This window comes from Bacillus sp. BPN334 (genome assembly GCF_008368885.1).
GTDB classification, from domain to species: Bacteria; Bacillota; Bacilli; order Bacillales; family Bacillaceae_G; genus Bacillus_A; species Bacillus_A wiedmannii.
On record NZ_QOZW01000003.1, the window covers coordinates 57,373 to 115,043 of the forward strand.

Here is a 57,671-nt window from a genome sequence, read left to right on the forward strand (position 1 = left end):
TTTATAATATTTCCGGCATGATTGTGCTCATTTTCTAGTTCATCTACTACTTTACGTAATTTTGCATAGTTTTCATCAGTTGGATTTTGTTCAAATTCTAAAATTAATGGAAAATCTTCTGTTTCTTCTTTAATTAAATGCTGTTCTAATTCCATTTTAAGTTCATGAAACAGCTTATGAATTTGAGCTAAATGAGGCTGATTTGCTCCATGAACGCGTAATACTTTCGTCACATATGGACTTAACTGCGGTAACTCTTCATTTAAATAACGATGATGCTTATTAATTACATAATCAATCAATTCGCGATAAGAAGCATTTTTCCAATCAATTTCAGATTCATTTAATAGTTTCGTATTATGATAAAGCGTATTTAACTCTGTAATTACTTCAGAAGCTGATAAATTTCTTTCATGAATTGCATCAATAAGTGGCTTATTACCACCGCAACAAAAATCTATTCTATACGATTTAAAAAGATCACTAGCTTTCGGAAATTGTGTAACAATCTCACCAACAATTGAAGTTTCAGTAAATGTATGTTCCATATGAATGCCTCCATAAAGTTTAAATGTAATATCTAAATTAAGAATAGCGATAAATGAAAAACAATGTGGTGATTGAAATCACTTATAATGTGTCAGTTTTGAGAATAATAGGAGTGTTATAAACGGAAGAGAGAGGAGGTAATTAGTCGCAATACTATTTGATAAAAAAAGAAGCTTACTAGAAGCTTCTTTTTTATTACTATTTTTCACATGCAACTCCATCACCATCACGATCAAGTTTAGAGCTATAACCTGGTTGGTCTTTATATAATGGAGCTTTTCCAGCATTTTTAACTTCAGTACAATTTTTGTAAGTTACATTACTATTGTTACTTGCAGCTGGTTGTGTTTGAGCTTGCTGTGCTTTTTTTTGTTCCTCTTGTTGTTTGCGAGCTTGCTCATCAGCTTGGCGTTTTTGTTCCTCTTGTTGTTTACGAGCTTGCTCATCAGCCTGACGTTTTTGTTCTTCTTGTTGTTTACGAGCTTGTTCATCAGCTTGGCGTTTTTGCTCTTCTTGTTGTTTACGAGCTTGTTCATCAGCTAGACGTTTTTGTTCTTCTTGTTGTTTACGAGCTTGTTCATCAGCTAGACGTTTTTGTTCTTCTTGTTGTTTGCGAGCTTGCTCTTCGGCTTGGCGTTTTTCATCCTCTTGCTTACGAGCTTGTTCATCGGCTAGACGCTTCTCATCTTCTTGCTTTTGAGTTTTCTCGTCCGCTTCTTTCTTTTTATCATCTTTTTTCTCTGCATTATTAGAAGCGACTTGTTTATTTGTTGCTGTCGTCTTTTCAGAAGAAGGAGCTGAAATACTTGATAATGCAACAAAAATGACAAATAAAATAGCAGTGATAATAAATTGTTTTTTTGCTACACCTGTCTTTTTAATTACGGATAAGATTGCTAACACAAGGAAGAAAACAAATAAAACAAAACTTAAAATAGAAAAGAATTCAACAATGGGGTTATTAGAAGTCTCAGCACTAGTTATTATGAATACAATCGAAATCATAAAAAGAATAACGGCAGGACGACCATATTGTTTTGCTTTTCCATTTTTCTTAAAGATTGAAATGATACATAAAATTAAAAGAATAAAAGCAATAAAAAATAAAGCTGCACCAATATTACTCAAAATCGCCATTTTTATACCTCTATTTGTAAGATTTTCACTATTGATTATATAGGAACTTATTGGATATTACACGATTTATATAAATTTAGAAAATTAGTATTTTTAATAGACTTATAAACATTTATTTTATATATAAAGAAAAATAGATATATTTCCTATTACGTTTTTAAAGAGAATTCATAAAGTATAATATATCGATTGAAAGGAGGGGGTTTAAATGGAATTTCAATTATTGGTAACTTGCATATTACAAGAAGGTAATGCTTTCTTTTTAGTAACGAAAGTAGACGATGTTATTACGTTAAAAGTACCGATTACTGCGGGAGTAGCAGGTTTATTCTTAGCTTTAGGTGTACCAAGATGTTCTTAATTTAAATTTCTAGAGTAGAAGGGAAGGGATATACCTTTCTCTTCTACTATTACATAATATGATTATGTAAACTAAAATATTATTTTGTAATAGCACGTTTAAAATGGACATGCATATACTATAATGTTTCATTGGATGTTAGTGATGAAAGGTAGTTTTCACACGTGCATGTAATGATGTTCATTAAGTTATGAAATTAAAGAGGTGCTATTATATATGAAAAGAAGAACATTTGATATTCCAGTTACATTGCGAAGAGAGTGGTTTTTAATAGAATTAGCTCATTTAACGAAAAAATATGGAATTGAAATTGCAACTAGCAAAATGGAAGCTGCACCGTTTTTAAGAGATCAAGTAACGGAATCAAAAATAGGATCAGGGCTCCAATACGATAAATATGATGATGAGTATATGATTGAAAATTAAAGGATAAGAGCAAAACAAATTTCTTTATAACAAAATATAAAATAAAGCAGATTCTAAATATGGAATCTGCTTTATTATGAAATACTTCTAGTCAACTAGCCTCTTTCTAGTGTTTTTCCTACATATTTCACTTGCGTTATTCCAAAAGATTCATGAAGAATGCGAGCATAATCTTTTGATTCTATTGGACGTTTATTTTTGATGCCTTTAAAGGTTTCTGTATAATTTTTATTTGTTAATGATACGTGACCATAATCAGTTAATTTACAAGTGATAGCTCCTTTATTAAAAGGAGATTCTTTATGTTCTACAATCACTTTTTGAATGTTATTCACCTTTTTCTCATCTATTGGATCTAAAGTAAAGGCATAGCCTATTTTCCATTCATGTGAAGGTTCAGATTGCAAGAAATTTGTAGATTCCCCGTTAGCTCCTTTTCTCATTTCTAAAATGTGTGTACCTTTTCGGGTAGTTCGTTTGCGAATTCGATATTCACCCGTTTGAGAAGAGATGACTTCTCCGTTAAAAGGGACTGGATGTAAAGGTAGATGAGAGGCAAAACCGGCATCTATAACATAATCTTTATTATTATGATTTAATATGATAATGACATGACCATCATCGGGTTTCCATTTATTATCATAAAGGTCATAAACAGTACCAGCTACTTTATATACTTGAAATCCACAATCAATTAAAAAGTAATACAATAAGGAGTTTAATTCATAACAAAGACCGCCTCGTTTTTGAATAAGTAACTTTTCTACTAAGTTCTTTTTTGAGATGTCTTTAAAAGTACCAGCCATAATATCAAGATTTTCATAGGGCAGAATCAATCCCATTTTTAAGAGGATTTCATCTAAATCATCAAATGTTACTTCTTCTGCAGGAATTTTTAATCGTTTAAAAAACTCCTTTTGTAACTTGGTCATCATAAAGCATTCTCCTTTCTTGTTACAGAATTTTCTTCTGCTCATCGCTAGGTTAGTACTTCTAAAAGTTTAATTCAAGTCTGCAGAAATTATCATAATATATGTTTCTGGAAATGTTATTTTCTATTCTGAAATTTCAGTTTAATTTTTAATGTTAGGAAAGTCTTATAGTATAAGCCTCTATTTTGTTTAGTTTGTATTTAATTAAATAAAAGTACATATCTTCATTAACTTTTTTATAATTAGCTGGTAATAAAGTGTTTTTTTACTAAAGTTTTTTCAAGATTTGTATGCTTTATATAAACAATAATAATTGGAGGATATTTGGATTCAGTAAAGTTAACAATTGTTGAGAAACTTTTTTGTAGCGCTCTCTCAAAAGGAAGAGATTGAATCAAAGAGAATAACGTGTGTTAAGGAAGAAGGGGTACTAGTAATCTCTTGAGAATAGGGACAAGATCTTGTTTAAGTAAAAAGATTATCTAGTATTAAGAGAGAAGATAAAAAAAATTACAAAGAGCACCTTCTTTCAAAAAAAGTGGGGGGAGTAACATGCGATTGATGAGAAGATGTGTTGCCTTACTAATTGTATTTTTTATCATGGTTCCAATGATTAGCACAAATGTGCGAGCAGAAGTTGTAAAAGAGCTTGGAAAGGGATTTCCTGATACAGAAGTATTTACACCTGGAGAATGGTTTTTAGGTCAAAAACCTGCTAATTACGATGAGAATAAGCCTCCAATTCTTTTTGTACAAGGAAGGAATGGGAATGCTGATAGTTGGTATGGAAAGACAGTGTATCACGATATAAATGATATGTATGACTATGCTTTAAAAGCAGGTTATCAAACAGTATTTATCCAATTATATGATGCTGCTGGGAAAGGGTCAGCTAGTCAGTGGGATAACGGAAAATTGTTAGCACAAAAATTAGAAGAAATATATAATCACTTCGGTAAAAAAGTTAATATTGTAGCACATAGTAAAGGCGGTATCGATACACAGGCTGCATTAGTAGGATATGGTGCAAATCGATTTGTTGGAAATGTTATAACGCTTGCGACGCCACATCATGGATCAAACTTGGCGGATTTATCATATAGTTGGTGGGCAGGATGGCTTGCTTCTATATTAGGTCAAAAAGATGATGGTACGTACTCATTACAAATGGGGGAAATGGCAAAATTTCGTTCAACGATTGATAATAATCCAGCAGCTAAATTAAACCGTTACTATACGGTTACCGGTACTAGCTGGGGACCAGTATTTTCTGCGTTATCTATGGGCGGGTTCTATTTGTCATCATACGGTTCAAATGATGGACTAGTAAATGAGTGGAGTGCTAAGTTACCGTATGGAACGCATTTATTTACAGATTCCAGATTTGATCATGATAATATAAGAAAAGGATCTGCTGTTTTCTCTCGAATTGAACCATATTTACGTACATCAAATGTAGCTGTACCAGCTTTAGTAGCATCCAGCACTAGTTCAAATGAAAATATAGAACAACTAAATACAACTTCAAATCAAAACATTTTAGGAGGAGAATTGCCACAAAATCAGTGGATAGAGCAAACCGTTACGGTTGATAAAAAAGCTGAAGGAATAGTTTCTATCTTAACAGCGTCTTCTGATGTAGAAGTACAAATGATATCTCCAAAAGGAAAAATGTATACAAATAAGGATAGCGTTATTACTACTGGTGAAGGTGAATCTTTCTTTGGTGGTGCGACAATTAGAACATTTAAATTTGATAAAATGGATGTAGGAGAATGGAAAGTTAAAATGATGGCGAAGCAGTCGAAAGATGCATTTTTAATTGTAAGCGATTACAATAGTGGCGCACCATTTGTTCTCCAAATGCCTACAAAAGTTAAAGTGAATAAATCTGAGTATAAATTGAAAAAATCACCTGTAGCACCTGAAATGAAAGGGGATCTTTCCATAACAGTAAGAGTAGTTAATAAAGAAGGGAAACTAGTCTCTGAATATAATGAATTACAAAATGTTAATAATACTACATTTACTGGTGCTTTGAAGGACATAAAGCAACCAGGAGTATACAACATTACGATGGATATAAAAGGGATGAATAAAGAAGGACAACCGTATAATCGTACAATTGTTAAGTCGGTTTATGTGGAGAAGTAAGAAAGAATGAGAAGTTTTTAATATAAAAAGTACCGAACTTTTGTAGTAGAAGAGTTCGGTACTTTTTTCATGTTTATTAGATTAACAGAAACGTACTATGGAATTTATGTTTGATTATAGGAATCAAAAGAACATTATTCAATAAAAAAGATGCTGAAATAGCATCTGAATGTGAAGAGGATTATTAACTTAGTTTTATAACTGTTAATTCAACGGAATTAATACCATTATCACAAGTTGTAATACTTTGACGATTAAAACCACTATTATTTTTCAGTTGAAGAGTGGAATTAGCTGTCACTGTAACAATTGTTTCGCCTGCTAGTTGAAGACATTCGTTATTTGATGAAGTATTCATTTGGAAAGCGAAATCACCTTGACTATTAGCAAGTGGATTATTATTTAAAAATATAGTCATGACTGGAATATGTGGAAAGACAGGATTTGAATTAGTGTTAATAGTTGAAATGAAAGAAACTCTATAATCACCAGTTTGACTAATTTGTATAGTAGTAGGATTTAGTAAGGAAACTCCTCCTGCTATAGGGCCAACGTGATTAAATGGAAAAGGATCTCCAAAAGGAACAGTTATAAACTCAGTTTGCCAAAAAGTGCCGTATGCTGGACAGCTTTTTTTATGTGAATGGTCGCATGAACATTTTTTATAGGAACTGGAAGAAGAGTTACATGAACATTTTTTATATGAGCTGGAAGAAGAGTTGCATGAACATTTTTTATTGGAGTTTGAAGAATGATAGTATGAACCCAATATATTACCCCCTATTATGAATGAAGTGTATACTCATAGTATTTTATGCTTGTCTTATATAAAAGGTGATAGATTTGGAGTATAAAGTGCTAATACGATGAAATATAGTAATAGAATAGTAGTTGTAACAATTTTTGAAGAAGAAAAGGTTAATGATTTGGTAAAAATATCAGTGGAATATCTTGAAATGTTAAAGTATAGTGGGAATGCTTATTTTAATTTCACATGTAAAAATAAAACCAGTAGCCTCAGTTGCAATGATGTGATCGTTTAAGTGAATGTCTATTTTTGAAATGTTTGCATATTAGAGTTTATGGTTGTTTTCTTTTATTTACGTAGTGGGGCAGGAAGAAGACGAAAAGTATCGAATGAATGTACATATGTAGCATTGTTTGCTTTTGGTGTGAATAGTAGTAAAAGATACGTTGAAATATTTTAAACCGTAACAAAAGAGCGATTAAATAATAGAGGGAGCAACTTACATGGAAAATATATTAAAAGTATCTTCAAAATCAAAACCAAATTCAGTAGCAGGTGCAATAGCTGGTGTACTAAGAACAAGTGGCAATGTGGAAATTCAGGCGATTGGGGCGGGTTCTATAAATCAAGCGATTAAAGCAATTGCAATCGCAAGAGGATTTGTTGCTCCAAGTGGTATTGATTTGGCCTTTGTTCCAGCATTTCAAGAGGTTACTATTAATGATCAAGAAAGAACGGCAATTAAATTAATTGTAGGTCCTAGAAGGAAAAGGTAACTGCAGTAATTCAGTATTGAAATGATATTTAACATAACAAACAAAAAGTGTCACAAATGCTTATGAAATAGGCATTTGTGACACTTTTATAGTTTTGTGAGAATAAAAACCCCTAAAACTGCTCATTCTTCTCCCAAGATTCCACAATATAATGTGCAATCGTCGGGTTGAATCCTTTCCCAACTAAAAACATAATCGCAGCAACTTCTGTTAAAGCGTGTTTGTGTGATGTATGTTTTGCTTCATTTAAACCGTAATCTACCCAAGGTTTTACGAAATCTAGTACAGGTTTCTTTAAAGGTAAAAACTGTGTACCGACCACTTGCTGGATTTGTTGTTGTGTTGGTTCTGTAATTGGTCCAGGGGGTAAGATTTGAGGTTGTGTAATATCGAGTGTTGGTCCTGGTGGCAAAATTTGTGGTTGTGTTGGATCGATCGTTTGAGGTGCCGGTGGTGAAACACGCGCGTCATAGTTTGGTTGATACATTTGCGGCTGAGTTGTGTATGGATTTTGTTGAAATTGTTGTTCTTGATTTTGAGGTGCTACATATGGATTTTGCGGGTATTCATAATTAGGACGTGTGTCGTATAAGTTTTGTTGATATTCAGTTTCATGATTTTGCGTTGTTGCGTATGGATTTTGTTGAAATTGTTGTTCTTGATCTTGTGGTGCTGCATATGGGTTTTGAGGATATTCATAATTAGGACGTGTGTCGTATGCGTTTTGTTGATAATTAGCTTCTTGATTTTGTGGTGTTGCGTATGGATTTTGTTCATATTGTTGTTCTTGTTCTTCATATTGTTGTTCTTGTTTTTCATATTGTTGTGTGTATCTTTGGTCCTGTTGCTGAGGGTAAAATGGTTGTTGTGGATAAGGCGGTTGGTTATTATAGAACATATTTATTCCTCCTTCATGATGATGCCTACCACCCAGTGTATGGGCGGACAAGAAAATATGTGATGAAAAAATGCGGGCGTGTTACAATAAGTAACTGGGTGAAGATAAAATGACAAAACAAGAAAAGATTCAAAAAACAATTACTTTTGTAAAACATATTTTAGAAAAAGATGCGAGTGGGCATGATTGGTATCATATTGAACGCGTACATAAACTGGCGATTTCTTTATCCGAGCAAGAAGGGGGAAATCGTTTTATAATTGAAATGGCAGCATTACTTCACGATGTGGCAGATGAGAAGTTAAATGAAAGTGAAGAAGCAGGAATGAAAAAAGTTTCTGATTGGTTAGAAGAGTTACATGTTGAAGCAGAGGAAAGTAAACATGTTCTTCATATCATTGCCAATATGTCTTATAAAGGTGGTCATGGCGGTAAAGTGGATTCACTTGAAGGGAAGCTTGTTCAAGATGCGGATCGCTTAGACGCTCTTGGAGCAATTGGAATAGCTCGCACATTTGCGTATGGTGGAGCGAAAGGGAGATTAATGTATGATCCAACTATTCCTCCACGTGAAGTGATGACGAAAGATGAATATAGAAAAAATAACGATCCATCTTTAAATCATTTTTATGAAAAACTTTTGAAACTAAAAGACTTAATGAACACGAACGCAGCAAAGCAAGAGGCTGAAGTTCGTCATCGTTATATGGAACAGTTTATTGAACAATTTATGAAAGAGTGGAATGCACAAATATGAAAATGTTAACTGTGGAAAACTTATCGAAATCATACGGAGAAAAACCGTTATTTGATGGATTATCATGTAGTATTACAGAAGGACAACGTGTCGGAATTATTGGTGTAAACGGTACTGGTAAATCGACATTATTAAAAATTATTGCAGGGTTAGAAACTCCTGATACAGGTGATATGACGCATTCCCGTGGGTATACAATTAGTTATTTATCACAGCAACCAGAGTTTGATGAAAAACTAACAGTGCTAGAGCAAGTGTTCCATGGTGATACACCTTTAATTCGTCTTCTTCGTGATTATGAACAATCGTTATTAAATATCGAAAAAGATCCAAGTAATGAAAAAGTACAGGAACAATTATTTGCAGTGCAGCAACGTATGGATGCGATGAGTGCATGGGAAGCAAATGCGAATGCAAAATCGTTATTAACGAAATTAGGAATTACTGATTTTACAGCAACTGTTGGAAACCTATCTGGTGGACAAAAAAAGCGTATTGCAATGGCGCAATGTTTTATTGAAACACCTGATTTATTAATTTTGGATGAGCCTACGAACCATCTTGACCATGAGACAGTTGAATGGTTGGAAGAATATTTAGCAAGATATAATGGTGCGGTATTACTTGTAACCCATGATCGTTATTTCTTAGATCGTGTGACAAACCGTATTTTTGAATTAGACAATGGTAAACTATATAGTTACGAAGGAAACTATAGTACATTTTTAGAAGCGAAAGCACTTCGTGAAGAACAAGAAATTGCGCAAGAATCAAAACGTCAAAACTTATATCGCCGCGAACTAGCATGGATCCGCCGCGGTGCAAAAGCTCGTTCGACAAAGCAAAAAGCACGTATTCAACGATTTGATGAGTTAAAAGGTCAAGAAGGACCAGCTGCAAAACAGTCAGTTGATATTGCGCTTAGCGGCAGTCGCCTCGGTAAAAAAGTACTTGAGTTAAAAGATGTAACGAAAAAATTCGGTGATAAAACGGTATTACACAACTTTAATCATATTGTGAAACCAGGAGATCGTATCGGAATCATTGGAGCGAATGGAAGCGGAAAATCTTCTCTATTAAATATGCTTGCAGGCAAGTTAGCTCCTGATAGTGGTGAAGTTGAAGTAGGACAAACTGTAAAAGTTGCTTATTATACGCAAGAAAATGAAGAGATGAATTTAAATCAGCGTATGATTGAATACATTAAAGAGATTGCAGAAGTTATTCATACGACAGATGGAAAAGTAATTGGTGCATCTCAAATGCTAGAACGTTTCTTATTCCCGACGCACTCACATGGTACACCGCTTGGTAAACTATCTGGTGGGGAAAGAAGACGTTTATATTTATTACGTATTTTAATGGGAGAACCAAACGTACTATTACTGGATGAACCTACGAATGATCTAGATACACAAACATTAACAGTACTGGAAGATTATTTAGAAGATTTCCCAGGTGTCGTTTTAACTGTATCGCATGACCGTTACTTCTTAGATAAAGTAGTAGATGAATTGTTCATCTTTAGTGGTGGAGGCGAAGTGCGTGAATTCCTAGGTAGTTATACGGACTTTTTAGAAATGGAAAAGACGAAAGAACTTATTGAGAAGGCGGAAGTTCAAAAAGAGAAAAAAGTGGTAGAAGAAGCTCCGAAACAACAACGTAAACGTAAACTTTCATACAAGGAGCAGCGTGAATGGGAAACAATTGAAGATACAATTGCCGAACTAGAAGAGAAAATTGAGTCAATTGGAGAAGAACTTGCGAAAGTTGGATCTGACTTCACAAAGGCACAAGAATTATCTGAAGCACAGCAAAAAACAGAAGAAGAGCTAGAAAAAACGATGGAAAGATGGAGTGAACTATCAGACATCGTTGAAGGATTAAAATAAAAACAAGCTGCATATATTGAAAAGTAAAGAGAAAAACTTTACACTATTGGTAGAACCTATTTTAGGAGGGAAAAAATGAGAACATCTAATCCAATGTTGAAAAAAGAGGCATTCCGTAAAGAGGGAGCAAGTGCTTCTGCGATGACGATTGGCGGAACAGTAGGCAAAACGTTTATTATGCTTATCTTGCTACTTGCAACGTCTGTCTATTCATACATACAGATGATGCAGGGGACGATGAAGATGCCAGTACTAATTGGTGCTTTAATCGTTGCGGCAATCATCGCATTTGCGTCTATGTTCTTCCCACGTATTTCACCTTTTGGTGCACCAATCTATGCGGCAGTAGAAGGGGTTGTATTAGGTAGTATTTCAGCGGTTTATACAATGAAGTTTGGCGATTCTATCGTTTTAAATGCTGTATTACTAACAATCTCAATTCTATTTGCAATGTTAGTGTTATATGCAACGCGTGTAGTAAAGGTAACGGATAAATTCCGTACAGGCGTGATGGCAGCAACACTTGGAATTATGGTTATGTATTTAGTCGTATTTCTACTAAACATGTTTGGTGTAACTGTTCCGTACATTCACCAAGGCGGTACAATTGGTATTATTATTAGTGCAGTTGTTATCGTAGTTGCTGCATTAAACTTATTACTAGATTTCGATTTAATCGAAAATGGTGTACGTAGTCAAGCTCCGAAATATATGGAGTGGTACACTGCGATGGGACTAATGCTTACATTAGTTTGGTTATACTTAGAAATTCTTCGTTTCGTTTCTTACTTTACGAAAAATGACTAATAAAAAAATCCTGCATGAAAAATGCAGGATTTTTTTATTTTCAAAGATAGAGTGAAATTTTAATCAGTGAGGCTTATACTGCCTGTTAATGCAAGTTAATTTCGGTAATGGTATAATATGGTTGTTGGTAACTCAAATTGAAGGGGGATGGAATATGATGAAAGAGAAGAAAAGGATTATGAAAAAACTATTTTCTAAAAGTTTTTTCATAGAACTAGAAGATGCTTTAACGTATCCATCATCAGAAGTTATTATTTCCGCTATCGAAAGGTATGCGGTTGAATGTCAGGAACAATTGAATTTTGAGAGTAAAGTTAAACCGATTACTTTTTACTTAGAAAATGTAATGTATCGTGTTGAGATAAAGATGGCTCGCGGTGGATATTACATTTCCTGTAGTGAAGTATAAATTTTGAAACCTTACATGTTTAATATATGTAAGGTTTCTTTTTTTCTTTTACAGCATATAAAATAATATTTTTTACTTTAAAATATATTATTTTACGTTTTTTACCCTTCATACATTTTTCTTTACAATAAAGAAAAATATGTGAGGTGGTATAACATATGATGAATCGAGTTGTATTAATCGGTAGATTGACAAAGGAGCCAGAATTATACTACACAAAGCAAGGGGTCGCTTATGCACGAATATGTGTTGCGGTGAATAGAGGTTTTCGAAATAGTTTAGGTGAGCAACAAGTAGATTTTATTAATTGTGTCGTTTGGCGCAGATCGGCTGAGAATGTAACTGAATATTGTACGAAGGCGTCTCTTGTTGGAATTACCGGACGTATTCATACGAGTAATTACGAGGATGATCAAGGTAAGAGAATATATAAAACGGAAGTTGTAATTGAGAGCATTACATTTTTGGAGAGAAGGCGGGAGGGTGCATCGCAATAAGATGGGATTTTAAACAATGGGTTTGGGGGAATTAGGTGGAAAGAGAAAGAATGAAAAGTATGATGATTGAAAGAAATCAGCAAGATAAAGCATCCGAGTAGGTTTAAAGAGGTGGAACATGTTACAATACAGCTAAGAACATGCAATAAAGGAGAGTTTTTTACGTGAAGATTAAAGCAATTGAACCGACGCCAAGTCCAAATACAATGAAAGTTATTTTGAATGAAGTATTACCATCAGGAGCGCGTAATAATTATACAAATGAAAATAAAGAACAAGCACCAATGCAAGTGCAAGAAATTTTGAAAATTGAAGGCATTAAAGGTGTATATCATGTAGCCGACTTTTTAGCAGTGGAGCGAAATGCAAAGTTTGATTGGAAAGTTTTATTACAACAAGTTCGTGCTGTTTTCGGCGAAGAGGTAGTAGAAGAGAGTGAAGGACAACAACTTGCTCATTTTGGAGAAGTGAAAGTGTTTGTTCAAATGTTCTTTACAATTCCAATGCAAGTAAAGTTAACAGATGGAACAACAGAAGAACGTGTTGGCTTACCAGATCGTTTTAAAGAATCAATTATGAAAGTTCAAATGTCTGCACCAAACGTTGTAAAAGAACGTAAATGGGTGGAACAAAGTACACGTTACGGTAATTTTGAAGAAATCGGGAAAGAAGTAGTGGAAGAGATTGTTGCTGCTTATTCAGAAGAACGTGTAAATGAAACAGTTAAAGAATTATTAAACCAGGCAGGTGCTGTTGAAGTAACGATTCAAAAGCGTGAGCCATATAAAGTAACAGAAGAGATGATGAAAGATGCTGACTGGAAAAACCGTTTTGCGGCATTAGAACAAATGGATCCTACTGAAGAAGATATGCTAGTGTTGCAGATGGCGTTAGATGATGAAAAAGTTTCGATCCGCCGTTTAGCAACAGCGTATTTAGGTATGGTAAAAGGTGATGGAGTATTGCCGTTATTATATAAAGCGTTATTAGATCGTTCAGTAAGTGTTCGCCGTACAGCGGGCGATTGCTTATCTGACGTAGGTGATCCAGCAGCGATGTTCGTTATGATTAAATCTCTGAAAGATTCAAGTAAATTAGTACGCTGGCGTGCAGCGATGTTCTTATTTGAACTTGGAGATGAAAGTGCGATTCCGGCATTAAAAGCAGCGCAGGATGATCCAGAGTTTGAAGTAGCGATGCAAGCGCGTCTAGCATTAGAGCGTATTGAAGGCGGAGAAGAAGCAAAAGGTTCTGTATGGAAACAAATGACGGAGTCTCGTAAAGGAGAATAATGTATGATTGTTTTCTATGATAGTTGGTGCCCGATGTGTACGGCGGTTGCAGAACGTACGAAAAAATTAGATAAAAAGGGTAAGATGAAATTTGTTTCATTTCGAGATGAAGATGTAGTTGAGAAGTATGAACTCTCTCAAGAACTACAAAGCAAGATGGAACAAAGATTGTATATTTTAAAAAATAATAAGTGGTATGACGGGATTCATAGCATACATGTATTAGCAAAGGCTGTTCCATCTTACTGGTTTGCCGTGCCTTTTATCAAACTATCTATTGTACTTGGATTTGGAAGTAAAGTATACGATTATATCGCTAACAATAGAAAACTTGTCCCAGTTGGACATTGCCGTGAAGGGGTTTGTGAAATCCCTACAAAAAAATGAAATCATCGTAATCTTTCTTTTGCACCTAGTAATAGAGCGTGATATGATGAATTTGGAATGAAAGTTGAAGGAGAGATTACAAGATGTCAAATGCTTATGAAGAATACATGCGTCAAATGGTAATCCCAATGCGTCAAGAATTAGTGCGTTCTGGGTTTGAAGAGTTAACTACAGAAGAAGCTGTAACAGAATTTATGGAAAACACGGCAGGTACAACTTTAGTAGTTGTAAACTCTGTTTGTGGTTGTGCAGCTGGTTTAGCACGTCCATCAGCAGGTCAAGCGGTTGTTCGTGCTGAAAAACAACCTGATCATCTTGTAACTGTATTCGCAGGCCAAGATAAAGATGCTACTGCAAAAATGCGTGAATACTTCGGAGAAATTCCTCCATCTTCACCATCTATGGCATTATTAAAAGGAAAAGAAGTTGTTCACTTCATTCACCGTCATGAAATTGAAGGTGCAACTATGGACGAAATTATTACGAACTTAGAACAAGCTTTTGAAAAGAATTGCTAAAGAAGGGGGAGAGTAAATCTCCCTCTTTTCTTTATATAGAGGTGAAACAATGATCGTAACAACAGCAGGAAGAACGAACAAAGAAATGACAGATTACGCAAACAAGGTAGCAGCAGAATTAAATCGTTCTTTCGTTAAACGTAATGACGTACCAGTACATAAACTGCATGAGCAGTATGAACAAGATGTACTTGTTGTAGGGAAAAATCGATTAGCTATTTATCCGAGAGGAACGGAAGAGTCGTTTTTCTTTCATCCAAACTCAGCGATGTTTCGTGTGAAAAGGTTAATGCGCGGAGAACATGATCCGTTTGTACAAGCCACGCAATTAGAGAGCGGAATGACAGTGTTAGATTGTACGCTTGGCATGGCATCAGATAGTATTGTAGCTAGTTATATTGTTGGTGAAAGCGGAAAAGTAACGGGACTTGAAGGCAATGAGTATATGGCTTATATTATGGAAAATGGTTTGAAAACATGGTCTTCATCTGTTTCTGAAATTGATGAGGCAATGCAACGAATCGATGTGAAGCAAACGGAGCATTTCACATTTTTAAAACAATGTGAAGATAATAGTTATGATGTCGTTTACCTTGATCCAATGTTCGAAGAAACTGTTATAGAATCAGATGGAATAAAAGGATTAAAACACTTCGCTTTGTATCATGATATTACTGACGAAACAATTGCGGAAGCGAAGCGTGTGGCGAGAAAGCGTGTCGTTTTGAAAGATCATTTCCGTAGTTCTAGATTTAAAAAACACAATTTTCACGTATACAAAAGAAAAAGTGCTAAGTTTCACTTTGGTGTAATTGACCCTTGCTAATTGTTTGAAAAGATGTATAATAAGCAATAATTAATTAAATATACTGTCGGTGATGAAGAGAGTAGTCTTTTTTCGAAGGAAAGCGAGCTAGGGATGGTGTGAGCCTAGTGCGGAAGAAAAGGATGAAGCGCACTTCGGAGATGCTTCTTGAACGAATAGTAGAGTAAGCCGAGGCCCCCTGTCCTCGTTATAAACGGGAAAGTGGTTCGTAATGAACAACAAGGGTGGTACCACGGGTTAAAACTCGTCTCTTTTTTAGAGACGAGTTTTTTGTGTTTTAAAAATTAAGGAGGTTGTAGTATGGATTATAAAACGCAGTTTGCGGAAAGTTTATCTAATATTTTCACGAATGAATTAACGCAAAAACAAATTTTAGATTTAATCGAAACGCCGAAACAAGATGAATTCGGAGATGCGGCATTTCCATGTTTTTTATTTGCGAAACAATATAAAAAATCACCAGCTATTATCGCAAAGGAAGTTGCGGAGAAATTGCATGATCCGTTCTTTACGAAAGTAGAGGCTGTTGGCCCTTATGTAAATGTATTTTTTAATCGAGAAACTGTAAGTGATGCAGTATTAAAAACGATTTTAGCGGAGAAAGAAGAGTACGGTCAAAATCACTTTGGATGTGAAAAGACTGTAGTTATCGATTATTCCTCTCCTAATATCGCGAAACCTTTTTCAATGGGGCATTTACGTTCTACAATGATTGGAAACTCACTGAAACATATTGCTGAAAAATGTGGTTATGAAGTTGTAGGAATTAATTATATTGGGGATTGGGGAACACAGTTTGGAAAGTTAATTACCGCCTATAAAAAATGGGGAAATGAAGCAGTAGTTAAAGAGGATCCAATACGTGAACTATTTAAGTTATATGTTCAATTCCATGAAGAGGTAAAAGACGACGAAGCACTAGAAGAAGAAGGGCGCGCTTGGTTTAAGAAATTAGAAGAAGGTGATGAAGAAGCAGTTGAGCTTTGGAATTGGTTCCGTCACGAATCCTTAAAAGAATTTTCTCGTATTTATGAACTTCTCGGTGTTGAATTTACTAATTTTCAAGGAGAAGCTTTTTATAATAACTTAATGGAAGATTTTATTGGAATTTTAGAAGAACATGATTTGCTTGAAGAGTCTGAAGGCGCGTTAGTCGTTAATTTAGAAGAAGAGGGAATGCCGCCTTGCTTAATTAGAAAATCAGATGGTGCGACGATTTACGCAACACGTGACTTAACGGCAGCTGTATACCGTCAAAACACATATGCATTTGATAAAGCGTTATATGTAGTTGGCCCAGAACAAAGTTTACATTTTAATCAATTTTTCACTGTATTAAAAAAGCTTGGTTACAATTGGGTTGAGGGCATGGAACATGTACCGTTTGGGTTCATTTTAAAAGACGGTAAGAAAATGTCGACACGTAAAGGAAGAGTTATTTTACTTGAAGAAGTACTTGAAGATGCAATAGACCTTGCAATACAAAATATTGAAGAGAAAAATCCAAACTTAAAACAAAAAGAAGAAGTAGCAAAGCAAGTTGGTGTAGGGGCAGTTATTTTTCATGATTTAAAAAATGAGCGTATGCATAATATTGAATTCTCATTAGAAAATATGCTGAAATTTGAAGGTGAAACAGGACCGTATGTACAGTACACACATGCACGTGCTTGCTCTATTTTAAGAAAAGAAAGTGTAGAATTTGAAACGTGTACGTTTGCATTAAAAGATGATCATAGCTGGAGTGTCGTAAAATTACTTAATAAATTCCCACAAGTAATTGAGGCAGCCTTCAACAAAAATGAGCCATCAATCATTTCGAAATACGTATTAGATGTAGCACAATCGTTCAATAAATATTACGGAAATGTACGTATATTGGAAGAGAGTGAAGAGAAAGACAGCAGACTTGCATTAGTGTATGCTGTGACAGTTGTATTAAAAGAGGGATTACGTTTACTAGGGGTAGAGGCTCCTGAGGAGATGTAAAATAAATAGGTATACGTATCATAGTAGATATGTATGCCTATTTATTTTTATAGAAAATGTGAAAGCAGAAGTTTAATTTTATTAAATCTAAACTTTTCTAGAATTGTTTCAAGTGTAGGAATGTCCATATTAAATGGAGAATTGTAATGTCATATATAAAAAGGAGGCGTTAAACTTGGAAACATACGATTGGAACAGTAAAATAACATATTTAAAAAACACGAGAGATTTATATTACAACGACGATTATGTAAGCTTTTTAGTAAATATGGTTTGGAAGATTACTAAGCCAGTACATATTGTTGATTATGGTTGTGGATATGGTTATTTAGGATTAGTATTAATGCCTTTACTTCCAGAAGGATCAAAGTATACAGGCATTGATAGTGGAGAAACATTATTATCTGAAGCGAGAGAGTTGTTTCGTTTACTTCCGTATGAGACAGAATTTCTTGAGGGAGATGCTACAGAAATTGAATTGAAAGATACATACGATATAGCAATTTGTCATGCTTTCTTATTACATATGAGTTCGCCAAAAATGATGGTACAAAAAATGATGCATTCAGTTAAAAGGAACGGAAAAATAATCTGTTTTGAACCACATTGGATATCAAATATGTCTTCATACTCTTTAAATGGAGAGAATCAATCGGAAATTATTAGGCTAGGTGCTTTGCAGAAGTTATTTGAAAGTGACATGCAGAGAAGCGGAAAAGATGGAAATATTGGTATGAAAATACCGATATTTTTAAGTGAACTAGGCGTAAAAAATATTCAATGTAGAGTAAGTGATAAAGTGAACTTTTTAGATTCTAATATGCATCATAATGATAAACAAAGGTTGTATCATTCGTTAAAAGAAGAGGGAATTGCAGGTGATCCGGGTGATAAACAGCAATTTATAGAACGTTTAATGTCTAGAGGGTTAATATATGATGATGCGCTAGCACAATATGAAGCTGAACTCCGATTTTTTAAAGCATTTCAAATGCATTCGTCTTTAGTATATGCTCCGAATATGAAAATTACATTTGGTGACATAGAATGTTAAAAGGTAGAGGTATATTGAGGATTGTCATTTTTTGTCGGTAAGTCGATATCCACTGTATAATCGCTGATATATTTTGAAAATCGCCGATATAATTTCATGTACGGATTTCAGCTTCCAAAAGATAAGCTCCTCATGTTACGTTATTCCATTTAATTAAACAAAATATGGGGGAAAACAATCATTTTTACTATATTTTGTTATAAATTTGAATAATATTAATTAATACCATCTATTATAAGAGATTTTAGTTGAATACCTACAATATGATGTGTAAAATCTAAGCAAGTAGCAGTACAAATAAATATTCGAGGTGAATACATGCTAGATTTTAAGCAGTTAGATGCTTGTTTGAAAGACAAGAGATTTATAGATGGATTACAGGAAATAAATAATGAAATTTCATATATAAAAGAAAAGAATACTTTATCTTATTTAAAGAGTTGGCTTGCTAGTGTTCCTTCACATAAGGAGTTTGACATATTAATACGTCTTACTGATGAAGGGCTTATGCACCAATACAGTTCATTCCTCATTCGCTACGCCTACAAAAAATTCCCAAATATGAGAACGCTCTCTTTATATTGTGATGAGTTAATTGATGAGCGGAAAATACTTGAAGTAGAACAGTTGTTAAAAGACTCATTAGAAGAGGTAAGTAAAGAAGAAATAGAAGCTGATCTTTTAGCGAAAACATATTTTACGTTAGTACGATGTTTGTTGGAAATGAAACGAAATGAAGAAGCCCTAATCTATATGCAAAAGGCAGAGGAGTACAGTTCACGTGCCGTATTTGATAAATGGGGCTACGTCTATATGCATACAGGTGAATGGGAGAAAGCAGAAGAACAATTTATAGCCGGCATGCAGCATAAAGATTGTGAAGAGCTATCTACCTATTTATTATCACAATTATATGCGAATCAAGGAGAACAAAAACGTGCATTACAGCTAATTGATGATGCGATTGTAAAGTTCCCGCAAGTACCATATTTTCATTTTGAAAAGGTAAAATATTTATTAGATTTAAGGAAGTATGAAGAAATGTTAGCGGTAATAGATAACATAAATAATCAGCTTTCTTATCATGCGTATAAAGCTTACTTTGTACATTTACGTGCAGAAGCGCTTTATAAAATGAATAAACTTGTAGATTTACAACAGTTATTAAAAGAAGAAAAAAGTTTAAAAGAGTCTTTATATCATAATTTAGAAAAAAATCCGGATGGAAAAAAGGTGCACTTACCGATAGTTCCTATTGTACAAAAGGATAATTATTGTGTTCCGACAAGTTTAGAAATGATGTTGCAATTATGGGGAGAAAAACGTACACAAGATGAAATAGCAGATTTTATTTTTGATATGACAGGCTCAAAGTTTTCAGATACCGTTTCCTATTTAGAAGAATTAGGTTATGAATATCGTTATTTTAAAGGGAATGAAGAAAATTATAAGAGACTACTGGATGAAGGGATTCCTGTTTTATTAAGTATAGATATTGAGCATGCTTCACATGTGCAAGTGCTATCTGGATATGATGATACGTTACAAGTTTTTTATGTTCAAGATCCGAACTTTATAGAACCAGTTATTGTGGAATATAGTAAGTTACAAGAAAAATATCGTTACACAGGTTGTTTAGCGATTACGTTTGTTCCGAAAGAAAAGAAGGAGCAATTAGCATTTTTAAATGAAGAAGAAAATCATTATTTTAAATCTATTTTTTCTCTTACGGATCATTTAGATGAACATGATAAAGAGGGGATTCATAACTTAGTACAATTTTTAAAAGAAACGAGTGATAATCCGAATACGTGGTTATATACGGTTAAGCATTTAGATGTTGAAGTAGATAATGAGTTTATTATATGTTGTATTGAAAAGTTAATGGAGAAGTTTCCAAACTCAGATTTTGTTAAATTGCATGGTGCGCAGTGCTTTATTCGCCTTCAAGAATTAGAAAAAGCGGGGCAAATGCTGACAAGTGTTGAGAAGAAAAATAATCGTGCTTTATATCATTTAATAAACGGAAGATATGCTTTTGAACAGGAGAGTTATATAGAAGCGATTTCAAGTTTTCGTTCATCATTACAATTAGACGCAGATCAGCCGATTACTTGGAGTTTTCTCGCTTTATCATACATGTATATCGATCAATCTGAAAAGGCGTTGCAGTTTTCTCAAGTTGCTTTAGAACGTAGTCCAGAAAGATTCACTTTAACGAATCATGGGTTAATATTAATAGATTTAGAAAGATATGAAGAAGCGTATGAAATTTTTAATGACCTATTAAGAGAGAATAAAAGTGAGGCACATGTATGGTATGAGCGCGCGAGATGTGCGCATCATTTAGGGAAATTACATTTAGCGATAAAAGGGCTTAAAATAGCGATTCATTTGGATAGTAATGCACCTTACATCTATACGAAACTTTCGGAAATATACGAGTCTGATTTGAAGGATGAGGAAAGTACGAAAGAAATTTTATTAAAAGGTATTGAGAATTGTGACGATAAGGCACCTCTATACGTAAAACTCGGTGACTATCATTTTCAAAATGATAGTCTGGAAGAAGCAGAAACATTGTATAATCGTGCTTTAGAAGAAAATCATGATGATGTTTATTCTCACTTTGGACTTACGCAAGTTTATATGGCGAAAGAACAGTACAAGGAAGCGAAACAATATATTCTCGGTATTGAAAAACAAATTGAAAAGAGCCAAGATTTTCTTATGAATGCGGGAATGGTTCTATGGGATGCTGAGGTTGAACTTGGTGGAAATGAAGAAGGGTTTAAAGTAGCTTTATCTAAGTTAGAGAGTGGTATAAAGCAGAGCGAATATAATGTGGCAAGCGCGTTAGATGAATATGTGAATCGAATTAAAGGAACGGTATTTGTACAAAGAGGTATAGCATTCTTAAGAACGTTACACAAAGAAAGAAATGAAATAAGCGAATACGGTTGTTATACAGGTATTTTATATGAATCTATTGGGCAGTACGGCCAAGCCATGAAAAGGTATAATAAGGCGATAGAACAAAAGGAAACGGCATTACCTTATTACCGAATGGGTGAAACACTTATGGCATTAGGGCAATTGACAGAAGCAAAACAAGCGTATGAAACATGTTTAGAGCTTGATGAGAATTTCGTAGGTGTACATTTACAGCTTGCAGAAATATATGAAAAAGAAGAAAATCGTTCTAAAGAACAAAGTCATATGGTTCAGGCTATGAAAGAAGAGCCGATGCATATTAATATGGAATATTTGGCACAGCTTTCAGTAGAAATGAGTCTTCAGGAAGAGTTACTGACAGAACTAGAACAATTAGCGGACGAAGCACCTGAAATATGGCGATTAGATGCAATTGCGTATGTGTATGGAGCGATGGATGAAATAGATAAAGAACAAGCACAGATTGAAGAGGCACTTCAATTAGATAGTGAGCATATAGAAGTTCTATATCATTATGCCAAAGTGTTAGTGAAAAAAAGAAATGCAAAAGCAATTGAAATTGCAATGAAAGTTATACAAAAAGATGCAAATAATGAACGAATATTTGATGTGTATGTAAAAGCGATAGAACAACATAAGAAATTGTCTAACATACGAGATTTTCTTCATACATTAAAGGTGAAGAAGGCAGAAAGAAGTATGGCATTTATGTATGCTGCATCTGCGGTGACGGAAAGATGGATTGAACGTCAACAAAATGAACAGCCGAAGAAATCCATAATTACGAGAGCTTTTTATCGTATGAAAAACCGTGCGAAAGAAATTTCGATTATGACTACAATCATTGATTTGTATGAAATTTCGTTAAAGTTAAATCAAAAAAATAGTATGGCAGCGCAGCGATTTTCACTATTTTACGAGAATGTGGCGATGTATAAAGAGGCGATAGATGTATTACAAACATCGTTAGAAAATAAATGGGATTACGATGTAGCGAAGCAACTTGTAAATCTTTTCATAGCGTGTGAGGAAGAAGATATGTTACGGGATGCTTCAGAATTAACGAAGCAAATGGTTCGAGAGTTACCAGATGATTATGATACGCTTCTTTTACAAGCGCAAGTATTCTTTAAAATAGGAGAAGAAAGAAAAGCAGAAAAGATTACCTTACAATTAACGGAGCAAACACCGTTTGTAAGTAGAGCGTTTCTAGCTTTAGGAGAAATGTATCAAAGTCAAGAAAGGTTTGAAGAGGCAATTCATGTATTAGAAAATGCTTCTATACATCATCCAAATGAAGCAGCAATTCTTCTTTCTTTAGCATCTTCGTATCATGGTACCGGACAAACACTAAAGGCAGAAAAAATAACAAATGATGTATTAACAATGGATGCGAGTGATTTGTTAGCAAGATATGATCATGCTTGTTATTTAGCGCAGTTAAACAGAATTGAAGAGGCGAAGGAAGAGCTTGAAATTGTTCTTCGTGAGGATGAATCAGGGTTCTTTGCTGAGCTTCTTGAAGAAGATGAAGATTTAGCTGGAATACAAGAATTTGAGCAATAATGAAAAAAGGATATAATTAAATATATATTTCGAATTAGTTGACAATTAATTACCCAATGGCATAAAATAGCTTTTAATAAAGTATACAAATCTGAAGACGAGAACGAGTAAAATAATGTAATGTTCCCCAGAGAGCCGGTGTATAGCTGAAAGCCGGTGTGCAGACGTTATTTGAAAATCATCTCCGAGGAGCCGAGGCTGAAAATAAGTAAGCCCGGACGGATGTCTACCGTTACAAAGAACACGTATGATAGTACGTTGCTAAGTGCTATTAGCGAAGAGCTAATAGAATTAGGGTGGTAACGCGGTTAAACCCGTCCCTACTTCATAGGGACGGGTTTTTTGTGTGCTTTAAAATATTCAAAAGGAGTGATTGTAGATGAAGAAAGTAGATGTAAAAGAGTCAGCTGTAGGGAGAGAAACACGTATTCGTAAGCAGTGGAACGAGCAAAGTATTTTCGAGCAATCAATTCAGAATCGAGAAGGCGCACAGTCTTTCGTATTTTATGAAGGACCACCAACGGCGAATGGATTACCGCATGTAGGTCATGCGCTTGGACGGACAATTAAAGATGTAGTAGCAAGATATAAAACGATGGCTGGTTATAAAGTGTTAAGAAAAGCGGGATGGGATACACACGGTTTACCTGTAGAATTAGGTGTTGAGAAGCAACTCGGTATTTCTGGTAAACATGAAATCGAAGAGTATGGAATTGAGCCATTTATTCAGAAGTGTAAAGAGAGTGTATTCACATATGAGAAGCAGTGGCGCGAATTCACTGAAAGCATCGGTTATTGGGTAGATATGGATGATCCATACGTTACGCTAAAGAATCCATATATCGAAAGTGTATGGCATATTTTAGGGACGATTCATGAAAAAGGATTATTGTACAAAGGGCATAGAGTCTCACCATACTGCCCAAGTTGTCAAACTTCACTAAGTTCACATGAGGTTGCACAAGGGTATAAAACAGTAAAAGACTTAAGTGCAACAGTTAAGTTTAAAGTGAAAGATAGTGAAAATGAATATTTCCTAGGGTGGACAACAACACCTTGGACACTTCCAGCAAATGTTGCGCTCGCTGTACATCCAAATATGGAATACGTGAAAGCGAAACAAGAAGGTCATGTATATATTGTTGCGAAAGAACGTGTACAAGATGTATTAAAAGAAGACTATGAAGTATTATCTGTTCATAAAGGTGAAGAATTAGTAAACACATCTTATATGCCGCCATTTCCAATGAAGGAAGTTACAAATGGCTATCACGTTATCACAGCCGATTTTGTCACGGCAGATAGTGGTACAGGACTCGTTCATATTGCTCCAGCATATGGGGAGGACGATTATAGAGTCGTTCAAAGTGAAGGATTGTCATTCTTGCATGTTGTAGATGAGAAAGGTGAATATACAGAAGCAGTACCATTTTTGAAAGGGAAATTTGTTAAAGATTGTGACGTGGATATCGTTCGTTATTTAGCGAAGGAAGGTTTACTATATCATAAAGAAAAGTATGAACATAGCTACCCACATTGCTGGCGTTGTGATTCACCACTTCTTTATTATGCAGGAGAGAGTTGGTTAATCCGAACAACTGCAATTAAAGATACATTTTTGCAAAATAACGATTCTGTTACTTGGTATCCAGACCATATGAAACATGGACGCTTTGGTAAGTTTTTAGAAAATATGGTGGACTGGAATATTAGCCGAAATAGATATTGGGGAACACCATTAAACGTATGGGAATGTGAAAGTTGCGATCATCAATTCGCACCGAAAAGCATTGCCGATTTAAGAAAGCATAGTACGAAAGAAACACCTGAAGATTTGGAATTGCATAAGCCGTATGTAGATGAAGTGCAAGTTTGCTGCGAAAAATGCGGAAGTACAATGAATCGTACACCAGAAGTAATTGATGTTTGGTTTGATAGTGGTTCCATGCCATTTGCGCAATATCATTATCCATTTGAAAATAAAGAGTTATTTGAAGAACAGTTTCCAGCGGATGTTATTGCAGAAGGCATTGATCAAACACGCGGCTGGTTTTATAGTTTATTAGCAGTATCAGCACTATATACAGGAAAAGTTCCATATAAACGAGTGTTATCACTAGGGCATGTATTAGACGAAGAAGGACAGAAAATGTCTAAAAGTAAAGGGAATGCACTAGATCCAGTTGATTTAGTAAATCAGTTTGGTGCAGATGCATTAAGATGGGCGCTACTCGTGGACAGTGCTCCGTGGAATGCGAAACGTTTCTCGGAAAGAACAGTACTGGAAGCAAAATCTAAATTTGTAGATACATTAGTCAATGTGTATAGCTTCTACGTCTTATATGCAAATTTAGATGAGTATAACCCGAATGAAACGTATGATGTAAAGCGAACGAAATTGGATGAATGGGTATTATCAAGATTGCATAGCACAACGAAAAAAGTGAGAACAGCACTTGATGATTATCAATTTACGAATGCAGCTCGTGAAATCGCGGCGCTTGTAGATGAAGTAAGTAACTGGTACGTAAGACGATCACGTAATCGTTTCTGGGAATCTGGTATGAATGCTGAAAAAGCAGCTGCGTATGAGACACTTCATGAAGTACTTGTAACAATTAGTAAATTAATTGCACCATTTACACCGTTTGTCGCTGAAGATATTCATTTGAATTTAACTGGAAGTAGCGTTCATTTAGAGGATTATCCAGTTGTAAATGAATCACTACTTCAGCCGGAATTAGAAGCGGAAATGGATGCTGTTTTACAAGTTGTTGAACTTGGAAGAAGTAACCGTAATCAACATTCTTTAAAAGTAAAACAGCCGTTAGCAGAACTTGTATTACTAGCGCATAATGAAAATGATATGGATTGGGAATCTTATCGTGATATCGTCATGGATGAGCTAAATGTCAAAGCGTTTCATGTTGAACTCGATGAAACGAAATATATGTCCTATCAACTAAAGCTGAATTTTAAAGCGGCTGGGCCGAAGTTTGGTAAAAATGTGAATGCATTAAATGGATGGTTAAAACAATTATCAAAAGAAGAAGTACAACACTTTGTATATGCAGAAAGAGCAGTTTACGAAGCAGCATCAGGAGAAGAAGTAGTTGTAACAGCTGAAGATGTACTAGTAGAGAAAGTTGCGAAATCAGGGTTCTCTAATACGACTAACGGACAATATACAGTTATGTTAGATACGAATGTAACGGAAGAATTGTTACAAGAAGGAGTGGCGCGTGAATTCATTCGAGCAGTTCAAGAATATCGTAAGCAGTTGAATTTACCAGTTAATTTACGAGTCGATGTTATTCTTGATACAGAGGAAGAACTAAAGCAAACGTTAACGAATCATAAAGAGTTGTTGGAAGAAAACTTACTCGTTAAGCAATTTACATTTGGAAACTTAACGAATGAAGACGATGAACTATCTTTAGGTGAAGCGAAAGTTCGAATTAAATTAAGCGCGGCTCATTAAAGCAAAAAGGAAGTTGGAATCATTCCAACTTCCTTTTTGTATGATTAGAATTTCCTCATAATTCATGCGATAGGACCGCTAGCAAAGGTCTTTCTTCATAGCATACTAAATAAAATACTGTAGAAATATATTTCTACAGTATTTTTCTCATTTTATACATAAATATTGAGAAAATTTCACTCACCCTAAATGGAAAGGTAATAGAATTGTTTATAGAGAATTACTCGTAGATTCAATTTTTATCCTCCCATTTTGTGGGGAATGATTGCCTAGTGGTAATGGGATAAGGTTGAGCTACTTTATTAGGGGGAGTGGTTCTATGTTTAATAAAAAAATGGTGGCAATGGCAATGACTGTGCCGTTAGTAATGGGGACGATTTCTACGGTTTCGGCATTGGAAAAACAGCAGCAAGTAAAGCTAGAAGCTTATTCGCCGCAGAAAAAAGCAACTGAATATTTAAAAGAAAATGCTGCACAGTATGGATTGAAAACAGACCTTTCAGACTTGCAATATATTTCTACAACAGAAACGTCAGTAGCTTCATATGTTAGATTCCAACAAGTTGTTAATGGTGCGCCTGTATTTTCAAAACAAATTACAGTTACTCTTAACGGAGAGGGAAAGGGAGTACTTGCTGTATCTGATTATCAATCCGTCAAAGGTGTGAAGGAAGTAACGACAAAAATTAGTGAAAAAGATGCAATACAAAAATCAATGGCGTATGTTGGAGAAGCAAGTGAGCAAAACTTATGGGCTCCTACAGAGAAAGAATTCGGATATATTGTGGAAGAGGGAATTGCTCGTCCAGTATATAAAGTTGTAGTCCATTCTAATAATCCATTTGGTGCATGGGAAACATTTATTGATGCAGAAAATGGGAAGTTAATTAAAAAGGTTGATATAAACCGAAAAGCTGAAGGGACAGGAAAAGTATTTTTACCTAACCCAGTAGTATCTAGCGGTAGCAAAGTAGGCTTAAAAGATAATAACGATGCAGATTCAACAGCGTTAACGAATCAATTGAAGGCTGTTACGTTAAAAGGTTTAGATGGGACAGGATTTTTAATTGGAGAGTATGTAACAATTTCGTCAAAAGCAAAAACAAAATCTACAAATTTACAATTTAACTATACACGTGCAAATGATAGCTTTGAAGATGTTATGTCGTATTATCATATCGATACAATACAACGTTACATTCAAGGGTTGGGTTTTAAAAATATTAATAATCGCTCTATTAAAGTGAATGTGAATGGAACGACAGATGATAACTCATTTTATTCTCCGACAACGAAAGCTTTAACTTTTGGTACTGGCGGAGTAGATGATGCAGAAGATGCTGGTATTATCGCACATGAATACGGACATTCAATTCAAGATAACCAAGTTCCTGGCTTTGGTAGTTCAGCAGAAGGAGGAGCGATGGGAGAAGGATTTGGTGACTTCTTAGGTGCTACGTATGAAGATGCAGTATCGACAACAGGCTACGGAAAAGCATGTGTTGGAGAATGGGATGCGACTGCTTATTCTAGTTCAGATCCAACGTGCTTACGCCGTTTAGATACGAATAAAGTGTATCCGAAAGATGTTACAAATGAGGTACATGATGATGGGGAAATTTGGGCACAAGGCCAATACGAAATGGCACAAGCTTTTGGACGTGATGTAGCAACGAAAATTATTTTACAATCACACTGGTCATTAACACCAAACTCTAAATTCAGTGATGGAGCAAAAGCGATTAAGCAAGCGGATGCTCTTTTATATGGCGGACAACATGCTGCTGATATCGATCGTATTTGGGCAGCAAGAGGAATTAGTACGAATTAATATAAAAAGTCGTGGCGTTTATAAGCCACGACTTTTTAATTTGCTTAAGCACTGGTACTAGTAAAGTAAGCTATAGGAATGATAGTGTGAATTTATCCGCATTCTATTTATTTTTTTCATCTTTAAAAACAAAATGCTCTTTAAATTTTCTAGACTCAACTTTTTGACCGTTTCGCATCGAGCGGAAAGGGTGTTCTTGCCAAGTAATGATTACATCAACTTCATTTGATTTTGTGGCAACAGGAAAATTAGTATGTTCAAATCCAGTTTTTCCACTTGCTAAGCGACTTTCCTTTCGTGAGAAAAGTTCATATTTCGTTTTTGTTTTTGGCTCGTTGCGGAATACTTCGACTTGTACGTTATATACTTCACTGTTACCAACATTTTTTACTGAAAATTGATATGTTTTAAATTCATCTTCTTTAGCTTGAAGCATATTTTTATCTATGTTCTTCGGTTCATCAATATTCACTTTCCATTGATCAGAGTTTTGGGAGATTGGTAAAGATTTTGGTGAATAGGCGTATGTTTCATTCACTGCAATTAGGCATAACAAAAGAAGAAAGAAACTAATCGCTTTTTTCATATAAACACCTCGCTATAAAATTTTTATCCCGCATTAACGGGCAGTAAGACCCTCCACCTCAAAATTCAGGGAAAGCAAAGAAGTTAGGTGGGGGATCAACTGCCCGTAAAAGCCCGATTGGTGAGGGCTGATAATCAGTGGGGAGGAACAAAATCCCCACTGATTAAAGTTTCACTTTATCAATATGCGTAAATGAAACGGAAATTATGTAATAAAATAGAAAAAAGGTGATAGTTTGATTCAAATGAATTTGAAAAAACTTGAAGAAGTAGTAGGTGGTGAAGGGTTACAAGAATCGTTTCATCACATAGAGATACATGGTGTCTGCATAGATTCCAAAAGCATTAAAGAAGGAAATTTATTTGTTCCAATCATTAGGGTGAAAGATGGACATGATTATGTGAAAGAGGCATTCGATAATGGAGCTGTCGCTTCCTTATGGAAAAAGTCTTACGGCACTCCGCCAAAAGGGATGCCAATTATATTTGTTGATGACACTTTGTTTGCTTTGCAACAATTGGCACAATTTTATCGAAAAGAGCTAAATGTAAAAGTAATTGGAATTACAGGTAGTAATGGTAAGACAACGGTAAAAGATATAATAAGCACGATTTTAAGTACAACTCATCGTGTGCATAAAACAAAGGGCAATTTTAATAGTCAAATCGGTTTACCATTAACAATTTTAGAGATGAAACGAGATACAGAGTTTTTAATTCTTGAAATGGGGATGAGTGAAAAAGGACAAATTCGAAACTTATCAATAATAGCACAGCCAGATGTAGTGATCATTACAATGATTGGACATTCTCACTTAGAGACGCTTGGATCAAAAGAAGAGATTGCGAAGGCTAAATTAGAAATTATTGACGGGTTAAAAGGAAATGGTTTGTTTTTATATAACGGTGATGAACCATTGCTTTTGCAAAATAAAAATCTATCGAGTATAAATTGTAAGACATTTGGTGAAAAGTATACAAATGATTTGTTTCCAACAAACGTGCAATTAGATGAATATGGTGTTCATTTTAAATTAAATGATTCAAAAATACAGTACGATGTTCCCTTGCATGGAAAACATAATATTTTAAATACGATTGTCGGAATCGCTGTAGGTCAATATTATAATGTCCCTACAGAAAAAATACAGGAAGCATTACGACAAGTAAATATTACCCATATGCGCTTTCAATTTTTAACTGCTAAAACAGGGTTTACAATTATTAACGATGCATGGAATGCCAGTCCCTCTTCAATGAAGGCTGCAATTGAAACGTTACAGACATTAAATGCCTATAAGAAAAAAATGATAGTAATTGGGGATATGTTGGAGTTAGGGAAGAATGCTGAAACATATCATAGAGAAATTGGTAAAATGTTAAATGAAGAGAGCATTCAATATGTATTCACTTATGGAGAGTTAGCTGAAATTGTAGCGGAAGAAGCAAGAAAGAAATATGATACAGGAAAAGTACAGTCATTTAATAGTAAAGCCAAGATAGCAGAGGAAGTATTAAAAGTTATAACGAAAAAGGACATCATATTATTGAAAGGCTCACGTGGAATGGCTTTAGAGGAGATTGTACAAAATTGGATATGAAAAATCAAAATATATTTAAAAAGGCTTGCGTTTTATAAAACAAAGAGATAGAATACTCTGTAAATATAAAAAGTGAGGATCAGGAAAAGTACATGATGCAAAGGTCTACAGAGAGCAATCGGTTGCTGAGAAGATTGCGATACCGCATGATGGAAAGACACCTGTGAGTGTTGCTTTGAACGTGATAATTAGTAAAAGCAAACGGTACCTACCGTTATCAGGGCTAAGATGGTCATTATGACAATTTGGGTGGTACCGCGGAAAAATCCGTCCCTATTTATAGGGGCGGATTTTTGTATTCTTTGAAAGGAGGTGAGTGACCGTGGATGATGACGATGACAACAATAACGTAAATAAATATAAAATTACTGGAGGGAAAAATAATGGAGTCAATAATGAAGCGTGCACTCACAAAAGATTGTACGGAGCAAGGTGGAAAGGTTGTATTACTTCAAGGATGGGTAAAAAAGATTCGTCATCTAGGTAATGTTAGTTTTTTATTAATAAGGGATCGATCGGGAGTTATGCAATGTGTATTAGAACATGAGTTAGCTGGATTTAAAGTAGATGTGGAAAGTGTTGTGCAAGTCGTTGGTGAAATTGTAGAGACTTCGAAAACAGAGTTAGGGGTTGAAGTGCTTGCTCACGAAGTGAAAATATTAAATGGCGCAGAACCACTTCCGTTTGAAATAAATAAAAAGAAGTTACAAATTGGTTTAGATCAACTACTGAATGAGCGGGTATTATCATTAAGGCATGAGCGAACCGCGGCGATATTTAAAGTGAAATCTACACTCGTTCAGAGCTTTAGTGAATTTCTTATAGAGAACGATTTCACACGTATATTTACTCCGAAAATTGTTTCACAAGGGGCAGAAGGAGGAGCGAATGTTTTTAAACTTCCATACTTTCAAAAAGAAGCTTATTTAGCACAATCACCACAGTTTTATAAACAGATGATGGTAGCTGGAGGGTTAGAACGTGTTTTTGAAGTTGCACCTGTTTACAGAGCGGAACATCATAATTCTTCCCGTCATTTGAATGAATATATATCGTTAGACGTAGAACTTGGATTTATTCATGATTTTTATGAAGTGATGCAATTAGAAACGGATGTTTTATGATATATGTTTCGACAAGTAGCAAAAAACTGTGAAAAAGAACTACAACTATTACAAATAGAAGTACCTGCTATTACAGAAATACCGAAAATTACATTGTTAGAAGCACAAGAAATTTTGAAAAATAAATACCGGAAAGAGTCGCCAAGTGGGGATTTAGATACAGAAGGTGAAAAACTACTAGGGAAATATGTGAAGGAAACATATAAGAGTGAGTTAGTTTTCATTACACATTATCCGAAAGAAGCTAGGCCGATGTATACGATGCCGAGTAATGAGAATCCGTCTATTACTGATTCGTTCGACTTACTATATAAAGGATTAGAAATAACATCAGGGGCACAACGAATTCATGAATATGAAATGTTACTTGCTTCTTTTAAAGAAAAGGGATTACATCCAGATACATTTCAATCTTATTTAAATACATTCCGATACGGTTGTCCCCCGCATGGTGGTTTTGGAATTGGATTAGAGAGAGTTGTATACAAACTATTAGAATTAACAAATGTACGAGAGGCGAGTGCCTTTCCGAGAGATTGTATGCGTCTTATACCGTAATAATAAACCCCTTCTATAGTATGAAGGGGTTTATTCCTTTCAACATATGTTAAAAGGAATAAATTTTTTGTGTGAAAATATGTAAATTACATTAAGAACATTTTATAATGAATTGAGAAAAAGAAAATTCATAAGTTATAATGAAATATGAATATAAAAAAAGTTCATATAATAATGTATGGAAGGGTATGAAACATGTTATATCAAACTCAAGCAACACAGCAAACACCAGCTTATATAATTTATCTTCTTGATGTAAGCGCATCAATGAACCAAATGATGGATGCAGGCGGAGAAGAAAAAAGAAGAATTGATATTGTAACGGATGCTCTTTCTTTAGCGATTCGCCAAATGGTATTTCGTTCAACAAAAGGTAGTCGCTTGCTTCCGAGATATAAGTTATCTATTTTAGCCTATAGCGATCATGTTTTTGATTTATTGGGTGGTGTGAAAACAATAGATGAGGTAGCAAGACTTCGCCCACTAGAAAAAATCCAAACGCATCGTTTAACTGATACAGCAAAAGCTTTCTCTGTAGTGGAGAAGTTATTGCAAAAGGAACTACCAAATTTACAAGACGGGCCAGCTCCTATTGTCTGTCATATGACAGATGGGGCATCAACTGGTGAAGATCCAGAATTAATTGTACGAAGAATTATGAATATGTCTGTACCTGATGGAAACGTACTAATTGAAAATATTTTTATTTCAGATGAAATTATGCAAGAACAAATTTCTAATATAAAGAAGTGGGAAGGAATTATGCCAAATACAGAGATTACAGATGAATATGGTGCAAAGTTGCAAAGACTTTCATCGCCTATCCCTCAAAGCTATCGTGAGATGATGATGGAACATGGGTTTCATATTGCAGATGGTGCTGTGATGATGTTTCCTGGGACAAATGCGGACTTAGTATCACTTGGATTTCAAATGTCTGCTGCAACGCCGGTTCGATAGGAGAGAAGTATGATGAAATATATTCTATCTCAAGAGAAAGAAACGGTATTGCAAGAAAAGGAAACGAAACATTTTACTTATCGATATAGCTATGTAAGAGCAAAAGAAACGCAGGATTTAAACGAGAGTGGAGAAGACTTTCTAGTATTTCTAGATAATGGAACTAGTTTCATATTTGCGTTATGTGATGGTGTAGGGCTGTCTTTTCATGGTGAAATTGCTGCGAAATTTCTTGGTATGAAGTTAGTAAACTTGTTTGAAACATGTCAAGAAAGTGGACTGGATATTGCTACATTATTAAATGAACAGTTAAAAAATTGGATAGAAGAAGCTTCAGAGGAAGTGAGTGCATTTCGATTGCCAGAAGAAACACCGTGGTTACTACGCGATGTTTTGGAAGAAAAGCGAAAACAAGGTAGTGAAACGATGTTTATTGGAGGGAAAATAGAACTTATTTCAAATCAAGATAAAGCAAAGATAACGATAGTTACACATGGCGATTCATTTGTACAGTTGTTTCAAGATAAGGAGAATTGTTCGAATGTAATGAAGTTTAAGAGAAATATAGAGAAAAGATGGTCTACACAGCGAGGCATTATTGGTGTGGAATTGGCGGTTTTTTCAAAGACATTATCAAGACAAGAAGCTAATCGGATAGTTATTCACTCAGACGGACTTGTACCGCTTAAGCAGTATAACTTTGAGGAAGTGTTAAAAGAAATTGAGAGGGCACAGAACTCTCCGACAAGCGATGATATTTCATTTTTAGATGTTTCTTGGTAACAAACATGATGGAAAAAAGGTGAATAAACGTGGAAGAGATTATTGTGACATACATAAAACAGTCAAATGAAGAAATTGATATTGCAATTCCAAATGACGTGAAAGCGGTACAAATTATTGAAGCAATTTTACATCATGAAAAAATAGATGAAGCATTAAGCGGGATCTATGAAATTAGAGTGGCAAAAGATAAAGAAGAGTGGCATTCTATTCGAAATGATGAAACGTTGCGCGATAATGATGTGTGGGATGGACAATATGTAATACTACATAAAAAAGGGACAATTATCCCTTCTTTTGAAATGATGCCGGCAGAAGAAGTTTATAATGAACCTGTTAAACAAGGTATGTCTTCTAGTGAAGAAGATTATGTATGGAAAATCATTGAGTAATAGTTTTTGGATGGGGAAGGAGAAATGTTTTGTGCAAAAATCACCGTATTTTCAACGCTCTCCGCGTGTGAAAGTAGATATACCGACAGGGGATGTTATTATTCATGATCCACCGAATATACCGGAGGAGCCGAAGTTTTCAATTGAAACAATGTTACTGCCTGCAATGATGACGGTTTTAACATTGGTATTATATTTTGTAATGATGAAATTTATGAAGATGAATTCAAGTTATATGCCATTAATGATGGTTTCAAGTATTCCGATGTTGGGGTCATATATAATTACAACGATGGGGCATTTCCGTAAAAAGAAAGAACATCGTCAAATGGTTGAACAATTACAAACAAGGTACTTAGAGCAAATTCAAAAGCATCGAGTGGAATTAGATACGTTAAAGGTTGAACAAGCAAAATATTTAATTACACAAAACCCAAGCCCATTAAAAAGTGTACAAAGAATTGAAAATCGGGAAAGTAATTTATGGGAGCGTACACCTGAAAGTCCAGACTTTTTAGATATTCGTATTGGTACAGGAGAAAGACCATTCCTTGTAGAATTGAAGGTGCCTGAGCAGAAAGGTTATGAAGAAAATCCATTAGTTACAGAAGCGCAAAATGTGAAAAGGGATTTCAATACGATACCAAATGGACACATTTCAATTTCTTTGAAAAAAAACGATGTAATTGGTGTAGTTGGAAATAAAGAAGATAGACTAAACTTTATTCGAATTGTAACGACACAAATTATGACGCATCATGCACCAAATGAAGTGAAAATAGCAGCATTTTATCATGAAAAGGAAAAAAAACAATGGGATTGGATGAGGTGGCTTCCTCACGTATGGGATGAACAGAGAAGTATGCGCTTTTTATCTGAAAATCAACAAGATGCACAGAAACTAGCAGAAGTATTATTTACTCCACTTAATATGCGCAGAATATATAATTCTTCTGCGCAAGCGGATGCAAAAGTTCCTTTAATTCCGATGTATGTCTTTTTCTTATCAGCGAGAGAATTTTTAGAGGATGATCCTTTAACTCCAATGTTACTTAGAGAAGGTGAAAGTGTAGGAGCTTCTACATTTATTTTTGCAGAACAAAGGGAAAGGTTACCGATGGAATGTGATCTTGTAATAAGCTTAAATGGAGAAAATGGAGAGTTAGTAGAAACGTTTTCAAGTTCAGCTGAAAACAATGGAACAACGCGTGCGAGTTTTAAAGTAGATCGACTTTCATTCGAACGATGTGAGCTAGGAGCGCGAAACATTGCTCCAATTCGAATGAAAAGTTCTACAGCAGCCAACATTCCGAAAGTATTAACATTTTTAGACTTGTTTCAAGCTAAAAACATGGAAGAGTTACAAGTGCTAGAGAGATGGAAAGAAAATCGGTATCCGACTTCATTACCGGTTCCAATTGGTGTAAGAGAAGGAAGTAAACCTGTTTTTCTAAATATTCACGATAAAATAGAGAAAAAGGGGCATGGTCCGCACGGTCTAATGGCTGGTACAACTGGATCAGGAAAAAGTGAAGTGATTCAGTCTATAATAGCCGCGTTAGCGGCAACCTATCATCCTCATGAGATGGCATTTATGCTTATCGACTATAAAGGTGGTGGAATGTCAAACACATTTGCGGGATTACCGCATATTATTGCATCTATTACGAACTTAGAAGATCCAAACTTAATTGAGCGTGCCAGAATTTCATTAAAGGCAGAATTAGAGCGGAGACAAAAATTATTCATTCAGGCTGGAAATGTTCAGCATCTAGATGAATATTATGAAACAAGCTGGCGTGAAAAAGAACCTTTACCACATTTATTTATTGTTATTGATGAGTTTGCTCAAATGAAAAAGGAACAACCAGACTTTATGGACGAGCTAATTAGTGTCGCTGCAATAGGAAGGACGTTAGGAGTTCATTTATTATTAGCAACTCAAAAACCTTCAGGGGTTGTAAATGACAAGATTTGGAGTAACTCGCGTTTTCGAATTTGTTTACGTGTACAAGATGATGCGGATAGTCGTGAAATGTTAAAGATTCCAGATGCATCTAAAATTAATGTACCAGGACGAGGGTATCTCCAAGTTGGTAGCAATGAAGTATTGGAATTATTCCAGTCTGCATGGAGTGGAGCACCTTATAATCCAGATGAAGAGAAAGTTCTTGATATTGTTGATTTTACAGAAGTTAAGCTCTCGGGTGAAAGAATAAAAGTGAAAAAGCGTCCAAAACCAATGACAAATAGTCCGAAACAATTACAAGCTTTCATTCAATATGTACAGAGCGTATCAGAAAAAGAAAATATTAAAGCATTACCAGGACCGTGGCTGGATCCATTACCGGAAAAATTATTGTTAAAAGAATTTTATGCTATGGAAGATTGGACAATTGGTGAGTGGAATAAACCGAAAGAATATTTACAAGTAACAGTTGGATTAATTGATGATGTTGCAAAACAAGCACAATTTCCGCTGAAGTTAGATTTACAAGAAGGGCATTTAAATATTTATGGTATGCCAGGTACAGGAAAAACAACGATGTTGCAAACTATTATTATGTCTCTAGCTGTATCTCACACACCAGAAGAAGTGAATTTCTATGTTATTGATTTTGGTCGTATGTTTTTAGATTTTAGAGATTTACCTCATATTGGTGGGATTATACAAGAAGGCGAAAATGAGAAAATGAAACGTCTATTCGGATTTTTAAAGAAGGAAATCACGCTTAGAAAAGAGAGCTTTTCTAATATCGGTGCAAAGTCATTCTCTATGTATAACCGAATGGTAGAAAAGAAAATACCAGCTATAGTAGTAATGGTAGATGGTTATATAAGGTTCAAAAATGAATTCGAGAAAGAAAATGAAGTATTAGAATTATTATTGCGTGAATCAAGTACATACGGTGTATATTTCTATTTCTCTCTGAATCAAACAATTGATATGTTTGATCGTGTTCGTAATAATATACCGATGGCACTTACATTTGAATTACAAGATGGAACAGAATATCATAACTTAGTTGGCAGACCTAAATTCCCATTAATTGAAGTTCCTGTTGGCCGTGGGTTAATGAAAGGACAACCGCCGGAATTATTCCAAGCAGCATTGCCGTTTATTGGTGAAAGTGAACTTGAGTACTCTCAACAATTAAAAACAATTATTCGAAAAATGAATGGAGAATGGGATGGTGAAAAAGCAAAAGCCATTCCAATGGTACCTAAAGAAATATTTGTAGAGCATATGGTTGAAAAATTGGAAACAGCCCAAATTTCAGCAGGTATGGAAACAGAGGATATTCAATTACAAAGTATTTCTTTAGATGAAATGAGTCATATATTTGTTGGGGGAAGAATAGAAGGTGGAAAAACATCGCTTTTACAAACACTTCTGTTCACTACTACATACCAATACTCTCCTGAAAAGGTTGAGCTATACTTAGTAGACCTTGGTGAAAGACCTACAGGCATATTAGCTCTTGGAGATTTACCTCATGTGAAGAAGAAAGTTACAGATGGTATGCAATTAAAAGAAATGTTAGATGAATTGTTAGAGCTAATAAATAATAGAGAACCAATAATGCCTTCTATAGATCCAAACGCAACAGTGGAGATTCCGTATAAGAGAATAATCATTGCGATTGATGATATCGATCAAATGTTAACTATATTATCTACTGATTATGAAGCAAAAAACAAAATGGAACTAATTGTCCAAAACTGTAAAAATAAAGGGATTCACTTTATGACAGCTGCTACAACGTCTAGCTTAAATAGCTATTCTCATGAAAAATGGTTTGCGGAAATTAGAAAGAGAAGTATTGGATATTTATTGGGAACGACACAAAATAATGATGTGTATTTCTTTAATATGAAACTGCCACATACTGAAATGGATCAAGAATTATTAAGTGGGGATGGGTATTGCATACGTAGAAAGCCAATAAAAATAAAATGTGCATATACACCATTACATTTACTTCGCACGATGACAGATAAAATTAGTGTGAAATGGTCTGAATTAAAAGTGAAATAATATTAAAATAGGGTTAAATTACTAGAAAATAGAATATTTTTGTAATTAAACCCTTTAAAAATTGTATGAATATAGTTTATAATCTAATTGTTGTATTATTTATGATTTGAAAGGGGAAATTATTAAGATGGCAGAAATTAAAATCACACCAGAAGAACTTGAAAGAATCGCAGGAAACTTTAAAAACGCAGCAGGAGAAGCACAAAGTCAAATTAATAGACTTGAAGGCGATATTAATAGTTTAGAAGGACAATGGGCTGGGGCAACACAAGCAAAATTCCGTGGAGAATTTATGCAATCTAAACAAGCAATGCAACAATACATTCCAATTTTAGAAGGTATTTCAACAGATTTAAAACGTATCGCTGATAAATTCCGTAATACAGATAACGCATACTAAGAATAGAACAATTGCAAAAGACCAGGAGCTATTGTTCCTGGTCTTTTTTTGAAAAATTGTTATACGAGAGTAAGGGGATAAAATGGGATTCCGACCAGAAGTAGGAGAAAAAATTAGCCTTAATAAAGATGTTTATCGTTTTGAGAAACACCCAGCTGTAATTGGTATTGAGATGCCCTATGGTCAAGAGGGAAGACAAGGAACAGTTTATCAATTACAACAGGAAAATGGTGTTGAACGAATTGCATTAAAAGTTTTTAAGGAACGCTATCGCGAAGAAGAACATCAACTAGCATTTTTGAAACCACTATCTTCCTTAGTGGGTCTGAAAGTATGTTCACGTTATAGCGTTACTAAAGAAGAACATACATCTGCTATCGAAAAATCAGAAGATCTTGCTAATAGTATTGTAATGCCTTGGATTGAAGGTCCAACATGGGCTGATATAATACAAGAACAAAGAATGTTATCAAAAGAACAATGTTTCTTTATTGCAGAAGCATTTCTTACAACACTTAAAATGATGGAAGAAAATGAAGTTGCTCATAATGATTTATCGTCTAGCAACGTACTCGTACCTTTCTTAAGTGAAAATCCAATTGAAGGTCAACACAATATCGAACTTGTTGATGTTGAGCAAATGTATGGCCCGAAAACGAAAAGACCTTCATTATTGCCAGCAGGTTCAGCGGGCTACGCACCGATGTATTTAAAAAGTGGAGTATGGCAAAAAGAAGCCGATCGATTTGCAGGTGCTATTTTATTAGGAGAAATATTAAGTTGGTGTAGTGAGGAAGTTCGAAATAAAAAATGGACGGATGCAAGTTACTTTAAAACGGAAGAAATGCAGACAGAATGTGAAAGATATATGTTACTTCAGCAAGTATTACATAATCAATGGAACGGGGAGATTGCAAAATTATTTAGGCAGGCATGGAGTAGTAACTCTTTCGCAGAATGCCCAAGCTTTGCGCAGTGGTACGATGTCTTTAATAGCGCGAGAGAAAGAATGAAAATTGATGCGGAAAGGCAGTCAACAGAAGAACACTCTCTTTTTGTATCAAAATGTTTGGAAATTGCAAGATTATTAGAAGAGAGAGGATTTAAACAAGCGGCATTATATGAATATAAAATAATTTTCAATTCACTCAATCCATCAACAGCTCTGCAAAAAGAACTCGCATATATCATTCAAACTATGGAGAGTCAAGAGCCTGAAATAAATAATAAAATGGTCCTACAACATTATTTGGAATTAGCTACTGAATTGGAACGAGAAAACAATGCAGCATTTGCTTGTTTCGTCTATTCACGAATCGTACAATTTCCAAACATTGACCAGGCGTTAAAACAGGAAATTGAAAGCATTATTGAAGAGATAAAAGAAGAGCAAGGAACACAGTCGCAGCAAGAAGTAGCAGCTACAATTACAGTGCCAACTAGCATTCTACAGAGCCGGAAACAAACGAAAAAACAAGTGGAATATGATGTAGATGATGAGATTTTAAATGCAAAAGCATCAAATCAACCACTTACAATAACGCATGAGCAAAGTGAACCGTCGGCCTTTTCTAAATGGTGGAAAAAGAATAAAAAACGGATTTTGATTATTGGCTCAACTGTAGTTGTTGTTATAGGTGGTTCAACGTTATTTTATTTCTACACAACAAACGCTAAATATCAAAAGTTTATGGAACAAGCACGACAAGCCTATCATGATAAAAAATATACAAAAGCTGAAGAAGCTGTTGAACATGCAATTGCTGTAAAGGGTAAAGACGAGGCTTATCTTCAATTAGCAACGATTTACGTTGCTGAAGGAAAAAATAAAATTGCAATCGATTATATTACAAAACTAATAAAAGATAGAGAAATCGATAAAGAAAATAATGAAGCTGCTTATCTATTAGCTTCAGCAAATTTCCGCATTGGAAAATATCAAGAAGCAGTGCAAAATTTTGAACAAGCTTTAGCGAATAATGCAAAAGGAATTGAACCATACAAAAAAGATGCAATGCGAGATTTAGCTGTATGTCATATGAAAATGAAAGAATTTGAAAAAGCGGAAGATGTTATTGTCAAAATGAGTACGAAGACAAATGAAGATAAAGCAATTGTTTCGTATTTAAAAGGTCAATTATCAACCGCAACGGTACAGTTAGACAAAGCAGAATCTTTCTTTAAAGAAGCTATTATGCAAGATTCAAAGAATGCCATATATACAATTGAACTTTCAAATCTATATGTGCTTTGGAATAAAACAAACCTAATTGATAGTGCGAAGAAAGAAATGAATTATCAACAAGCATCTCACATTTTACAAGTAGCGATTCAAAAAGATATGAAAAATATTGAGTTGTTAAATCAACTAGGAATTGTGTATTACGAAGCGGGTCAATTTTATGAAACGCGAGATGGTGCAAAGAGTACTGCCGCATATCAGCAAGCGTTAGAAGCTTACAATAGAGTTGTCAGCAGTGGAACACGCGACATAAATACGCTTGTAAATATAGGGATTTTATACGATAAAGTGGGACAAGGAAATGAAGCAGAGAAGCTTTTCACAGAAGCATACTCACAAAACGATGAAAATCCACATGTGAATTTTGCATTCGGGATGTTTAAAATTAAACAGAAAAAATACGAGGAAGCAAGTCGTTTCTTAAGAAAAACAGTTCAAGCAAATGAAAATGAATCCGAAGTAAGAGCTGCGCAAGAAAAACTAACAGAAATGAAAACAAACGGTTGGATTCAATAAAGATAGGAAAAGGGGAAAAGGACATGGAGGAAAACAATAATAACTTAGGGAAAAAAGTCGCTATATCAGTAATGTCGGTAGCATTACTAGGAACATCAGGATATCTTGTGTATGACAAAGGCTTTAAGACAGCAGGAAAAGAACAAGTAAAACTAGCAAGTAATACAGAAGAGAAAAAAGATGATCGTATTACAGGGGGAGATTTACAGTCTATGTTCCCAAATTTAGTCGCTGATCCTGCAAAAAAAGATGAAAAACCTGGCGAAAAACCAACTATTAATTTAGCAGACTTAATTGGAAATAATAAATCACCAATTACGCCAGTAACATATAAACCAGATGAAGTATCGGTGGAAAAGAAAGATCCACAAATCAAATTATCGGATGCACCAACTCCACAAAAACTAGATTTACCAACTAATATGGTTGGACCTGGGGCAGAGTCAGGAAAAGCGAATGATAATAAACAGCAACTTAATGGGCAAGAAGGAGATGGGAAAAAGCCAGATACAAATCCAGAGCCAAGCCCAAATCCGGGGCCAAATCTAGAGCCAAACCCAAAGCCGGGTCCAAACCCAGAACCGAATCCGAACCCGAGCCCAAATCCAGAGCCAAACCCAAACCCAAATCCAAAGCCCAAATCCAAAGCCGGATCCAAATCCAGAACCAAAGCCGGATCCAGAACCAACACACCCAACAATTACAGTATCACCAAAAACGGGTGACATTTTAGTTGAGTGGTACGCTGGAAATGGAAAATACTACTCGTCTGTTTTCTTTAATGATTTTTATACGAGTCAAAAAGAACTGGATGAAAATGCATTAAATAATTTAACGAACTACTATAGCAAAAAAGAAGACTGGACGCTTGTTAGCCAATTGAATACACCATCAAAATCAAAATCGATAGCTGAACATAAGTTAGCATTAGATAATGTAGAACAAATTCTTACAAGTGGTGAATATTCAAATGAGAGAGCACTATTCTATTTACGTAATCAAATGAATGTACTAAATGAATCGGTTACTACACAAGAAGAGTTACAAAGATATTTAAGTGAAAATAAGAAAGATTATATTAAATCTGTAGCAGAAAAAGTTTATCAAACAGCAATAGAAGAAAAAAGAGAGTGGTCAAATACAGGGGATGTAGCATCTTTAGAACAAGCATTAAGTAAATTTTATTTAGTTACATCAGTACTTGAAAGCGTAGATCCTACATTAGTAGAAAAAGCGAATCAAGGTGTAGAAGATATTTTCAACAAGCTATTACAACAAGAATTACAGAACCTTAATATCCAAACAACAGTAGTGCAGTCTGCAACTGAGACAAAAGAAAAAGCAAGCCCTGTAAAAGAAAATACTAGCAGTAATGAAGGAAAGGCAGTTACAGAAGGAAATGAGGCAACAAGTACAGCAACAGAGAAAAACCTAAAAGATTCAAAGACTGAGGATGTCAAAAATAACGATAAAACAAATACTATTGATTCTAATACTCAAAAAGTACAAGTGAAATCTGACCCATTTAGTCAAGAGATTGATCAAATAGAAGCGTATTTAAATCCAGTGAGTCCACAATATGAAAATGCTTTACTATTAGCAAATCAGTATATTGGTGGGGCAACAGGTGAACAAAAAGAAAAGTTAGAAAAGCAATTTGTTGCGGCTGTAGAGGGACTTCGTGGACAATTAAAAGATCCTAATTTTAAAGTGGAAGATGCTATAAATAAAGCGAATTTATTAGCAAATACGGCAAGAGTAGAAAAATCTGTTCAAGATGAATCTCATAAGTTATTAATGCCGCTAATGTTTGAAAGAAAAGCAAACGATGCAGCAAATAATGGAGAATATTATACAGCGGTATTAAATATTGCAAATGCAATTCGTACAAAGCACCCATTGGAACGTTCAAGAGAAGAAATGGTTAATTATGCGAATAAATTATGGACAGATACAGAAAATGAATGGAATAAAATAAATGGAACGACAGGATGGCAAAGTGAAGTAAGTAAAAACTTATTACCATCATACACATTACTTGCACAGTTAAAGGATATTGATAAAACGATTGGCCAAATTAGTGGTATGAATATGATTGATAATGCATCCAAAAAAATGGAGGGAATTCAACTTATTCAGTTAGCAGGTGATGAAGCAAATAAAGAAGGACAAACGAGCCTTTATAATGCTTTACATTATTATGGTCAAGCAGCTTCACGCGGTGTGGTTGACAAAACAGGATTTTCTAATGTAGCTGGTCTTGTAATTAAAGAAGCAAAACAGTTAGAAAAAACGCAATATAAATCAGCATTAAACAACTATCAAATTTTATATAAAACACCAGGTATTGAAGAATTAGGAATTAAAGATGGGGTAAAAGCGGCAATTGAGTATTTGAGTACATTTGAAGCTGCAAAGGTAAGCGGGAATAAAGATACGATTGAAGATTTAGCTTCAGCAATTGAATTAACTTACCACTCTATGGAACTAGGATATCCAGAAGCAGATGCAAAAGAATGGATGAATACGGTAGCTCTAAAAATGTTTAATAAAGGCGCAGGATATATGTCTGCAACTGATATGAATAATGCATATAAATGTTTTGAATTTTTAACTCGTGATAAATATGCAAATGCTATTAATGGAGAAATAACGAAACAAGCAAAAGAGAATGTAGAAAAAATTAAAGCTATAAACGTTAAAAAATAATTAGATTTAACATTCGCCATCTTACTTTGCGTAAGATGGCGAAATTATTTCACATAAGGAGTGAAGTTCAATGAGTTTACTAGAAATTTGTCCGTTAGATGAGGCGCTAGTGGAAGCTTTACAGAATGAAGAAAAAAGATTTCGTTTTTATGAGATATTACAGAAATCAAATTTGTACGTTGTTGCTTCTGTAGAGGGAGATACAAATGTAGATGAAGAAGGGAATTTGATTTCAACTGAAAATACACAATTGCAAATTCATTATTTTGAAATGGAAGAAGGATTAATGTTACCACTGTATTCTGATTTGAAACATTTAGAAATGGTTATTCCAGAAGAATGTCCATATGTCTCTATGAATGCGATTGAATTATTAAAGACGATAGATTTAGAAGCAAATGTAATATTAAACCCAGGAACAAAATTTCAAAAATTATTTGTGAAGGAAGAAATTGAAGCGATTTGTGATAACAGTATTTTTGATGTTTTTTCTAAAGGGAACAAGTAAAAATTGATGCAGTTATATTTCTTTTTGGTATAAAATAGAGGAAGGTGGGAGAGGGTTTGGAGATCAAGGTCAAACCTGAACAACTCGAACAAATTGCCAAAAACATATCAGAGATGCAAACACACAGCCAGAACATACAACAAAATCTCAATCAATCTATGTTTAGTATTCAAATGCAATGGCAAGGAGCAACGAGTCAGCATTTTTATGGGGAATATATGAGATCAATGAGACTCATGGAATCTTACATACGTAACTTACAAGTTACAGAAAAAGAATTACGGCGTATCGCTCAAAAGTTTCGTCAAGCAGATGAAGAATATCAAAAGAAACAAAATGAAAAATTGAAAGAAACCCATAAAACAGAAAAGAAACATGAAAAATCATGGTGGGAAAAAGGAGTAGAAGGAGCAGCTGAATTCATTGGAGTAAATGATGCAATTCGTGCCGTTACCGGTAAAGACCCTATTACAGGAAAAGAATTATCATCAAAAGAAAGACTCATCGCCGCAGGATGGACACTCCTAAACTTTGTTCCTGTTGGAAAAGTGGCAAGTCTTGCTGGAAAAGGAATAAAGTATGTCGCTTCTAGCTTTGGGAAGACGATTGTAAAAGCAGGAAAAAGACTAGGCGAAGGCGTAACAATGGTAGCCGGAAAAGCTGGAAAAGCAGCTGTCGATGGTATAAAAACAGCTAGCCACAAAGTAACAGAAGGTGTAAACTTTGTAGCCTCGACAGCAAAAGGCTTTGCCGATAAAATCGGAAGTCTATGGAACAAAGGTGCCACAACCGTAAAAACAACTTTCTTGCAGGGAAATGAAAAGATCCAGCACGCAGTAAAAACATTGCTGGAGTACAAATGGATCCCAGGTGAGGGAAAAGGCTTCGCCATGGCTGGAGTAGGAAATGTCTCAGGAGGAGGACAGTATTCTCTGAAAGAGGCTTATCAGTATATGGAGAGTAAGGTTGTTAAGGGTACGGGTAATAGAGAGGCTGAAGTTCCACCTGCTTTTAGACAAACTGATTTTGCTAGTTCTTATGAAGCAAGGTATAATCAGACACCTTCACCAATTAATTCGAAGGTTGAATTTGAAGGAATCAGAGGAGAATCTTTAAGTACGCTTAAACCACCACCAGACCCTAAATTGAAACGTATATTAGATGAAGCTGGCATTAAAGGTATTCAATATAAAAACGGAGTTCCTGATTTTTCGCCAGTATTAAAGGCTCAAATTGAAATTGACTATATGCTTGGAGGAAAAGGAAATTATGGTACAAAGGCTAGGACATACAATTTTGCTCAAGCAGACCAAAAGTTAGCAGATAAGCTAAATGACTCAGTTGAACTAGCTCGCCAATTTGGAATGGAACCTGGTGGGATTACCGCGAAAGACATAGACAAATATCGAACAAAAAATCAATTAACATGGCATGAAGTAAATGATGTGAAAATAATGCAACTTGTACCGACAGAGATAAATAAAAGATTTGGGCATCTTGGTGGAGTAGGTGAGATAAACGCAGGGGCGTTTGAGCCAGGAGGATTTGCTAAAAAATAAAAAGGAGAAGTAAGATGAAAATAAATGATGCGGTTTTTGGTGAGCTTGAATATGATTTTGTGTGGTCTAAGGATACTAGCATTAACTTTTTGGGAAATGAAGTCGAGATAGCGCTAATAGTAAAAGGTGATGAGGATGGTAAGTTTGATGAAGAACAATATGTAGCATATACTTCACTTATGCAAAATTGGGAACAATTACAACAAAGCTTTTTGCAATCAATATTAGACTATTACAAACAAGAGCGTCAGGAACTAGGTTATGATATTGAAGTAAATGAAAACTATCCATTAGTTGAAACAACTAATGAAATATTAGAAATGATAAGTTTAGATGGGATTGTTGTTCCCTATGCAGGTATTTTTGACGGTCGGGATATTGGAATTACATTTAATTGTACATGGGATACAGAAAATGGGCTAGGGATTCGTTTGTTAAATGAAAAAGTAACTGAAGTAGGTTATCAAGATGTTGCAATTTAAAATAGGCTGTTAAAAAGTACATACTTCATGATGGTTGTACCATCATAGAGTGTTATGTGCAATGATAGAATAGAAAACGAGGTACGAGCTTAGGCGAGATGACATTTTACTGGGCGATGATGATAAACACATGGAATGTATATTAAACTAACGAACTCGTAAGTTTTAACGTAGTAGTTGTCACGACATATAAAAGGTGTCATACTGTTACAATAAAACTTACAAAATAATGCTACTTAAAGCACTTGATTGTCGACTAAAGGCAACGAGTGCTTTTTTGTGTTTTAACGTGAAAGTTTAAAAGAGGATTATAATTTTATAAGTGCATTAATTGTTAAATTTTATAGATTGTAATGGCTATGTACAGTATACGACGATAGTAGAAGAAAAAATAAAGGGTTGTATTATGTTTTGAAGTCATCGTAAAGTACGTTTTAACGGATTTAAGTTATGGACACGTTATCCGCAAAGAACAGGTAAACGTTACAGGGACTAAAATTACTGTAACGGGAGGGAATTTATAATGGGAGAGAAAGTAGTTGGTTACGTACGAGCTTCAACGGAAGGACAAGTACGTGATTGGTATAGTTTAGCGTATCAAGTAGAAGAGATTGAACGTTACTGTAACGAAAATAATTTAGAACTACTTCGTGTGTATGAAGATAAAGGAATCAGCGGAGCGACAGTAGATGAAGATGGATTAACAGTTGAACGTGATGGGCTACAAGAGCTATTGTCTGATATGGCGTATAAACAAGTAAGCTATGTTGTTGTGTTGAATACATCACGATTGTGGCGCTCTGATATGGCGAAAGTATTGATACAATGAGAACTAAAGAAACACGAAGTAGATGTGAAGACAATTGCTTGTTGAGTACAAGAAACGCGAAATCATACAAGTATTGTCCCGTAATAGAGAAATAAAATTGAATAAAGAGTAAAGGAATAAATCCGTTGTGCTATTTCATAGTACAACGGATTTTTTAGATCACAAAACTCAGCACTTTCTCACCAAATTTTAATGTAAGCTTAATTGTGCTCTCTTTTTTCACCTTTAGTATAAGCCTTAGAAACGAAAGAGATATACAAGGTGAAGGGAGAAATATTACATGCGTATTTTAGTTGTACCATCCGGATTTAAAGAAAGTTTAGGGGCGAAGGAAGCTGCTGATATAATGAAAGAGGGGATTTTAAAAGTCATGCCGTTAGCTACTGTAGAGACTTTACCAATGGTTGATGGCGGGGAAGGTTTTACAGAGGCAATTATAAATATTACTGATGGAACAATGTATAAAGTACAAGTAACGGGACCTGTTGGAGAAAAGATACAATCTTATTTTGGAGTTTTTGAAACGAGAAATGGTGAGCGTACAGCTGTTATTGAAATGGCTGCTGCTGCGGGGCTACGACTTGTACCGAGAGATTTACGTGATCCTAGAAAAACGACTACTCATGGTGTTGGGGAGTTAATAGAATTAGCCTTAAATAAAGGGGTAGATCGTATATTAATTGGATGTGGTGATTCAGGAACATCTGATGGAGGAGCTGGTATGGCTGAAGCTTTAGGTGTAAAGTTTTTAAATGAAGCTGGAAAGGAAATACAAATTCATGGTGGAACCTCTTTATTACAAGTTTCAAAAATAGATACATCACAAGTAGATCCTAGATTAAGGCATGTTCAAATCGATGTTGCCTGTAATTGGTTTAATCAACTATGCGGCGAACAAGGAGTAGCGCGAGTATTCGGTCCGCAAAAAGGTGCTAACAAAGCACAAGTAATAGAACTAGAAAAAGCACTGGAGCGCTATGCTTCTGTTATAAAAAAAGATATGGGTATAGATGTACATCATACACCAGGAAGCGGTGCATCTGGTGGGCTTGGTGCTGGATTACAAGCTTTAATTGGTGCAACGCTTCATCCGAGATACAATATTATTATGAAGTATATGGATTTAAATAAACTATTGTTAGCGTGTGATCTTGTATTTACTGCGGAAGGAAGTATAGATTTTCAAACACCACGTGGGAAAATTCCAGCTGAGGTGGCTAAATGTGCAAAAAAATATGGATTACCAGTAATCGCATTAGTAGGGACAGTCGGTAAAGGTGCACGTATTAATTACGATTATGGAATTGATGCATATACAAGTATATTGCCAATGCCATCTTCATTAGAAAATGCATTTTCTAATGCGGAGAAATGGCTTCGTGATTGCACAGAGAGTACGATGCGTACAGTTTTAGTCGGTTATCAAATCGCTTCTCGGTTGAATAACAGTGGGTACGTATCATGATTGAAAAAAATGTAGTGGAATTACATGTGAATAGTACCGATAATCCGAAAACTAAGACATCTTGGGTTTTGCCCGTAGCACTTATAGTAATGGTAGAAATAGTTCTTTTGCTTCCATCGTCATTAACGATGGAAGCAAAATGGAGTTTGTTTGGATTTTGCTGTGCAATTATATTATGGACAACAACAACGATAAATTCGGCCTATATCGCACTTGGATCTGTCCTATTTCTAATTATTTCAGGAACAGCAAAGCAAGATCTTTTATTTGATTCGTTAGCTTCAGATGTCATTTGGCTTATGATCGGTTCCTTTATTTTAGGAAGGGCACTTCAAGTTACCGGTTTAGCTGAGAAAATGACGTGCTTTGTTGTAAATCGTGCTCGGAATATTTTGGGCTTGTGCGGGATTTTGACAATGATTATTCAAATACTCGCTTTCTTTATTCCATCAACATCTGGACGCGCAGCGGTTGTATTACCTGTTTTTCAAGCTATATCAAAAGAAATTGGGAGTAGAAGAATTACGAAAGCATTAGCAATTTTAATGCCTACTGTTATTTTAGTTTCAACAAGTTCTACAATTATTGGTGCAGGTTCCCATTTAATTGCCCTAGATATGTTAAAGGAATTTAATAATAAGGATATTACATTTGTAGAGTGGTTAATATGGGGATTTCCATTTGGATTCATAATGAGCTTTATAAGTTGTCGTGTAATATTATTTTTATTTTTAGATAAAGAGGAAGTAAAAACAAAACTGAAACAGAAAAAAGTTAAGTTTGAATTATCGCGAAATGAAAAGTATACAATCAGTATTTTAATAGCGATGGTAGCTTTTTGGTTAACAGAGTCGCTACATGGTTTGGAAATTGCAACTGTTACGATAATCGGAGTATTTTTATTAACTTTACCAAAACTCGGCGTGATGCAGTGGAAAGAAAGTTTAAAAGGTGTCTCGTGGAACTTAATTCTATTTGTTGGAGCAGCAATTGCATTAGGGAAATCTTTAATGGAGAGTGGTGCAGCGCAATGGATTATGCAAAAGTTATTTTTAGTAACAGAACTAATTAATAAGCAATCCATTTTTATCGTGTTACTCGTAATTGTTATTCTTTCAGTCACATCACATTTATATATTACATCTCACACGACGAGAGCGGTAATTTTTATTCCGCCATTACTATATTTTGCTAGTAGTCTACAGCTTAATGAAGTAGCTGTACTATTTTTAGGGATTGTTGGCATGAATTATTGTTTAACCTTTCCAGTCAGTTCTAAAGCTTTACTTTTATTTCAAGAAAGTGATAGAGAAACTTTTCAATCGCAAGATTTATTAAAGTTAAGTAGCTATTTAAGTGTTATATATATGCTTCTAATGGTCTTATTTTACTATGCATATTGGCAATGGGTTGGATTGTCTCTCTAACAATCAGGAATATATTTCGTTCCTCATTTTTTTCATTAAGTCGGACAGAATACTGGGCATTATTTCTTTTTGAGGAAAGTATTACTTGTTATACTGGAATGGTATGAAAAGATTATATAATGCGGGAGGCTTTTATGGGAGAAAGGATTTTAATTGTTGAGGATGAAGAAAAAATTGCGCGTGTCGTACAGTTAGAACTAGAATTTGAAGGATATGAAAGTGAAATTGCTAAAACAGGAACAGAGGCAATGGAAAAGTTTCACGATAGTAAATGGGATTTAATTTTACTTGATGTAATGCTTCCAAACATAAGTGGATTAGAAGTACTTCGAAGGATACGTTTGAAAAATGCTGTAATACCTATTATTTTATTAACCGCTCGTGACTCAGTTGTTGATAAAGTAAGTGGCTTAGATCAAGGAGCAAGTGATTATATTACAAAGCCATTTCAAATAGAAGAACTTTTAGCGAGAATTCGTGCATGTTTAAGAATTTCAAACGTAAGAAAAGAAGAGGAAAATAGTAGTTATTAAATTGCAGATTTATATTTAGACGAGAAAACACGAGAAGTGAAAAGAGGGAATCATTTAGTGGAATTAACACCACGAGAATTTGATTTATTACTATTTTTAATGAAGCATGAAAATCAAGTGTTAAATCGAGAACAAATCGTAACGAATGTTTGGGGATTTGATTATTATGGTGATACAAATGTTGTCGATGTATATATTCGATATATACGTAAAAAAGTAGATTGTAATGTGGACGTACCACTTATTCACACTGTTAGAGGTGTTGGGTATGTCTTAAAGGTGTAGTATATGAAAATTAAAAATAAAATATATTTATTCTCTACCGTATGGTTACTACTTATTTTGTTACTTATTAATAGTTCTATATACTTTTTGTTTTATAAAGTTACAACGAACAGAGAGTTAGAACGTTTAAAACGTGAGGCAGTACATATTATAGAAGGAATGAATGCTGAATCAGCAAAAGAAATAGACGCAGTAAATCTACTACAGCCATACTTACCTTCAAACGGTATGATTAGAGTTATTAATGAAAATTCAAAGGTAATGATTAGACAAGAAGTGGATAGTGCAAAACCAATCCCAGCAGTAAATACGAAATTTGAAAGAAAAGAATCGGCGGGAATTTATGAGAAGAATGGTGGGAAATTCGCTTATATAAAAATGCCAATTATTTGGAATGATGGGAAAATCGTTTCGTTAGAAATGACAGAACGTTTAGATAGTTTGCGAGAGAATTTAAATATGTTAAAAAATGTATTAGTTATTGCATCACTTTTCGTTTTAATTCCGTCTTTTTTTGCGGGGAGAATGTTAAGTAAACTCATTTTAAAACCTGTAAATTCTTTAATACAAACAATGGAGCATATACAAGATAGAGGGATATTCAAAAAAATACCACTTGAGAAAAAATCAAAAGATGAATTGCATAAAATGGGGACAACATTTAATAAAATGATAGATTTATTACATCAAAACTTTGAAAAGCAGCAGCAGTTCGTTTCAGATGCTTCACATGAATTGAGAACACCGTTAACAGTTATTGAAAGTTATGCAAAATTATTAAAAAGATGGGGAATGAAAAAACAAGATGTTTTAGAGGAATCTGTAGAAGCGATATACTCCGAGGCAGTAAGAATGAAAGGCATGACAAATCAAATGTTACTGCTTGCCAACAGTAGTGCAGAGTGGAAGTTGGAAACGAAAGAATCAGATGTAGTTCGGTTATGTAAGATGACTGCGGAACAACTAGAAAAAACATATAATCGGGATTTTCGTGTTATTACAGAGGAAGAAAAGATTGTTGTAAATATTGATGAACAAAAAATAAAACAAGTATTAGTAGTATTATTCGATAACGCAATGAAATACAGTAAAAATTCAATCGATTTAATAGTAGGAATACAAAAGGATAGAGTCTTTTTTTCTATTCAAGATTACGGTATGGGAATTCCTAAGGAGGATATACAGAAAGTGTTTAATCGCTTTTTTCGAGTTGATAAAGCGAGGAGTAGGGAAACAGGAGGAACAGGTCTAGGATTGTCGATTGCGAAACAGATTATTGATGCTCATGAAGGGAATATACAACTGGAAAGTGAAGAGGGAGAATGGACGAAAGTTACCGTATATTTGCCTCGTTTTTTATAAAGAGATAGGAGTTTGAAAATGAAAAAGAAATGGAAGGTTGCATTGTTACTTTGTTTTGTGCTTGTAAGTGTAGCTTTTGTATCACAACGTATTGTTTCTAAGCAAGGAGAAAAAATATTATCTGAAAAACAAATTCAGAATATTGTGTCTGAGCAGTATCCTGGAAAAATAAAAAATATGAAATTAGTAAACAAAGGGGATCAAGATGTATATAAGGTAAATCTTTTAAATGAAAAAGGCTCATATGAAATAATAGTAGATGCTCAAAGTGGTAATATAAAACGTGCAAAAGAAATATCATTAAAAAGTAATACAATAACGAAAGAAAAAGCGGAAGAATTGGCACTTCAGAAAGTACAGGGGATCATTAAACAAACTATATTAGAAAAAAGAAAGGGGATAGAGGTGTTTGTTATAACGATAGAAATAAATGCTACTCAAAGTACAATAGTTGAGATTGAAAAAACTACTGGGAAAATTCAATTGTTACAGAAACAAACGACAAAAGTTACAGAGCAGCAAGCAAAAGAGATTGCAGTGCAGCAAGTACAAGGGAATGTGAAAGGGATAAGACTAGAGAAAAAGAACGAAAAAAATGTATATGTAATAGAGATAGAGAAAAGTGCAAATGAGAATGTAATGGTAGAAATTGAAGAAGCGACGGGTGCTTTTATTGGTACTTCACAAATACAAAAAGTCGTTACAGAAGAGCAGGCGAAAGAAGTTGCGTTACAAAAAGTACCAGGCGGTTTTATCGAGAAGGTAAGTGTAGTCGATATAAATGGTATGTCTACCTACCAAATTATAATAAAAAAACAAACAGAAACGGTTGATGTAAGAGTACATACAATAACAGGTGAAGTCATGTCTACTACAGCGGTAAATAATGCTATTCAGCAAAAGGAGTTATCTCAACAACAAGATGACGATGATCAAGAAGAAGGTACTGATGATCACGGTGATGATGGTGAAGGATAATGAAAAATAAAAGGGGTTTCTCATCAAATTTTAATATAGCCCTTGACAGTTATAAATATAACCGATATACTTCATATTAATTTCAAAAGAAAATATATTCTAAATATTAAAATGTGTTGAATAGGAGTAGTAAGGTCGTATATTTGTACAGAGAGCTATGGGTTGGTGTGACATAGTCAAATGACATCCTGAACTCGCCTAGGAGCAGTAAGGTGGAACGGAATCACATTCTTAGTAAATCTTAACGGTTAACCTTCGATATTAGGTTTGTAATCAAACGATTACTACTAAGGTGGATTCATAATGGAATCAATAAGGGTGGTACCGCGTTAAGTAAATGGCTTAGCGTCTCTTTATATAGAGACGTTGAGCCATTTTTTTATTTTATGGAAATAGAAATGGAGGGTTTATTCGGATTGGTTTAAAAAATTTAATTATTTATATAAAGTAATTTAACTAGGAGGAAAATAAGATGAAACAGACGGAGCAATGGACTTCGAAATTAGGATTTATAATGGCTGCAGCAGGATCAGCAATTGGACTTGGCGCAATATGGAAGTTCCCTTATATTGCTGGAAAGAGCGGGGGAGGAGCATTCTTTTTAATCTTTATATTATTTACTGTATTAATTGGATTACCGCTACTTATAGCTGAATTTATGATTGGACGCAGTACACAGAAACAAGCAGTTGGAGCATTTAAAAGTATCGCACCAAATACAGGATGGCACTGGATTGGGCGTCTTGGGGTTGGGACTTGTTTTATATTACTTTCATTTTATAGTGTTGTAGGTGGCTGGGTACTAATTTATTTATTCAGAGGAGTAACTGGACAACTTATTACTCCGGGACAAAATTACGGTTCGTTATTTACTGAAACAATTGGAAATCCGGTTTGGGCTATTACTGGACATTTCGCTTTTATGTTCATTACGATATGGGTTGTATCAAAAGGTGTACAAAACGGAATTGAAAAAGCAAGTAAATATATGCTACCAGCATTGTTCGTTTTATTTGTCGCCCTTATTATTCGTTCATTAACACTTGATAATGCAATGCAAGGTGTGAAGTTTTTCTTACAACCAGATTTCTCAAAGATTACTTCAGAAAGTATTTTGTTCGCAATGGGCCAATCATTCTTTGCGATTAGCATAGGGATTTCGATTATGGTTACGTATAGCTCGTATTTAAATAAAAAAGAAAGTTTACCAAAATCAGCAGTTACGATTGTCGGATTGAATTTATTCGTTTCTTTATTTGCAGGTCTTGCTATCTTTCCGGCCGTATTTTCATTAGGAATGGAGCCGACAGAAGGGCCTGGGTTACTATTTATCGTATTACCATCTGTATTTAGTCAAATTCCATTCGGTGGGTTGTTCTTAACGGTATTTCTTGCACTATTTACATTTGCGACATTAACATCGGCATTTTCTCTACTAGAGACAGTTGTTTCAGCATTAGCAAATGGTGAACAAGAAAAGAGAACGAAATTATCATGGATGATCGGTTTCGGCATTTTCTTAGTAGGTATACCATCAGCATTATCATTTGGAGTATGGGGTGATATTACGATTTTCGGAAAGAATATTTTTGATGCAGTAGACTTCTTATCTAGTAATATATTAATGCCACTTGGAGCATTATTTATTAGTATTTTCGTATCATTCAAGATGGAAAAGAAAGTGTTAGAAGCTGAATTTTTTGTAGGTGGAAATTACGGAAAGATAGTATTTACTATCTGGGCATTTTTACTTCGATTTGTAGCACCACTTGCGATAGTTATCGTATTTTTAAATGTAATAGGGATTATTTAAGTTTAAATGTTATAATATTCAGTAAAAAAGAAGGTGATGATAATAAAAAGAAATTTGATTGAAGTTGGGAAATATATGAACATCAGAGGGAAAAAGCTATACGTTGAAACACATGGAAGTCCTAAAAATAAACCAGTATTATTTTTACACGGTGGTCCAGGTGAAAGCTGTTATGATTTTTCATTTCATCAAGCGGAACGATTAAAAGATTCCTTATATGTAATTATGATAGATCAAAGAGGGGTTTGTCGGTCAGAAGTAATTACCGAAGAAGAAACTTTTGGACTATGTGATTTAATTGAAGACTGTGAAGAACTAAGAAAAGTATTACAAATTGAGAAATGGTCTGTAATTGGACATTCTTTCGGTGGATATTTAGCGTTGTTATATGCGTCGATGTATCCAAATTCAATAGAGAAAATCATATTTGAAGCGCCAACTTTCGATTTTGCATTAACAAGTAGGGCCTTACTACAAAAGACAGGAACTTTATTAAAAAAGTATGGAAAAGAATTAGTGGCAGAAGACTGCTTTGCTTATTCATCTAATAATGCTAGTTCAGAAGAGTTGTTAGAAGCTTATATAAGATTAAGTGCTGAATTAGAAGAAAAAAGAATGGAGATTTACAATTATAAAAAAGATGAGACAGACGATAGTTTATATAGTGATGAAGAGTGGGAAGTATTTTCAAATCGTTCCAAAATTCATTTTGATAGATTGAAATTAGAAGGAGTATTCCACACTTCATTATTACCTAAGATACAAGATATACAAAATCCAATGTTATTAATTGTAGGAAAACATGATGTAGTAACGTGTGAAAAACAAATTGGAACATTTAATAAAGATGCTCAAAATGGGGATTATATTGTATTCGAAGAGAGTGGTCATACACCGCATTATGAAGAAGCAGATCGATTTGCTGAAATAGTCATTCAGTTTTTGAAATAAAGTAGAAAAGGAGCTTCGTGTAATACGAAGCTCCTTTTCTTACATTTTGGGATAAGTGATTGTAATATTAGGCCATTTGTTTTGCCAGTTCTTTTTACTAACTCTAGTGTTGTACATATGTAATCGTTCTTTTGTTTCAAGAAAATGGTCTGTCGGTCTCACTCGTAAGGAAAGAACATCTTCAATACCGTATGGGGCCGCTAATATGACGTTGTTTTGTTCATCGAGTGTAACCCCTAAAGCCGTTGCAGTTTCAGGGAATTTAGAAATAGCATCAACGGAAGAAGAGTACGGTGGCATATTATTCACTACATGCATACGAGCTTGATTTTTTACCGACCAAGGGATAGTAGCATCAATATTCTTTAATTTCGTTTCTAATGATTGTTCGTATATCTCATCTTTATGTAGACTATTATAATAAATTACATCAACATCAGGCATAGTTGTTCTAGCTTCATAGTTATGTAAAGTATCCCAAATTTTAGAGCGAACAAATCCGGCGCAAATCCACCAATCAGGTAACTCTAGTGATTTTGCCATTTGTAATACGTTCATCATCCATTCGTCGTTTTCTATTAAGCGAATTATATCTTGCTCTGTTTGTATAGTCATTTGTTATCCCACCTACTATTTTTATAGAGGACTAATTCATCAGTTTAATAATCCATGTGATCCAGTAAGCACCTGGTATGAATAATAGTTGTGCTAATAACGTACCAAAAAGTCTAGAAATCATTAGCCAACCATACATTTTACTCATTGCTTCTGCACCTTCTTCTGATTGAAGAGCTCGCTCTGTTAAAAGAGCGATACGTGGATCGAGCAGCACTGTTAATAAAATAGTAGCAAACCCATTAATAAGGCCAGAAGCTGTAGTAGCTTTTGTTGCGTAATCTGGAAGTAAAAAGGAAGCGTATAGGGCTGAAAGAACACCAGCTGTATAAATAGCAGTAGCAAACATGTTAATAAGCATAATACGTTTTGGAATACCACCAATGCGTAGTCTATGAATCATTTCTAATTTTGGGAAGCGTACATATTTTTTTGTGTACTTTAATTTTTGAATGTTATTTGTTCTCATCATTCGAATGAAAGAACCGTCTGTTTCAAAGTTTTGAATGACATATCCAAATAGTTTGGTTAAAGTTGGATACAGTATAATCGCAATCAATGTACCGACAGAGGCGGATAATAGAACGAGCCGTATAATATGTTCTAAATTAATGGATGCGTCTCGTTTTGCCTCATCGACAAACCCACTGATTAAAAAGGCTTGTAGCATGTTAGATGTTCTTGAAATGAGTAACACCATGCCTACGACAGAC

The 57,671-nt window shown here is 34.7% G+C and carries 42 protein-coding genes, 4 pseudogenes and 4 other annotated features (2 of these 50 only partly in view); of the genes and pseudogenes, 38 read left to right on the forward strand and 8 right to left on the reverse strand.

From position 1 onward, the window contains the following. Together ric and DN393_RS02030 are read right to left on the reverse strand one after the other, a co-directional pair. On the reverse strand, nt 1-548 hold the 5' portion of the coding sequence (ric, locus tag DN393_RS02025) for an iron-sulfur cluster repair di-iron protein (RefSeq protein WP_088046623.1). Its footprint begins 160 nt before the window's first position; 548 of the gene's 708 nt are visible here — the first part of the coding sequence; its start codon is at nt 546-548; its stop codon lies off the left edge, out of view. Nucleotides 549-747: 199 nt separating this feature from the next. Then, nucleotides 748-1,686: an excalibur calcium-binding domain-containing protein gene (locus tag DN393_RS02030; RefSeq protein ID WP_088046624.1), complete on the reverse strand. Its 939-nt coding sequence runs from the start codon at nt 1,684-1,686 to the stop codon at nt 748-750. A gap of 208 nt (nt 1,687-1,894) precedes the next feature. On the opposite strand from DN393_RS02030, the gene exsG reads away from it, so the two are divergent. Both exsG and DN393_RS02040 read left to right on the forward strand, forming a co-directional pair. Beyond that, nucleotides 1,895-2,047 (forward strand): exosporium protein ExsG, encoded by a 153-nt coding sequence (gene exsG / locus DN393_RS02035; protein ID WP_000395678.1) that lies wholly within the window; start codon nt 1,895-1,897, stop codon nt 2,045-2,047. Nucleotides 2,048-2,263: 216 nt separating this feature from the next. Further along, nucleotides 2,264-2,473, forward strand: a complete 210-nt coding sequence (locus DN393_RS02040) for a hypothetical protein (protein WP_000830254.1) — start codon at nt 2,264-2,266, stop codon at nt 2,471-2,473. 95 nt (nt 2,474-2,568) lie between these two features. On the opposite strand, the gene DN393_RS02045 is transcribed toward DN393_RS02040, so the two are convergent. Beyond that, nucleotides 2,569-3,408, reverse strand: coding sequence for an arylamine N-acetyltransferase family protein (locus DN393_RS02045; protein ID WP_088046625.1), 840 nt, complete (start codon nt 3,406-3,408; stop codon nt 2,569-2,571). A gap of 549 nt (nt 3,409-3,957) precedes the next feature. On the opposite strand from DN393_RS02045, the gene DN393_RS02050 reads away from it, so the two are divergent. Continuing rightward, nucleotides 3,958-5,559, forward strand: coding sequence for an esterase/lipase family protein (locus tag DN393_RS02050; protein ID WP_064473961.1), 1,602 nt, complete (start codon nt 3,958-3,960; stop codon nt 5,557-5,559). A gap of 184 nt (nt 5,560-5,743) precedes the next feature. On the opposite strand, the gene DN393_RS02055 is transcribed toward DN393_RS02050, so the two are convergent. Next, nucleotides 5,744-6,328, reverse strand: a complete 585-nt coding sequence (locus DN393_RS02055) for a preprotein translocase (RefSeq protein WP_103654999.1) — start codon at nt 6,326-6,328, stop codon at nt 5,744-5,746. Between the two features lie 482 nt (nt 6,329-6,810). On the opposite strand from DN393_RS02055, the gene spoVS reads away from it, so the two are divergent. Then, on the forward strand, nt 6,811-7,083 hold the full coding sequence (gene spoVS, locus DN393_RS02060) for a stage V sporulation protein SpoVS (RefSeq protein ID WP_000427790.1): 273 nt from the start codon (nt 6,811-6,813) through the stop codon (nt 7,081-7,083). Nucleotides 7,084-7,195: 112 nt separating this feature from the next. Here the strand turns inward: spoVS and DN393_RS02065 are convergent, their stop codons facing one another. Then, a complete protein-coding gene (locus DN393_RS02065) occupies nt 7,196-7,981 on the reverse strand; it encodes a hypothetical protein (protein ID WP_149173281.1) in 786 nt (261 codons plus the stop codon). Between the two features lie 109 nt (nt 7,982-8,090). Between DN393_RS02065 and DN393_RS02070 the strand changes: the two genes are divergently transcribed. The 14 genes from DN393_RS02070 to DN393_RS02135 all read left to right on the forward strand — a co-directional run bounded on the left by DN393_RS02070 (nt 8,091) and on the right by DN393_RS02135 (nt 28,242). Then, nucleotides 8,091-8,738: an HD domain-containing protein gene (locus DN393_RS02070; protein ID WP_000165957.1), complete on the forward strand. Its 648-nt coding sequence runs from the start codon at nt 8,091-8,093 to the stop codon at nt 8,736-8,738. Next, nucleotides 8,735-10,630 (forward strand): ABC-F family ATP-binding cassette domain-containing protein, encoded by a 1,896-nt coding sequence (locus tag DN393_RS02075; protein WP_064473952.1) that lies wholly within the window; start codon nt 8,735-8,737, stop codon nt 10,628-10,630. The genes DN393_RS02070 and DN393_RS02075 overlap by 4 nt, the downstream gene beginning before the upstream one ends. A gap of 75 nt (nt 10,631-10,705) precedes the next feature. Further along, nucleotides 10,706-11,437, forward strand: coding sequence for a Bax inhibitor-1/YccA family protein (locus DN393_RS02080; protein WP_001260655.1), 732 nt, complete (start codon nt 10,706-10,708; stop codon nt 11,435-11,437). Between the two features lie 154 nt (nt 11,438-11,591). Continuing rightward, entirely contained in the window at nt 11,592-11,846 is a 255-nt protein-coding gene (locus tag DN393_RS02085) for a DUF4318 domain-containing protein (protein ID WP_088046778.1), read from the forward strand. A gap of 158 nt (nt 11,847-12,004) precedes the next feature. Next, nucleotides 12,005-12,343 carry a single-stranded DNA-binding protein gene (locus DN393_RS02090; protein WP_064473950.1) on the forward strand — a complete coding sequence of 113 codons (339 nt, stop codon included), beginning with the start codon at nt 12,005-12,007 and terminating at the stop codon, nt 12,341-12,343. Nucleotides 12,344-12,507: 164 nt separating this feature from the next. Next, complete coding sequence (locus DN393_RS02095) at nt 12,508-13,635, forward strand: conserved virulence factor C family protein (RefSeq protein WP_064473949.1); 1,128 nt, start codon at nt 12,508-12,510, stop codon at nt 13,633-13,635. A gap of 3 nt (nt 13,636-13,638) precedes the next feature. Then, the gene (locus tag DN393_RS02100) at nt 13,639-14,022 is read left to right on the forward strand and encodes a thiol-disulfide oxidoreductase DCC family protein (protein ID WP_000634876.1); all 384 of its coding nucleotides are present in this window, start codon (nt 13,639-13,641) and stop codon (nt 14,020-14,022) included. Between the two features lie 83 nt (nt 14,023-14,105). Further along, nucleotides 14,106-14,540, forward strand: a complete 435-nt coding sequence (locus DN393_RS02105; protein ID WP_000063705.1) for a BrxA/BrxB family bacilliredoxin — start codon at nt 14,106-14,108, stop codon at nt 14,538-14,540. Nucleotides 14,541-14,589: 49 nt separating this feature from the next. After that, nucleotides 14,590-15,366, forward strand: a complete 777-nt coding sequence (locus DN393_RS02110) for a class I SAM-dependent methyltransferase (RefSeq protein ID WP_149173282.1) — start codon at nt 14,590-14,592, stop codon at nt 15,364-15,366. Between the two features lie 40 nt (nt 15,367-15,406). Further along, nucleotides 15,407-15,621, forward strand: a binding site (T-box leader). 45 nt (nt 15,622-15,666) lie between these two features. Next, nucleotides 15,667-17,355: an arginine--tRNA ligase gene (gene argS / locus DN393_RS02115; RefSeq protein ID WP_149173283.1), complete on the forward strand. Its 1,689-nt coding sequence runs from the start codon at nt 15,667-15,669 to the stop codon at nt 17,353-17,355. A 133-nt stretch (nt 17,356-17,488) separates the two neighbouring features. Further along, nucleotides 17,489-18,409, forward strand: coding sequence for a class I SAM-dependent methyltransferase (locus DN393_RS02120; protein WP_081252594.1), 921 nt, complete (start codon nt 17,489-17,491; stop codon nt 18,407-18,409). A 318-nt stretch (nt 18,410-18,727) separates the two neighbouring features. Further along, on the forward strand, nt 18,728-22,930 hold the full coding sequence (locus tag DN393_RS02125) for a bacteriocin-processing peptidase family protein (RefSeq protein ID WP_149173284.1): 4,203 nt from the start codon (nt 18,728-18,730) through the stop codon (nt 22,928-22,930). A gap of 85 nt (nt 22,931-23,015) precedes the next feature. Continuing rightward, nucleotides 23,016-23,255: a binding site (T-box leader), on the forward strand. A 54-nt stretch (nt 23,256-23,309) separates the two neighbouring features. After that, entirely contained in the window at nt 23,310-26,411 is a 3,102-nt protein-coding gene (ileS, locus tag DN393_RS02130; RefSeq protein WP_098102742.1) for an isoleucine--tRNA ligase, read from the forward strand. A 319-nt stretch (nt 26,412-26,730) separates the two neighbouring features. Continuing rightward, nucleotides 26,731-28,242 carry a M36 family metallopeptidase gene (locus DN393_RS02135; RefSeq protein WP_098102741.1) on the forward strand — a complete coding sequence of 504 codons (1,512 nt, stop codon included), beginning with the start codon at nt 26,731-26,733 and terminating at the stop codon, nt 28,240-28,242. A gap of 103 nt (nt 28,243-28,345) precedes the next feature. On the opposite strand, the gene DN393_RS02140 is transcribed toward DN393_RS02135, so the two are convergent. Further along, nucleotides 28,346-28,828: a hypothetical protein gene (locus DN393_RS02140; RefSeq protein ID WP_064473942.1), complete on the reverse strand. Its 483-nt coding sequence runs from the start codon at nt 28,826-28,828 to the stop codon at nt 28,346-28,348. A gap of 244 nt (nt 28,829-29,072) precedes the next feature. Here DN393_RS02140 and DN393_RS02145 point away from each other — a divergent pair, with 244 nt between their 5' ends. The 20 genes and pseudogenes from DN393_RS02145 (at nt 29,073) to DN393_RS02245 (ending at nt 56,343) form a co-directional block, all read left to right on the forward strand. Continuing rightward, a complete protein-coding gene (locus DN393_RS02145; protein ID WP_142315115.1) occupies nt 29,073-30,428 on the forward strand; it encodes a UDP-N-acetylmuramoyl-tripeptide--D-alanyl-D-alanine ligase in 1,356 nt (451 codons plus the stop codon). A 66-nt stretch (nt 30,429-30,494) separates the two neighbouring features. After that, nucleotides 30,495-30,706: a binding site (T-box leader), on the forward strand. Nucleotides 30,707-30,811: 105 nt separating this feature from the next. Then, nucleotides 30,812-32,110: pseudogene (aspS, locus tag DN393_RS02150) on the forward strand (aspartate--tRNA(Asn) ligase). Nucleotides 32,111-32,305: 195 nt separating this feature from the next. Next, nucleotides 32,306-33,070: a vWA domain-containing protein gene (locus DN393_RS02155; protein ID WP_064473939.1), complete on the forward strand. Its 765-nt coding sequence runs from the start codon at nt 32,306-32,308 to the stop codon at nt 33,068-33,070. A 9-nt stretch (nt 33,071-33,079) separates the two neighbouring features. Continuing rightward, nucleotides 33,080-33,853 carry a PP2C family serine/threonine-protein phosphatase gene (locus DN393_RS02160; RefSeq protein ID WP_064473938.1) on the forward strand — a complete coding sequence of 258 codons (774 nt, stop codon included), beginning with the start codon at nt 33,080-33,082 and terminating at the stop codon, nt 33,851-33,853. 29 nt (nt 33,854-33,882) lie between these two features. Then, nucleotides 33,883-34,245: a ubiquitin family protein gene (locus tag DN393_RS02165; RefSeq protein WP_064473937.1), complete on the forward strand. Its 363-nt coding sequence runs from the start codon at nt 33,883-33,885 to the stop codon at nt 34,243-34,245. A 31-nt stretch (nt 34,246-34,276) separates the two neighbouring features. After that, on the forward strand, nt 34,277-38,284 hold the full coding sequence (gene essC, locus DN393_RS02170; RefSeq protein WP_142289300.1) for a type VII secretion protein EssC: 4,008 nt from the start codon (nt 34,277-34,279) through the stop codon (nt 38,282-38,284). 127 nt (nt 38,285-38,411) lie between these two features. Then, nucleotides 38,412-38,684 carry a WXG100 family type VII secretion target gene (locus tag DN393_RS02175; protein WP_064473935.1) on the forward strand — a complete coding sequence of 91 codons (273 nt, stop codon included), beginning with the start codon at nt 38,412-38,414 and terminating at the stop codon, nt 38,682-38,684. A gap of 82 nt (nt 38,685-38,766) precedes the next feature. Then, nucleotides 38,767-41,442: a tetratricopeptide repeat protein gene (locus DN393_RS02180; RefSeq protein ID WP_149173285.1), complete on the forward strand. Its 2,676-nt coding sequence runs from the start codon at nt 38,767-38,769 to the stop codon at nt 41,440-41,442. Nucleotides 41,443-41,465: 23 nt separating this feature from the next. Continuing rightward, nucleotides 41,466-44,151, forward strand: a pseudogene (locus DN393_RS31345) (hypothetical protein). Between the two features lie 70 nt (nt 44,152-44,221). Further along, the gene (locus tag DN393_RS02190; protein WP_064473932.1) at nt 44,222-44,659 is read left to right on the forward strand and encodes an SseB family protein; all 438 of its coding nucleotides are present in this window, start codon (nt 44,222-44,224) and stop codon (nt 44,657-44,659) included. Nucleotides 44,660-44,715: 56 nt separating this feature from the next. Then, entirely contained in the window at nt 44,716-46,218 is a 1,503-nt protein-coding gene (locus DN393_RS02195; protein ID WP_149173286.1) for a WXG100 family type VII secretion target, read from the forward strand. Nucleotides 46,219-46,232: 14 nt separating this feature from the next. Next, nucleotides 46,233-46,700, forward strand: a complete 468-nt coding sequence (locus DN393_RS02200; protein ID WP_002141600.1) for a DUF2004 domain-containing protein — start codon at nt 46,233-46,235, stop codon at nt 46,698-46,700. Nucleotides 46,701-47,223: 523 nt separating this feature from the next. Beyond that, nucleotides 47,224-47,526: pseudogene (locus DN393_RS02210) on the forward strand (recombinase family protein); the annotation flags it as partial. Between the two features lie 283 nt (nt 47,527-47,809). Continuing rightward, the gene (locus DN393_RS02215) at nt 47,810-48,994 is read left to right on the forward strand and encodes a glycerate kinase family protein (RefSeq protein WP_098103314.1); all 1,185 of its coding nucleotides are present in this window, start codon (nt 47,810-47,812) and stop codon (nt 48,992-48,994) included. Continuing rightward, nucleotides 48,991-50,421, forward strand: coding sequence for an SLC13 family permease (locus DN393_RS02220; protein WP_098103313.1), 1,431 nt, complete (start codon nt 48,991-48,993; stop codon nt 50,419-50,421). Before DN393_RS02215 ends, DN393_RS02220 begins: the two co-directional genes overlap by 4 nt. A gap of 134 nt (nt 50,422-50,555) precedes the next feature. Continuing rightward, a pseudogene (locus DN393_RS02225) lies at nt 50,556-51,239 on the forward strand (response regulator transcription factor). Nucleotides 51,240-51,242: 3 nt separating this feature from the next. Then, on the forward strand, nt 51,243-52,601 hold the full coding sequence (locus DN393_RS02230) for a HAMP domain-containing sensor histidine kinase (protein WP_098103312.1): 1,359 nt from the start codon (nt 51,243-51,245) through the stop codon (nt 52,599-52,601). Between the two features lie 18 nt (nt 52,602-52,619). After that, nucleotides 52,620-53,579: a PepSY domain-containing protein gene (locus tag DN393_RS02235; RefSeq protein ID WP_149173287.1), complete on the forward strand. Its 960-nt coding sequence runs from the start codon at nt 52,620-52,622 to the stop codon at nt 53,577-53,579. Nucleotides 53,580-53,686: 107 nt separating this feature from the next. Further along, nucleotides 53,687-53,935: a binding site (T-box leader), on the forward strand. 116 nt (nt 53,936-54,051) lie between these two features. Continuing rightward, nucleotides 54,052-55,392, forward strand: coding sequence for a sodium-dependent transporter (locus DN393_RS02240; protein WP_149173288.1), 1,341 nt, complete (start codon nt 54,052-54,054; stop codon nt 55,390-55,392). Nucleotides 55,393-55,428: 36 nt separating this feature from the next. Further along, nucleotides 55,429-56,343 carry an alpha/beta fold hydrolase gene (locus DN393_RS02245; RefSeq protein ID WP_149173289.1) on the forward strand — a complete coding sequence of 305 codons (915 nt, stop codon included), beginning with the start codon at nt 55,429-55,431 and terminating at the stop codon, nt 56,341-56,343. 39 nt (nt 56,344-56,382) lie between these two features. Here the strand turns inward: DN393_RS02245 and DN393_RS02250 are convergent, their stop codons facing one another. After that, a complete protein-coding gene (locus DN393_RS02250) occupies nt 56,383-56,958 on the reverse strand; it encodes a nucleotidyltransferase family protein (protein ID WP_098103308.1) in 576 nt (191 codons plus the stop codon). A gap of 31 nt (nt 56,959-56,989) precedes the next feature. Next, a protein-coding gene (locus DN393_RS02255; protein WP_000028920.1) for a lipid II flippase Amj family protein crosses the window boundary here: on the reverse strand, nt 56,990-57,671 show its 3' portion. The gene runs 116 nt beyond the window's last position; only the last 682 of its 798 coding nucleotides appear in the window; the start codon falls outside the window, past its right edge; its stop codon occupies nt 56,990-56,992.

Coding starts and splice junctions, on each gene's coding strand:
- DN393_RS02030 (WP_088046624.1), bottom strand. CDS start 1,686: ATGGCGATTTTGAGTAATATTGGTGCAGCTTTATTTTTTATTGCTTTT.
- exsG (WP_000395678.1), top strand. CDS start 1,895: ATGGAATTTCAATTATTGGTAACTTGCATATTACAAGAAGGTAATGCT.
- DN393_RS02040 (WP_000830254.1), top strand. CDS start 2,264: ATGAAAAGAAGAACATTTGATATTCCAGTTACATTGCGAAGAGAGTGG.
- DN393_RS02045 (WP_088046625.1), bottom strand. CDS start 3,408: ATGATGACCAAGTTACAAAAGGAGTTTTTTAAACGATTAAAAATTCCT.
- DN393_RS02050 (WP_064473961.1), top strand. CDS start 3,958: ATGCGATTGATGAGAAGATGTGTTGCCTTACTAATTGTATTTTTTATC.
- spoVS (WP_000427790.1), top strand. CDS start 6,811: ATGGAAAATATATTAAAAGTATCTTCAAAATCAAAACCAAATTCAGTA.
- DN393_RS02065 (WP_149173281.1), bottom strand. CDS start 7,981: ATGTTCTATAATAACCAACCGCCTTATCCACAACAACCATTTTACCCT.
- DN393_RS02070 (WP_000165957.1), top strand. CDS start 8,091: ATGACAAAACAAGAAAAGATTCAAAAAACAATTACTTTTGTAAAACAT.
- DN393_RS02075 (WP_064473952.1), top strand. CDS start 8,735: ATGAAAATGTTAACTGTGGAAAACTTATCGAAATCATACGGAGAAAAA.
- DN393_RS02080 (WP_001260655.1), top strand. CDS start 10,706: ATGAGAACATCTAATCCAATGTTGAAAAAAGAGGCATTCCGTAAAGAG.
- DN393_RS02085 (WP_088046778.1), top strand. CDS start 11,592: ATGATGAAAGAGAAGAAAAGGATTATGAAAAAACTATTTTCTAAAAGT.
- DN393_RS02090 (WP_064473950.1), top strand. CDS start 12,005: ATGATGAATCGAGTTGTATTAATCGGTAGATTGACAAAGGAGCCAGAA.
- DN393_RS02100 (WP_000634876.1), top strand. CDS start 13,639: ATGATTGTTTTCTATGATAGTTGGTGCCCGATGTGTACGGCGGTTGCA.
- DN393_RS02105 (WP_000063705.1), top strand. CDS start 14,106: ATGTCAAATGCTTATGAAGAATACATGCGTCAAATGGTAATCCCAATG.
- DN393_RS02110 (WP_149173282.1), top strand. CDS start 14,590: ATGATCGTAACAACAGCAGGAAGAACGAACAAAGAAATGACAGATTAC.
- argS (WP_149173283.1), top strand. CDS start 15,667: ATGGATTATAAAACGCAGTTTGCGGAAAGTTTATCTAATATTTTCACG.
- DN393_RS02120 (WP_081252594.1), top strand. CDS start 17,489: ATGGAGAATTGTAATGTCATATATAAAAAGGAGGCGTTAAACTTGGAA.
- DN393_RS02125 (WP_149173284.1), top strand. CDS start 18,728: ATGCTAGATTTTAAGCAGTTAGATGCTTGTTTGAAAGACAAGAGATTT.
- ileS (WP_098102742.1), top strand. CDS start 23,310: ATGAAGAAAGTAGATGTAAAAGAGTCAGCTGTAGGGAGAGAAACACGT.
- DN393_RS02135 (WP_098102741.1), top strand. CDS start 26,731: ATGTTTAATAAAAAAATGGTGGCAATGGCAATGACTGTGCCGTTAGTA.
- DN393_RS02140 (WP_064473942.1), bottom strand. CDS start 28,828: ATGAAAAAAGCGATTAGTTTCTTTCTTCTTTTGTTATGCCTAATTGCA.
- DN393_RS02145 (WP_142315115.1), top strand. CDS start 29,073: ATGAATTTGAAAAAACTTGAAGAAGTAGTAGGTGGTGAAGGGTTACAA.
- DN393_RS02155 (WP_064473939.1), top strand. CDS start 32,306: ATGTTATATCAAACTCAAGCAACACAGCAAACACCAGCTTATATAATT.
- DN393_RS02160 (WP_064473938.1), top strand. CDS start 33,080: ATGATGAAATATATTCTATCTCAAGAGAAAGAAACGGTATTGCAAGAA.
- DN393_RS02175 (WP_064473935.1), top strand. CDS start 38,412: ATGGCAGAAATTAAAATCACACCAGAAGAACTTGAAAGAATCGCAGGA.
- DN393_RS02180 (WP_149173285.1), top strand. CDS start 38,767: ATGGGATTCCGACCAGAAGTAGGAGAAAAAATTAGCCTTAATAAAGAT.
- DN393_RS02190 (WP_064473932.1), top strand. CDS start 44,222: ATGAGTTTACTAGAAATTTGTCCGTTAGATGAGGCGCTAGTGGAAGCT.
- DN393_RS02200 (WP_002141600.1), top strand. CDS start 46,233: ATGAAAATAAATGATGCGGTTTTTGGTGAGCTTGAATATGATTTTGTG.
- DN393_RS02215 (WP_098103314.1), top strand. CDS start 47,810: ATGCGTATTTTAGTTGTACCATCCGGATTTAAAGAAAGTTTAGGGGCG.
- DN393_RS02220 (WP_098103313.1), top strand. CDS start 48,991: ATGATTGAAAAAAATGTAGTGGAATTACATGTGAATAGTACCGATAAT.
- DN393_RS02230 (WP_098103312.1), top strand. CDS start 51,243: ATGAAAATTAAAAATAAAATATATTTATTCTCTACCGTATGGTTACTA.
- DN393_RS02235 (WP_149173287.1), top strand. CDS start 52,620: ATGAAAAAGAAATGGAAGGTTGCATTGTTACTTTGTTTTGTGCTTGTA.
- DN393_RS02240 (WP_149173288.1), top strand. CDS start 54,052: ATGAAACAGACGGAGCAATGGACTTCGAAATTAGGATTTATAATGGCT.
- DN393_RS02245 (WP_149173289.1), top strand. CDS start 55,429: ATGATAATAAAAAGAAATTTGATTGAAGTTGGGAAATATATGAACATC.
- DN393_RS02250 (WP_098103308.1), bottom strand. CDS start 56,958: ATGACTATACAAACAGAGCAAGATATAATTCGCTTAATAGAAAACGAC.